The following is a 49,018-nucleotide window of genomic DNA, read 5'->3' on the forward strand; positions in this document are numbered from 1 at the left end:
GAGGATTTGGGCGCCGATGCCGTAGGTTTTGCTGTCCCACTGGCGGGCTTGGTTTTTACCTTTGGGCAGGGTGCGGTCGAGCAGGGCGGCGCCGTCTTCGGTGCGGTGCAGCAGGATGGCCACGCCGTGTTCGGCCTGCTGGATGCGTTCGAGCGCGCGGGGCAGCGGCCAGGAGTGGCGGGGGTTGGTTTGCAGGAAGTCCATGGCGCTGAAGGGTTCGTGCACGCGCACGAGGGTGTCGGTTTCGGGGGTGGGGCTGCCTTTGACGAGGGCGAGGTGGGTTTCGCCGGAGAGTTTGTCTACGTAAACGTGTTGGCGAAAATCGCCCCAGGGGGTGCGGATGGGGCTGCTGCCCATTTCTTCGAGCAGGGTTTCGGTGCGGCTGCGGTATTCGATGAGGTCGGTGATGGTGCCGATTTTGAGGCCGTGTTCTTCGGCAAACTGTGTCAGCTCGGGCATGCGGGCCATGGTGCCGTCGTCGTTGATGATTTCGCAGATGACGGCGGCGGGAATGAGGCCGCACATTTGGGCGAGATCGACGCCGGCTTCGGTGTGGCCGGCGCGCACCAGCACGCCGCCTTTTTGGGCGCGCAGGGGGAAGATGTGGCCGGGCTGCACGATGTCTTCGGGCTGGGCGGCGGGGGAAACGGCGGTTTGGATGGTGAGGGCGCGGTCGGCGGCGGAAATGCCGGTGGAGATGCCGGCGGCAGCTTCGATGGATACGGTGAAGTTGGTGCCGTATTGGGCGCCGTTTTGCTGGGTCATGAGGGGGAGCTTGAGTTTGTCTACCAGCGCTTCGGCCATGGGCAGGCACACGAGGCCGCGGGCGTGTTTGATCATGAAGTTGATGGCTTCGGGGGTAACGAATTGGGCGGCCATTAGGAGGTCGCCTTCGTTTTCGCGGTCTTCGGCGTCGGTGATGATGACCATTTTGCCGGCTTTGAGGTCGGCGAGGATTTCGGGGATGGTGACGATGGGGGCGGGCATGGTTTGTGGCTTTCTTTGGGATGAATGGGAAGGGGCGGGCGCGGCGGCGCTGTGGTCGGCATCGAGCCAGAGGGCGGGCATGCCGGCGGCCTGCTCGATTTTGCGGGCTTTGCGCTCGCCGAAGGCTTTGTTTTTCAAAAGGGCGGAGAGTTCGCCTTGGTTGATGCCGGTGGCGGCCACGAAATCGACCTGCCGGCCTTGGTGCAGGCGGTTGATCCATTCGCGCAGGTTGCGGCGGCGCAGTTCGGAGGGGGCAGGCGGGGTGGTCATGGGGCTGATGGCGGCGGGTTGGGTTGGCGGAATGCTACGGGGCTTTGCGGGAAAAGTAAAGTTTATTTTCGCCAGATTGAATATTACTTTTTGGTGATACTAGTGCGCTTGGATTTTTCAGGTAGCCTCTGGCGCGGGGTGAGGCTACCTGAAAAATAAGGGCGGCATTGAGCATGGCGTGCAAACAAAAGGGCTACCTGAAAACCGTTGCCTATCTCTAGTCGGTTTTCAGGTAGCCTCTGATTGGGTGGGCAGGGAACGTTAAGCCTTACACTGTGCCGCCGCGGCTTCCACCGCCTGCGTGAGCTGCTGCGGGGAAACTTCGCCCAGCAGCGTTTTACGGAAATTGCCGCAGTTGGGCGCGCGGACGACGGTGAAGGGCAGGGCGCCGGTGGGGTTGCCGAGACCGCGCATCCAGGCCGTGCTGTCGGCGCCGGTGTAGCGCCACACCGGGTAGCGCACCGGCGTGCCCTGCAAAAAGCGGCTCACTTCCGCAGGCTTATCGAGCGCCACGCCGGCCATCTCCACGCGCACGCCGCGCCGCCGCCCCTGCTCGGCGGCATACCATTGCGACAGCGCCGGCATCTCGCGCCGGCAGGGTGCGCACCAAGTGGCCCACACATTCACCACCTGCACCCGCTTTTGCGCACCGGCATCGAGCGAAGCGGGGCGGTTGTTCGCATGGTTTACCAAATCCGCAGCATAAAGCGGGGCGGCCAAAAGCAGGGCGGCCAATCCAACATATTTTTTCAAAACAGGCTTCCAAATTGTGAAAACAACGGCGTTTATTGTACGATAGCACCCCGCAATCTCCAAATGAGCCTGCCATGAGCGAAACCGTTTTGCTGTATCACAACCCGCACTGCTCCAAATCCCGCGCCGCCCTCGCCTGGCTGCAACAGCAGCCCGGAATCGCCGTGCAAACCGTGGATTACCGTGCCAACCCGCCTGCCGAAGCCGAATTGCGCGAACTGCTGCACCGGCTCGGCACAGACGACGTGCGCCACATCATGCGCACCGCCGATGCTGCCTACGCCGAGCTGGGGCTGAACCGGCCCGGCCTGAGCCAAGACGAGCTGATTGCCGCGCTGCACCGCCATCCCGCGCTGCTGCAACGCCCCATCGCGGTGTACCGCCAACGCGCCGCCATCGGCCGGCCTTTGGAAAACATCATCGCGCTGTTTGACTAAGCGAGCGAGCCTGCCATGCTGCCCTTCTTCCGCGGTTCCCTGTTGCGCCAAATCTGGCGGGGCATCAAGCTCTGCCTGATTTTGCTGCTGGCGCAGGCCGCGTGGTGCACCTGGCTGGTGTACCGCTACAGCACGCGCACGGCTCAGCGGCCGGCGGATGCGGCCGTGGTGTTGGGCGCGGCGGCATGGGGCAAAAATCCCTCGCCCGTGTTCCGCGAGCGTATCAACCACGGCATCACGCTCTACCGCAACGGCTTGGTGCGCAAGCTGATTTTCACCGGCGGCACGCCCAAGCCGGGCTATATGACCGAGGCTGAAGTGGGGCGGCGCTATGCCCGTGCGCACGGCGTGCCGAGCAAAGACATCCTGCTGGAAACCACTTCGCGCGATACGCAGCAAAATCTGGAAAACACCAAAATTTTGCTATACAACAACGGTTTGGAAAGTATTGTCATCATCAGCGACCCTTACCACCTCGCCCGCGCTGCCGCCGTGGCCGATTATGTGGGGCTGGACTACCAAACCGACCCCACGCCCAGCAGCCGCTACAGCGGGCGCAACGGCGCCAAGTTTATGGTCACGGAAGTGCTGTCGCTGATGGCGTTCCAGTGGTGGCGCGTGGGCGAAACCGCGCTGGAATACGGGCGGGACAATTTGTCGTTTATGAGCGAGGGGGCGGCGCAGTAGGCCGCTGTTGGTTTCCCTTCATCTGCTTCAATATTTTTTAGCTTCATTAAAACTCGGCCTTGCTTCGCAAGACACGTTTTAGCTTCGCAGAAACTCGGCCTTGCTTCGCAAGACATCGTTTTCAGGTAGCCTCTTATGTATTTGCTGTTCAAACTGCTGCATATTTTCTTTATTATTTCGTGGTTTGCCGGCTTGTTTTACCTGCCGCGCATTTATGTGAACCTAGCTGCCGTGCCGCCGAACAGCACGGAATACCGCCAGCTTTTGGGCATGGCGCAGCGTCTGTTTAAATTCATGACGCCGCTGGGCATCGGCGCGGTGCTGTTTGGGCTGCTGATTCCGTTTTTCACCGGCTGGTGGGGGCAGGGCTGGGTGCACACCAAAATCACGCTAGCGGTGATCCTCTTGGGCTACCATTTCTATTGCTACCGCCTGCTGCTCGATTTCAAAGAGCGGCGCAACCGCTATTCGCACCGCTGGCATCGCGTGTTTAACGAGATTCCAGTGCTGGTGATGGCGGCGGCGCTGTATTTGGTGGTGTATAAGCCGTTTTGATGGATTTTCAGGTAGCCTTTAATGGATGGAAGGCTACCTGAAAAATTTTCGGCAGGAGAAAGGCAAACAGCCTGAAACCATGATGAAGGGTTTCAGGCTGTTTGCTTGGAAAGGCTACCTGAAAAACGATGGCGCATTTTTCAGGTAGCCTTTCGTGCTGTAAACGGGCCGGCCGATTATTCCGCGCCCACCGCTTTCAGCAGCTCCTGTGCCGCCAAAATACCCAGCTTGTTGCCGGCCAGCGGGCTGTCGCCGGTCAGCAGTTTGCGGTCTTGGTGGACTTGGCCGTTGATGCCTTGGTTCATCACTTTCATGCCCAGTTGTTCCAAGCGCGCTGCCAAGAGCCAGGGCAGTTTGCCGGGCATATAGCCGATGTCGATGTTCGCGCCTTCGTCCAGCGCGTCGGGGAAGACGCAGAGTTCGTAGCCTTTGAACGGGAAGTCCGCGTCGGCGCGGTCAATCGCGGCGGCGGCAAGTGCGGCGGGGCCGTGGCACAGGGTGATGACAAATTTGTCGTTTGCCAACGCCCAATCCAGCAGGCGTTTGATTTCGCGGCTTTCGGGGATTTTGTTGAACGCGCCGTGTCCGCCGGGAATCAGTACCGCGATGTAGGGCGAGTCGGCAGCGGTAACTTGGTCGATGATGTCGGCGAGCTTGGCGGGTTTGTCCAATTTGGGCAGGTATTCGTTGTAGATTTCGGCAACGGCTTCATCTTCCTGCGGCATCGCCCACATTTCAAATTTGGCGTGGTTGCCGGAGAGGGTCGCTACGTCGATTTCAAAACCGGCTTTGTGGATGTGCAGCATGGGCAGCAGGGTTTCGACGGGGTGGTTGCCGGTGGAGAACCATTTGCCGTTCTGCATTTGCAGGTAGCGTTCATCGGTGGCGACCATCAACACTTTATGCTTGCCGCCGGTGTAGGGCTTGTCGAATTTCACGCCGTCGTAGTCGGTTTTCGGGGCGGTGTATTGCGACAGGGAGTATTCGGACGGGAAAAACGCGTTGTGCTCGGCACGGTCGGGGACGGGGGTTTTGGACAGTTCGGTCATTGTTATTCCTTGATAATGTGGTTAAAAAAACCTGCGGATGCAGGCTGCCCGAAAGCGTAAGCTTTAACAAAATCAAACACAGGCAGGCATAGAATGGGGGCGGCAGGCGGGCTTTTCAAGGAAAGCGGATGCCGGCCAAAAACAAGAATAGGCTACCTGAAAAATTCCGGCTTCGCGGAAGCGGTTTTTCAGGCAGCCTGAAACCGCTTGGCAGGCACGCCTGCGGCCGGCGTTCCGTTTGGCTTGCCGCCGCATCGGGGGAAAAGCGGTATTCGGCTATAATCCCGTTCCCGTTCCAACAAGCATTGAGGAAAAATATGGCCCTGCAACCCGTACCCTTGGAAAAATTCTACCGCCTGCTCAACCACGGCCCCACCGTGATGGTGTCCGCCAAACACGGCGGCGTGGAAAACGTCATGTCCGCCGCATGGTCTTGCGTGCTGGATTTTTATCCCAATCCCAAAGTAACCCTCGTTTTGGACAAAGCCGCCTACACGCGCTCTCTGGTGGAAGGCAGCGGCTATTTCGCCCTGCAAGTGCCGTTTGCCAATCAGGCGGCAACCGTCATCGCCATGGGGCAAAGCCGCAAGGACAACCCGAACAAGCTCGCCGACAATGGCATAGAACTGTTTTACCAAAGCGATGCGGACATTCCGCTGGTTAAAGGCTGCTCCGCCTATATTCTGTGCAAACTCATCCCCGAGCCGCACAACCAGCAGACGCACGATTTGTTTATCGGCCAAGTCATCGCCGCCTATGCCGACGACCGCGTGTTCCGCAACGGGCATTGGGAATTTGACGAAGTGGGCGACGAATTGAAAAACCTGCACTATGTGGCGGGCGGGCAGTTTTATATCACGGGCAAAGGCGTGAACGTGAAAAGCGATATGCCTTTCTAACAGCCCCAAGCAATACGAAAACGGCTTGAAACCGGATGGGACGGTTTCAGGCCGTTTTTTGTGCGGGCGGGGTTTCAGGCAGCCTTGGCAAGCAGGGCGCGGATGTCGGCGGGCGGGTAAATCTTCACCGGTCGGGGCGGCGGGTTCAGGGCGGCCTGCAACATGGCGCGCGCCAAATCTGCCACGGGCAGCGGACGTTGGCTTTGCAGCAGTCCGACGGCGTTGAACGCGGCAAACAGGCGTTCGGCCAGTTTTTCGCCGAAGCGGTCGCTGCCCGGGCGGATGAGCAGCGGGGGGCGGAAAACCAGCAGGTGCGGAAAGTGCAGCGCGGCAACGGCCTGTTCGAGTTCGCCCTTCATGCGCGGATAGAAAATGCGCGAGGTGGGGTCTGCGCCGGCGGCGGACACCAAAACCAAGGTCTGCACGCCGTTTTCCCGTGCGGCGCGGGCAAAGGCAAGGTTGGCATCGAAATCGATGCGCCGCTGCGCTTGTTTGCTGCCTGCGGCTTTGAGCGTGGTGCCGAGGCAGGCGAACACGACGTCGCCGCGCACCGCGTCTGCCCAATCCTGCGGATTATTGAAATCGATGATGTGGTTGTGCAGCTTTTCGTGGGCAAAATCGGGGGCGCGGCGGCCGAAGCTGTCGATTTGCGCGATTTGCGGCGCGGCGGCGAGCAGCGGCAGCAGGGCTTGGCCGGTTGCGCCGGTGGCACCGATAACGAGGGCTTTCATGTTGTGTTCCTTTTGGTTGGACTGTGTGCGGGGCAGCCTGAAAAACGGCGGGGTGTTTTCAGGCTGCCCCAATGGGTTCAGCCGAAATATTTTTGCAGGTGCGCCAGATAATCCGCCGCGCTCTGGGCGACGAGCTGTTCGGCGGCAGCATCGTAGCCCGCGTTGCTGTCGATGGTGTGGAAGGCGAACGGGGGCTGCCAATCGGCGTTGCAGTAGCGCAGGGAAAGTTCGAAGGGGCGCAGGGCTTCGGCAACGGTGTGGCCGACCGAGCCTTGCGCGGTGTAGTCGGCGGCGGGCGCGCCGAGCGAGACGGCGATGCCGGTTTTGCGCCCTGCAAGGGCTTTGCCTTTCGAGCCGTATGCCCAGCCGTAGGCGAGCACGTCGTCGAACCATTGTTTCAGCAGCGGCGGGCAGTTGAACCAGTACACGGGAAATTGGAATACCAAGTTGTCGTGTGCTTCCACCAAGGCCTGTTCGCGCGCCACGTCGATTTTGCCGCTGGGATAGGCTTCGTAAAGTTTATGGACGGTGTAATGTTCGGGGTGTTTCGCCAATTCGGCAAGCCAGCGGCGGTTTACGGTGGATTGGGCGAGATTCGGATGGGCGAGGATGATGAGGGTTTTCATGGGATTTCCTTGTGTGAGATTGGTTTAGAGGCTACCTGAAAAAGAGTTTTCAGGTAGCCTGCTGCTTGGCGGCTACTGCCCGAATTTCCGTTCCGCCATCCACTTCACGCGTTCCACGCCCTGATAGCGCGGCGCGGTGGAGAATGTGCCGTCCAGCGTGGCGATGGCGGCTTTGTCGTCGTCTGAAAGGGCGAAGTCGAACACGTCGAGGTTTTCCGCCATGCGTTCGGGCTTGGTGGATTTGGACAGGACGATGATGTTCTGTTCCACCAGCCAGCGGATGATGACCTGCGCCACGGATTTGTCGTATTTCGCGCCGATTCGGCTTAACACGGGGTTTTGGAAGATGCCGTCCTGCCCTTCGGCAAAGGGCGACCAGGCGGATACGGCAATGTTTTCGGCTTGCAGGGCGGCGATTTCGTCGGCGCGCTGGCGGAAGGGGTTGATGCCGATTTGGTTGAGCTGCGGCATGACGCGGTTGAATGTGCCCAAATCGACGGCGCGGTCGGGGGCGAAGTTGCTCACGCCGATGGCGCGGATTCTGCCTGCCGCCTGCGCTTCTTCCAGCGCGCGCCATGTGCCATAGACGTCGCCGTAGGGCTGGTGGATAAGCACCATGTCGATGTAGTCGAGGTTCAGGCGTTTGAACGAGCGGTCGAGCGAGGCGCGGGTGGCGGCTTCGCCTGCGTTTTCCACCCAGATTTTGGTGGTAACGAACAATTCTTCGCGCGGTACGCCGCACATTGCAATCCCTTGCCCGACTTCGGTTTCGTTCAGATAAACCTGCGCCGTGTCGATGTGGCGGTAGCCTGCCTGAACGGCATCGGCAACCGCGCGGGCGGTTTCTTCGGGGGCGATTTGGTACACGCCGAAGCCGACGAGGGGGATGGTTACGCTGTTAGCAAGGGGGAGGGTGTGCATATGGGGAAATCCTTATTAAGAATAGTGGGATAGGTTTTGGCTTTGCAGGAACTCAGCCTTGCTTCGCAAGACATCGGTCCACTTCGTTGAAGCTCACTCTTTCAGGTAGCCTGCATGCCGGGAAGCAGTATAAGGTAGGCGGCTGCGGGCTAGCAATTTGCAGCTGGGGATGATTAGAGGCTACCTGAAAAACGGTGGTTTCTTTTTTTCAGGTAGCCTCTGTTGGTAGGCAAGGCAAACCGCCTGCGGTTCTTTCCCCGGCAGGCGGTTTGCTTTGGCGGGCGGCTTGATGTTTAGCGCGGGCTGCAATCTTTATAGGCGATGCGGTTGGATGGCGCGGTGACCATGATGCCGTTTTGGCTGCGGTAGTTTTGCGCGTCCATTTGGCCGGCGGAGAGGGTGTAGCCGCTGCCGGTGAATACGGTGTCTACGTTGTCGGAGCGGTTGAGGTCGTAGGCGAGGGTGCGGCGGTGGCCTTCAATGTCGGCCACGGCGCGGGTGGGCACACCTTGGCGGTTGAAGCTGTATTGCACGTTGAGGCGGCGGTTGTTTTGGCATTGGTAGGCCACGCGGCCTGCGGCGGCGGGGTGGCGCCCGTTATCGGCGCGCTCTTCGCTGCGGGCGTCGGCGGTGTGCGGCTGGCAGTTTTTCACCACGAAGCGGTTGTGGGCGGTGAGGCCGACCAGCTCGGTGGTGCTGTAGTTGTGGGCGTCGATGTAGCCGCCGGAGAGGGTGTAGCCGCGGGCGGAGAAGGTGGTGCCGGTGCTGTCGGAGCGGCGGGCGTTGAGGGGCAGGGTGGCGCGGATGCCGCCGGCTTTCACTTCGGCGCTCACGGCTTTGCCGTTTCTATCGAAACGATAGCGTACGTCGGCACGCTGGCCGTTGTCGCAGGAATAGGAAACGCTGCCGGCGCGGGCGGCAGAGGCAGGGAAGGCGAAGCCGGCAGCCAGGGCGGCTGCGGCGCAGATGGGAAGTAATTTCATGGTGTTACTCCGTGTTCGGAAAAATATTTGGCTGGCGCGCGCAATATGTGAAACTGCGGCGCCCGGGTGCTTTCGCGCTGCGGATTATAGGCTTTTGGCGGGGGTGGACAAGTGGAAATGAGTAAAAGAAAGTTGCCGTTTGGCAGCGGGGATATGGGGAAGGTTAATCATCGTTTTGGGGGGCGGGATGAAGAGGGCTGCTTCAGCTCAGTTGAAACGAGATTTTAGAAGGAAGCTAAATTTTTCAGGTAGCCTTGGGGGTTGTTTTTCAGTTAAAATCTGCTTATGGCTTGTGTTTAAGCTTGGCACCCCAGGCAATTGGAGCCTGGAACGACCAAGAAACTCACAAGCCATTTTTTAGCTTGTATATGGTAATGTTGCCGTTGCGTAAATCCTGTTCAATATTGCGTACCCTTTGGATGAATAGTCGCTTCGCTTGCTCCCACTCCGGCACGAGAACGTATAGGGCCGGAGCTGCGTAGGTCAGATTGCGTCGCACCCCGCACCTGCTCCACCGCCTGATTATTTTTCAGGTAGCCTTACAGGTTCTTTTCGGTTAATATTTTCTTACGCCCACGTGATTGCGTTAGCATGCCGTTTAATCGTGAACGGAACGACTGCGCCTCACTCGAGCCAAGAAGGCTCGGCTGTCTGGTTGGTAACTCGGCATTTGAGCCGGAGCTTCCCAGCACAGTGTGGGCGTTAGTCATGTCCATAATTTCAACAAGCCGTCACACATCTGGCGCTGTCTCTGAGCGTCATTGCATTAGCTCGCCACATCGATTTTGCGCTGTCCTACTGAGTGTTCCACCTGCTGCCGGATTTCCGACATCCGCTCCGGCGTTGCCATGCTTTGGGTGTGGCGGGATGGATTCAGCGAGAGGCTGGGATTGTTTTTCAGGTAGCCTTACGGGCTGTTTTCGGATAGTATCTTCATATGCCTCAAGGTTTTCATGTTTCCGCGACCCATGCCATGAATTTGGGCGTCGGGCGTGAAAGCTGGGTTGCGGAGGATGTCGGGCAATCGGAGCCCGAATCGTTCGTCAATCCGCGAGGCTTTTTCTTTGTCTGCCATAACGCAGCAGGTACTCTCTCGCCCAGTGCGTATAGGGAGTTGTTTCCGTTTTATTGTCGTAGGTATTCAGCAAACATACACTTGGCTCAACCATAAGCTTCTGCTGCATCCGAAGTGTTGCCGGATGGGCTCGCCCAGTTCCGCCTTGGTTTTCGCCAGCGCCTGCCTCATCGCCTCGGCGGCCTGCGGGTTGCGGTTCAGTTTCTGAAACAGGCTCGCCAGCGGGTCGCTCGTCTGCTCGCTCGAAGAGTTGCCCGCTGCCTGCGTTTCGTCCGTGTTCTTGTTCGTAGTCATGTATCGTTCTTTCCAAAAGTTGCTGTTTGTCGGGTGCGGCCTGCTCGCCGAACACATCCTGCTGGTTCGGGTTGCCCTGCGCTGCCAAGGCCTCGTAATAGTTGCGCAGCAGCGCGGCAATAGCCTTGCCGCTGCGTTTGTGTTCCTCAAAGAAGGCCAGCAGCTCGCGCGATACCGCGTTCATGTCTTTGCCGAACAAGCTCTGTTGCAACAGATGGTTGGCTGCCGACAGATGGTTTTTAGTTTGAAGAGAAAAAGCAAGCAGAAAGACGAATCAGGCTACCTGAAATCCGCTATATGGATGGCTAAAACATCAGCAAAATTTGCCATTGCATGAAAACGACACTTTCCCCAGAAGGCGAAAAGGTGGCAGAATCACGCATTCGCTGGAGAGCGAAATCCAGCATTAGGTTCTTGAAACCGCAGCAGCAACCGGCAAAATAGAAGCGGGCATCAGCTGCCGTGTATCAAACAATCAATTTTAAATCAGCAGTATATCCAAATCATGCTTTTGTTTATCGACAACTACGACTCCTTCACCTACAACATCGTTCAATATTTCGCCGAGCTCGGCCAAGAAATCAGCGTGCGCCGCAACGACGACATCAGCCTTAGCGACATCGCCGCCATGCAGCCGCAATACCTTGTGATCGGCCCCGGCCCCTGTTCGCCCAAAGAAGCCGGTATTTCCGTGCCCGCCCTTCAGCATTTTGCCGGGCAGATTCCCATTTTGGGCGTATGCCTCGGCCACCAAGCCATCGGCGAAGCCTTCGGCGGCCGCATCGTGCGCGCGCAAAAGCTCATGCACGGCAAAGTCTCACCCGTGCGGCACACCAACAGCGGCGTGTTTGCCGGCCTGCCCAACCCCGTAAACTGCACCCGCTACCACAGCCTCGCCATCGAGCGCGCCAGCCTGCCCGAATGCCTCGAAATCACCGCCTGGACCGAAGACGGCGAAATCATGGGCGTGCGCCACAAACAGCACCCCATAGAAGGCGTGCAATTCCACCCCGAAGCCCTGCTCACCGAACACGGCCACGCCATGCTCAACAACTTCCTCAAACAGCACGCCCGGCGTTAAAATCGCCAAGGCTGCCTGCAACTCCAGCCCGGCAGCCCATCCCAATCCATCGCAAACAAAGGAAAAATCATGAGCCTGAAAGCCCGCCTCACCGAAGATATGAAAAACGCCATGCGCGCCCACGACACCCTCGCCCTCTCCACCATCCGCCTCGCCAATGCCGAAATCAAACGCTACGAAGTGGACGAGCGCCAAGAAGCCGACGACGCCAAAATCACTGGCATGCTTAGCAAAATGATCAAGCAGCGCAAAGAAAGCGCCGCCATCTACCACCAAGCCGGCCGCCAAGACCTGGCCGACAAAGAGTTGGCCGAAGTAGCCATCCTCCAGCGCTACCTGCCCGAAATGCTTTCTGAAACCGAAATCCAAAGCGCCGTGGCCGCCGCCATTGCCGAAACCGGCGCCTCCGGCATGGCCGACATGGGCAAAGCCATGGGCGTGCTGAAAAAACGCCTCGCCGGCCAAGCCGACATGAGCGACGTGAGCCGCCTGCTCAAAGCCGCCCTGCAAAAATAGCGCAGGCAAAAGGCTACCTGAAACCCAAAACATTTTTCAGGTAGCCTTTCCTTTTTTCCGCAAAGGTTACCTGAAAACGAGCAAAGCCAGTTTCTTCCAATATATCCAACCCACCGCAAAGAAAGCACAAACCATGTTCACCCCCCAACAAGCCCTCCAGCGCCTGCTCAGCAACAACGAGCTCTTCCACGACGAAATGACCAGCCTCATGCGCCAAATCATGCGCGGCGAAGTGGCCCCCGAGCTGATTGCCGCCATCCTCATCGGCCTGCGCATCAAAGTGGAAACCGTGTCTGAAATCAGCGCCGCCGCCCAAGTGATGCGCGAATTTGCCGCTCAAGTGCCCGTGGCCGAGCCCGATAAGCTGGTGGACGTGGTCGGCACCGGCGGCGACGGCGCTCACACCTTCAATATTTCCAGCACCGCCATGTTTGTGGCCGCCGCCGCCGGCGCCAAAGTGGCCAAACACGGCAACCGCAGCGTGTCTTCCTCCAGCGGCTCGGCCGACGTGATGGAGCTGGCCGGCATCTCCCTCTCGCTCACGCCCGGGCAGGTGGGGCAATGTATCGACCATTGCGGCGCCGGCTTCATGTTTGCCCCCAACCACCACAGCAGCATGAAATACGTTGCCCCCGTGCGCCGCGCGCTCGGCGTGCGCACCGTGTTTAACGTGTTGGGCCCGCTCACCAACCCCGCCGGCGCCGCCAACCAGCTCATCGGCGTGTTCCACATCGACTTGGTGGGCATCCTCTCCCGCGTGTTCCAGCAGCTCGGCAGCAAGCACGCCCTCGTGGTACACGGCTGCGACGGGCTGGATGAAATCACCCTCACCGGCCCCACCCGCGTGGCCGAGCTCAAAGACGGCCTCATCGCCGAATACGACATCCACCCCGAGCAATTCGGCCTCCCCGTGCGCGCTAATTTGGACGACATCAAAGTGGCCTCCGCCGCCGAATCGCTCGCCATGATGAACCGCGTGCTCACCGGAGAAGCGGGCGCACACCGCGACATCGTGCTGCTCAACGCCGGCGCCACGCTCTACGCCGGCAACGTGGCCGCCACGCTCGACGAAGGCGTGGACATGGCGCGCGAAGCCATCGACAGCGGCAAAGCCCGTGCCAAACGCGACGAAGTGGCCGCCTTCTCGTAAAAGCTGGCCGCACAGGCGGGCTGAGGCGGCAAGGTTTCAGGTAGCCTTGAATGGGTTTGCCTGAAAGGATGGAAGGCTACCTGAAAAGAAAAGGCTACCTAAAATTTCAGCCTAACCGTAGGGTGTGTGCGGAACACACGCACGCGGTTTGGGCGTATTCTCCGCCGCGTGCGTGGCTGCGCCACACACCCTACCGGCAGCCTACTCTTGCTGGGTTTGAATTGATAAAAGGCTACCTGAAAAATAAATTTCAGGTAGCCTTTACCATGCTCGGCGAAAGAAACTACCCGCTTGGCGCATCGCCGCCCGCCATATAAGCAAACCGTCTAAACAAACAACCAACGGTTCTTTCCCTTTTGTGCCGCCGCTCGGTAGAGTAGCACCTGTCTGCAATCCAATCCATCCGAAAGGGAAACATCATGTCGATACGCAAATTCGGCTCATTGCTGGCCGCCGCCGCGCTGCTGGCCGCCTGCTCGCCGCAAGAAGGCGCCTCCGGCAACGGCGCTTCCGCCGCCTCTGCCGCTTCCGGCAATGCCGCCGCGCCCGCCGGCAACATCGTGCTCACCAACGTGTCTTACGACGTGGCGCGCAATTTCTACGAACAATACAACCCCCTGTTTAACCAGCAACACCCCGACATCACCATTAAGCAGTCGCACGGCGGCTCCAGCAAGCAGGCGCTGGCCGTGGCCAACGGCTTGCAGGCCGATGTGGTCACCATGAACCAAAGCTCCGACATCGAGCTTTTGGTGGAGAAAGGCCTCGTTTCTCCCGAATGGCAGAGCCGCCTGCCGGACAACGCAGTGCCGTTTACCAGCACCACCGTCTTCCTCGTGCGCAAGGGCAACCCGCAAAACATCCGCGATTGGAACGACCTCGCGCGCGACGGCATTAAGGTGATCATCTCCAACCCGAAAACCACCGGCAACGGCCGCTATTCCTTCCTCGGTGCCTACGGCTACGCGCTGAAGGCCAACAACGGCGACGATGCCAAAGCGCGCGAATTCGTGGGCAAGGTAATGCACAACGTGCCCGTGTTCGACAACGGCGGCCGCGCGGCCACCACCACTTTCGTGCAGCGCCAGATTGGCGATGTGTTGGTAACGTTTGAGAACGAAGCCCAGCTCGCCACCAAGCAGTTTGGCGAAGGGCAGTTTGAAATCGTGTATCCCGCCTACTCGGTGCGTATGGAAAGCCCGGTGGCCGTGGTGGACAGCGTGGTGGACAAACGCGGCACGCGCGAAGCGGCCACCGCCTACCTGCAATACCTGTGGAGCAAGGAGGCGCAAGAGCTCGGCGCCAGCCTGTATCTGCGCCCGGCCAATGCCGAAGTGCTCGCCGCCCACGCTAGCACGCTGCCACCGGTGGAAACCTTCCGCCCCACCGATGTGTTCGGCCCGTGGAAGGAAATCATGCCCAAATACTTCGGCGACGGCGGCGTGTTCGACCAGCTGATGAAAGCGCCGGGGAAATAAGCGCCGCTTGGTTTCAACGGATCAAACCTGCTTCAACCCAAAAGGCTGAAAGGCTACCTGAAAACTATTTTTCAGGTAGCCTTTTGCGCCTCGGGCAGCCTTATGCCACCATGCCCGCAAGCACTTTGAAATAAGTGGGGAAGGTTTTGTTTACGCATTGCGGGTCGTTGATGACCACGGGCACACCCAAAAGCGACACCAGCGCGAAACACATTGCCATGCGGTGGTCGTCGTAGGTGTCGATGCGGGCGTTGGCGGCCAGGCGTGGCGGCGGGGTGATGTGGATGGCTTCGGCTTCTTCTTCCACCCGCGCGCCGAGTTTGCGCAATTCGGCGGCCATGGCGGCGATGCGGTCGGTTTCCTTCACGCGCCACGAGCCGATATTGCGCAGGCTGCACCGCTTGCCCGTGGCCAAGGCCACGATGGCCAGCGTCATCGCGGCATCGGGGATGTGGTTGGCATCCAAATCAAAGGCTCGGATTGGCTGGCCGGAGCGGCGGGCTACCTGAATATAGTTTTCACCCCATTCCACCGTGGCGCCGATTTTCGCCAGTTCGGCGGCAAAGGTGGTGTCGCCCTGGATGCTGTGCCGCCCGATGCCATATACGCGCACGGGCGCGGCGGCCAAGAGCCCGGCGGCGAGGAAATAGGATGCGCCGGAAGCGTCGCCTTCCACGTGCAGCGCGGCGGGGGCGTGGTATTTTGCTTTTTCAGGTAGCCTGAACAGGCGGTAATCTTCGTGCGCTACGTGCACGCCAAACTGCGCCATCAGCTTGAGCGTGATGTCGATATAGGGCTGGGAAATCAGCTCGCCGCGCACTTCGATTTCGTGCACCTTTCCGGTGAGCGGCAGCGCCATCAAGAGCGCGGTGAGAAACTGGCTGGACACGTTGCCCTGCACCGGTATGCGCCGCACGCCGCTTTCGCGGTATGCGCCGATGCGCAGCGGCGGGTAGCCGGCCTGCCCTTCGTATTGCACATCGGCGCCGGCCACGCGCAGCGCGTCCACCAAATCGCCAATCGGCCGCTCATGCATGCGCGCCACGCCGTGCAGGCGGTAGCGGCCGCCGAGCAGGGCGAGCACGGCAGTGAGCGGGCGGAAGGCGGTGCCGGCGTTGCCGAGGAACAGGTCGGCCTGATTCTGCGGGAAACGGCCGCCGCAGCCGTGCACGGTTACGCTGTGGGCGCTGTGTTTTTCAATGCGCACGCCGAGGGCTTGCAGCGCGGCGAGCATGTGGCGGGTGTCGTCGGCATCGAGCAGCGATTCGATGCGGCAGGCGTTGTCGGACAGGGCGGCGAGGAGCAGCGTGCGGTTGCTGATGCTTTTCGAGCCGGGCAGGGTAAGGGCGGAGGGGCGCAGGCGGGAGGCGGGCAGGTAGAGGGAGGCGGTCATGGTGTGGGTGGCAGGGGGTAAGTGGGTGGGCGGTTGGGCGAAACCGGCTGTGCGCGGTTTAACTGCGTTGAAGTTTGCGTTTTCAGGTAGCCTTTTGGCTTAGGCCGGTTCGGTTTTCACGATGAATTGTTTGTTGATGCGGATGCGTTCGCCGCGGCCGGCTTTTTTGATTTCCACCCAGTCGCTGTAGATGGCGTGGATGAGGTCGCGGCCGTTGGCGCAGCCGTATTGGACGGGGTCGATGGCGGCGGGGAGTTGCTTCACCACTTCGCCGAGGCGCGCCCAGCCGCTTGGGTCGGCGGCGTCTTGAATGGCCTGCTGCACCAGCGGGATGAGCTTGGTGAAGGAGGGTTTGGCGGCTTTGGCCGGGCTGTTTTCGGCTTTGGCGGGGCGGGGGCGTTGGGCGGCTTTGGCTTCGGCGGCGGGTTCGCTGGAGTGGCTGCGCTCGTTTTTGCTGTGCAGGGGTTCGCTTTGCTCGTTTTCAGGTAGCCTTTCGGGGCGGGATTCGGTTTTGCGGCGCACTTGGAGCTGGTTGTTGTCGGTGCGGTGTTCGAAGATGTCGAAGGATTTGATGAGGTCGGAGAGTTTGCCGTAGCCGTAGAGGCGGGAGTCGAAGTCGGGGTTGGTTTTGTTGATGTAGCTGCCGATGGGGCCGAGGTTGGCCCAGCCGAGGTCGTCGGCGTTTTCGCGCACGGCGCGTTTGAGCAGGGGCAGAGCGTCGGGGGTGTTGTTGGCGTCTTCGGCGGAGGGGGCGGGGGTTTTGCCGTTGTTGCGGTCTTTGGCGGGGCGTTGTTTTTCGGGGCGGAAGATTTCGGTGTAAACGAATTTGTCGCAGGCTTTGCGGAAGGCTTCGGGGGTTTTCTTTTCGCCGAAACCGTATACAGTGAGCCCGCTTTCGCGCAGGCGGCTGGCCAGCCGGGTGAAGTCGGAATCGCTAGATACGATGCAGAAGCCGTCGAAGTTGCCGCTGTATAAAAGGTCCATGGCGTCGATCACCAGGGCCATATCGGTGGCGTTTTTGCCTTTGGTGTAGGCGAATTGCTGCACGGGGATGATGGCGTGGGGCAGGAGGGCGGCTTTCCACTTGGAGAGGCCGTGGCTCCAGTCGCCGTAGATGCGTTTGACGCTGGCGATGCCGTATTTGGCGATTTCTTCGAGTAGGCGGTCGATGATGTCGGCGGGGGCGTTGTCGGCGTCGATGAGTACGGCGAGGCGGGCTTGTTGGTCGTTTTTCTGCATGGTTTGGGGTTTCTTGTGTGGAGGCTACCTGAAAAATATCTGGCTGCGTTTGCCTTTGTGGTTTTCAGGTAGCCTTTTGGGTTAAGGCTGTTGGTTTAACAGGGTTTGGATGTCTTGCGCGAGGTGTTCGGCGCTTTGCCCGAAGGGTTCGAGCACGGCTGCCCGGCCTTGGCGATTGAGCAGGAAGGTGCCGCTGCTGTGGTCTACGGTGTAGAAGCCGTTGGCGTTCGGCGGCTGGGCATAGGCGGTGGCGCCGTATTGCTTCATCACGGCCTGTACGTTTTCCCGGCTGCCGGTGAGCCCGATAAAGCTCGGGTGGAAGGCGGGCACGTAGCGCGCCAGCAGCTCGGGCGTGTCGCGCTCGGGATCGACGGATACGAACAGCACCTGCACTTGCCCGGCCTGCTCGGGCGTCAGCCGGGCGATGGCTTGGGCGTGGGTGAGCAGGTGGGTGGGGCAAACGTCGGGGCAGTGGGTGTAGCCGAAAATCAGCGCCACCACTTTGCCTTTGAAGCTGCTCAGGCTGGCGAGCCGGCCGCTGTGTGCGGTGAGCGTGAAATCGCCGCCGATGGGCTCTTGCCGCAGGTCTGCACCGTGGAAGGGGCTGGAGGCGGCGGCGCTGGCGGGGTTGGATGCAGCCGGCGCGCCCGTGTTGCCGTTTTGCCCGGCGGGGCAGCCGGCCAGCAGCAGAGCGGCGGTGAGCATCAAGAGTATCGGTTTGCACATGGCGGCGGATTATAACACCCGCGCGGCGTGCTGCGATTGTTGTTTTATTTCCATTGGAAACACGCTTTTGTGTGGCAAAACCGCTGCCGCTTGGGTAAAAAACTTTACAAACGCGGAAAAATGCCTATAATGCGCATCTTCCTCACCTGCCCAGGTGGCGAAATTGGTAGACGCAGGGGACTCAAAATCCCCCGCCGCAAGGTGTGTCGGTTCGAGTCCGACCCTGGGCACCAAGATATATAACAGCCTGAAGCGAAAAACGTTTCAGGCTGTTTTTCTGTGCTCCACCGCCCCTGTTTTCGGGGCGGTTTTGTTCTACATTTCTGCGCTTGTTCTACATTTTGAAAGGATTTTGCGGGTTTGTCGGATGGATTTTGCGTGGCAATGGTCGTTTATACTCAGCCTGCAAGCACCTGCTGTCCTTCTATGAAATCAAAGACAAAAATTCAAAGCCGGTTATGCGCGGAGCAGCACGGCGCAAACGGTTTTCGCCATAGCTTTGGCATACGGCAAAAATTTTGCCGCGCCTGCTACTAATGGGCGGTGTTTTCTGTGCGGCAAAGGTGGTAAGATAGTTAAACTAAGACAAAAATAACGGTATCTATTCTCAAAAAGCCGAGATTTCAGCGCAGCCGGGCAGCCGCAATAAACCATGCGATAGGTTTTCAGGTAGCCTTCCGAGGGCTGGATGAATCGGCTTCAAGCAAGGAAAACGTTTATGGTACAACAAGCTGGAATAGACTTTGTGGTGGCGCCGGATTACCTGCCCGACCACTTCAGCAATTGGTATCTGCTCAGCAGCTGTTTGCAGCGGGAAACCGAGCTGGTTATTCATTTGCAGCTGCCTTCTTCGGCAGCGGAAATACAGGAGCTGGCCGAGGCCGGCAAAATGGCCATGCTGTATGCCAACGCTTTCGACGCCGTGGCGCTGATGAAAGACAAGGGCTACCTGCCGCTGGTGCGCTTGAAAGACAAGTTCGACGAAGCCGTGGTGGCCGTGTCGGCGGCATCGGAATACCAAAAACCGGAAGATTTGCCCGCCGACGCGCTGATCAAAATCGGCCCGAACCCAGACATCCGCTGCCTCGGCCTGCGCCTGCTCAAAGAAGCCGGGCTGGAAGCAGAGGGGCTGAAAATCGAAGAAGCGCCCACCTTCACGCAGGCCGCTTCCGCGCTGATTAAGGGCGACGCGCAAGCCGGTTTCTTTATGGCCGACACTTATGCCCACATGAGCAAGCGCACGCTGGAGCAGCTGCGCGTGTTGCAGGAAGGCAAATTTGAAGCGGTAACGCATATGGTGGTGCTGCATCCCGATTTTGCCGAGCAGCGGGAGCGGTTGCAGCAGGCTTTTGTGGAAATGGCAGGCAAGCCGGCCGGCCAAACCGCCTTGGAATCGCTCGATTTGCCCGCCGGCTTTGCCGCTGTAACGCAGGAAGAAGCCGAGCAGATGGTAACCGCGGCCGAAGGCGGCAAACAGGATGAATAAAGCCGGCAAACAGCGGATGCCGGCGGCTTTTGATAGGAATTAAACGATTATGTCCCACACCCATTCCGTGCTCACCGTGATTGGCAGAGACCGCATCGGCATCGTGTTTGACGTGTCCAAACTCTTGGCCGAACACCAAATCAACATCCTCAATATCAGCCAGCAGCTGATGGGCGGCTATTTCACCATGATTATCTTAATGGACACCGCCCGCTGCCCGGACAGCCGTGAAGATATGCTGCGCGTGTTCGATGAAGCCGGCAAACGGCTGGGGCTGGATATACGTATGCAAAACGAAGCGCTGTTTCAAGCCATGCACCGGATTTGAGTTTTCAGGTAGCCTTTATGTCCAAAAGTAAAATCAGTTTTAATGTGGCTGAAGAAAAATCTGCGCGACTGGCTGTGTTGATTGATGCCGATAATGCCTCAGCGCAAAGCATTGATGCTATTTTGGAAGAAACAGCTAAGTTCGGCGAGGCAATGGCTAAACGGATCTATGGTAACTTTGTTGGAGATAACGGCAAATGGAAAGCTGTTATCAACGAACACGCTATCAAGCCGATGCAGCAGTTTGCCTATACCACAGGTAAAAATGCAACTGACGGCTTTATGATTATCGACGCGATGGATTTGCTCTACACAGGCCGTTTTGATGGTTTTTGCTTAGTATCTAGTGACAGCGATTTTACCGCGCTGGCCATTCGTTTGAAGGAACAGGGTGTAACAGTTTATGGCTTTGGTAAAAAACAAACTCCAGAAGCCTTCCGTAATGCATGTAGCCAGTTTATTTATGTGGAGAACCTAGTGCCCGAAGCTGTAGAAAAAACAGCAAATGTTGAGAAAATGAAAAAAGCAGTGGTGGAAGTATCTCTCAATCCAGTAAATACAAAAGCACAACCCACAGAAAAACTGCCTGAAATGTCACTACCTTTGGAAACTATACGCAAGGTTTTTGAACATGTTGACAACGAGTGGATGGCGATGACTGCTTTTGGAGCAACTTGGAAGCGGTTGCAGGTTGATTTCGATCCGCGTACTTACGGCTGTAAAAAGTTTACCGATTTGGTGAAAAAATATTCAAATATATTTGATTACCAGATGAGGAAAAATGAGGAAGGGACACAAGAGCATATGTATGTCCGACTCAAAATTTAACCAAGTCAAGCAATGTAAAAGGCTACCTGAAAAATGTCCTTCCGATTTTCCGAAATCCTCGAAACCGTCCGCATGGTCGCCGACCAAAACTTCGACGTGCGCACGCTCACCATCGGCATTGACCTGCACGACTGCATCTCGCCCGACCTCGACACGCTCAACCAAAATATCTACAACAAAATCACCCGAGTCGGCAAAGACTTGGTGGCAACGGCACAATTTTTGTCGGCCAAATACGGCGTGCCGATTGTGAACCAGCGTATTTCCGTAACGCCCATTGCCCAAATCGCGGCGGCCACGGGCGCAGACAGCTATGTTTCCGTGGCGCAAACGCTCGATAAAGCGGCGAAAGCCATCGGCGTGTCGTTTATCGGCGGCTTTTCTGCGCTGGCGCAGAAAGGCTTGTCGCCAGCAGACGAAATCCTCATCCGCTCCATCCCCGAAGCCATGAAAACCACCGATATTGTGTGCAGCTCGGTCAATATCGGCAGCACCCGTGCCGGCATCAATATGGATGCGGTGAAGCTGATGGGCGAAACCATCAAGCGCACGGCAGACATCACGCCCGAAGGCTTCGGCTGCGCCAAAATCGTCGTGTTCTGCAACGCGGTGGACGACAACCCCTTTATGGCGGGCGCGTTCCACGGCGCGGGCGAAGGCGACGTGATGCTGAACGTGGGCGTGTCTGGCCCCGGCGTGGTGCAGGCAGCCTTGGCCGATTGTGCGGGCAAAAACCTGACCGAAATTGCCGAAATCGTGAAGAAAACTGCCTTTAAAATCACCCGTGTGGGCGAGCTTATCGGGCATGAAGCAGCACGCCGCCTGAACATCCCGTTCGGCATTTTGGATTTGTCGCTCGCGCCCACGCCCGCCGTCGGCGATTCCGTTGCCCGCATTTTGGAAGCGATGGGCCTGACTGTGTGCGGCACGCACGGCACGACTGCCGCGCTCGCGCTGTTGAACGACGCGGTGAAAAAAGGCGGCATGATGGCCAGCAGCGCGGTGGGCGGGCTGAGCGGCGCGTTCATCCCCGTTTCCGAAGACGAAGGCATGATTGCGGCGGCCGAAAGCGGCATCCTGACGCTGGACAAACTGGAAGCCATGACCGCCGTGTGCTCCGTGGGGCTGGACATGGTGGCCGTGCCGGGCGACACCTCCGCCGCCACCATTGCCGGCATCATCGCCGACGAAGCCGCCATCGGCATGATTAACAGCAAAACCACCGCCGTGCGGATTATCCCCGTGCCGGGCAAGGATGTGGGCGAGAGCGTGAACTTCGGCGGGCTCTTGGGCTACGCGCCGATAATGCCGGTGAAGGAAGGGAGCTGCGAAGTGTTTGTAAACCGAGGTGGGCGGATTCCCGCGCCGGTGCAGTCGTTGAAGAACTAGCGTAAAAAGTAGCCTGCATAATTATTGAGTAAGGTACAGGCTGCTTTCTGGTTTTCAGGTAGCATGCTAAAGGGTGAAATATGGATTTCAACCAAACCGCAAGAGATACTTTAACGCGAGTTCAAACCGAGCTGGCACAAGGCAAAAATGAAATTTCGTGGACGGTTTACGACCCGATTATCGACCTTGACGGTTATCGGAAGCAGGTAAGGAAACAACATGGCTGGCGGGCCTATTGCATGACAGCAATGACGACATTCCTGCTGGCTTTTATGCTGATTGGTGTCGGATCGAAAGTTTTTGGAACGATTGGTGGAAGTATTGGCGCTGTCATTTCGGTTGCTGTTGCGGTATGGTCAGTGCGGAAAAATGGTAAAGATCGGCAAAAGGAATTAAGTAAAGAAAATATTGAATACCGCATCTGCGTGAATTTCGCAAAACGGCGCTTCGTGGTTGTTACCGATGGTATTTCAAGCAAAGATATGAAGTTCAATGATAAAAAATGGGCGCTGCCCGCATTCAATCTGCCCGAAAATGCCACGCCAAAAGAAACTGCCCAACGCGATACACTGCAAAACGCTCTGATACAGCAAATGAGCGTGCGTTTTGTGGAATATAAAGTATGGTAGTTTGGTTTGCCTAAATGTGAGTTAATGTTGCAATGAAACGTTTTCAGGTAGCCTGCCCCCAGTACGAAACAAACCGAGCACGAAATGCAAAACCTGTTTTACTGCCATTTGGCAGGCGATGATGCCGAACGTTGCCGCGCCCTGGCCGCTGCGCTCCAAAGCTCGCCCGATTTTGTTTTCTTAGAAAAGATTTTCGCGCCCGAAGCCGATATTTTTTGCTTTGTATTCTTGCCCATGCAAAAGTCCTTCCGCTTCAAATATGATTTCGGCTGGGGGCAGATGATCGACAGCCGCGAAAATTGGACGGCAGGTGAAACCGCCGTATTGGAGGCGGCGGTAAACCGTGTTGCAAAAAATATTTTTTCAGGTAGCCTTTAGCGGCTGCCGGCTTTGCCGCAAGCCGCCACACTTTTTCAGGTAGCCTCAAGCAGTTTCAGGTAGCCTCAAACAATCAACAATCGAGAGATGGAAAGAACACAATGAAACGCATCTTCCAACACCCGCAAGGCCGTAAAGCCCTCGTTACCTACATCACCGCCGGCGATCCCAATCTGGAAACCACGCTGGAGCTGATGCACAGCCTCGCCGCCAACGGCGCCGACATCATCGAGCTGGGCGTGCCCTTTTCCGACCCGATGGCCGACGGCCCCACCATCCAGCGCGCCGCCGAACGCGCCCTGGCCAACGGCGTAAGCCTGAAAGACGTATTGGAAACCGTGCGCCGCTTCCGCCAAAGCAACCAAAACACCCCCGTGGTGCTCATGGGCTACCTGAACCCCATCCACAAAATGGGCTATGCCGAATTCGCCCACGCCGCCGCCCGTGCCGGCGTGGACGGCGTGCTCACCGTGGACAGCCCGATCGAAACCATCGCCCCGCTGCAACAGGCGCTCAAAGCCGAACACATCGACACCATCTTCCTCATCGCCCCCACCACCGGCGAATCGCGCATTGCCGAAATCGCCAAGCTCGCCTCCGGCTTCGTGTATTACGTTTCGCTCAAAGGCGTAACCGGCTCCAGCCAGCTCGACACCGCCGAAGTGGCGGAAAAAATCGCCGTGCTGCGCCGCCATGTGCCGATTCCGATTTGCGTGGGCTTCGGCATCAGCGACGCCGAAAGCGCGCGGCAAATCGCCGCCGTGGCCGACGGCGTGGTGATCGGCAGCCGCATTGTGAAAGAAATCGAAGCCAATCCCGGCCGCGAAAGCGAAGCGGTGGGCAAACTGGTGAAAAGCCTGAAAGAAGCCGTGTGAGGCTACCTGAAAAATTTGAGGCTGCCTGAAAATGACCCGCACCGAACTGATCCGCTTGGGCGAACGCATCCTGGCCGCGGAAGACGATGAAGCCCTGCTGGAAGACTTGATGGCGCAGTTCGACCGCCACGTGCCGCACCCCGAAGGCAGCAGCCTGTTTTTCTACCCCGCAGGCTGGAACGCCCGCAGCGGCAGCTTGGCCGATTATGCGCCGACGGCGGAAGAAGTGGTGGATGCCTGCCTGGCCTACCGGCCGGTGTGCCTGTGAGCAGCTTGCCAAAGTGCCGCCACCGGGCAAAACTTGCCTAAACCGCCGCCATTGGCTACCATCCCGCCCGGCTGTTGCCCCGAGCGGCAAACCAAACCCAAATTAGGAGCAAATGGAGTAAATCATGAGTTGGCTCGACAAAATCCTCCCCCCGAAAATCAAACGCGAAGACAACGGCAAATCCGGCGTGCCCGAAGGACTGTGGCGCAAATGCCCCGCCTGCGCCGAAGTACTGTATGCCTCCGATTTGGAACACAACCACCAAGTCTGCCCCAAATGCGGGCACCACAACCCGCTCAGCGCCCGCGAGCGCCTCGATTTGCTGTTAGACGAAAACGGCCGCGAAGAAATCGGCGAGAGCGTGAAGCCCACCGACATCCTCAAGTTTAAAGACAGCAAAAAATACCCCGACCGCCTTAGCGCTGCCCGCAAGGCCACCGGCGAAAACGACGCATTGGTGGTGATGAAGGGCGAGATGGACGGCCTGCCCGTGGTAGTGGCCGCGTTTGAATTCCGCTTCATCGGCGGCTCGATGGGCTCGGTGGTGGGCGAGCGCTTCGTGCGCGGCGTGCGCGCGGCGGCGGAACACGGCTGCGCTTTCGTGTGCGTGGCCGCTTCCGGCGGGGCGCGCATGCAGGAAGGCTTGAGCTCGCTGATGCAGATGACCAAAACCAGCGCCGTGCTGCACCTCTTGAGCGACAAACGGCTGCCCTTCATCTCCGTGCTCACCGACCCGACCATGGGCGGCGTGTCTGCCAGCTTCGCCTTTTTGGGCGACGTGGTGCTGGCCGAGCCGAACGCGCTGGTGGGCTTCGCCGGCCCGCGCGTGATCGAGCAGACCGTGCGCGAAAAATTGCCCGAAGGCTTCCAGCGTGCCGAGTTCCTGCTGGAAAAAGGCGCCATCGACCAGATTGTGGACCGCCGCGAAATGAAGGTGCGAATCGCCAAACTTATCCGCCTGCTGCGCAACCAGCCGGTGGCGGCTTAAACTGAACGCGAGCGAAGAAACAGGCCGGGGCAAAATCCGGCCTGTTTGGTTGTTGGTGATATAAAAAAGTTGGAGGCTACCTGAAAATGGAAAAAATTTTCAGGTAGCCTTTTGCTTGCGGGCTTATTTGGCTTTGCTGCGGCGTTCGGCTTGGCGTTCGGCGCGTTTGGCTTGCAGCTGGGCTTCGTGCTCGCGGGCGGCGGCGAGCCAGTTTTGCCATTGCTCGGGGGTTTCCAGGGTGATGCGGCCGATTTGGCCGTCGCGGAAGTCGGTGAGGAGGGCTTCGGCGGCTTTTTGGTAGTTGATGCGGCCGCTGCCGAGCAGGGCGCCGCGCCGGCGGCCGATCCATTCGAGCCAGTCGCTGTCTTGCCAGAGCGGGCTGTCTTCGGGGTTGGCCTGGTAGCGCGCTTGCAGTTGGGGGAGGTAGTGTTGGCGCAGGTAGTCGAGCAGTTCGAGGGCGACGACTTCTTCGTCGAGGGCGTTGCGGCCGACGGCGCCGCTAGCGGCGAGGTTGTAGCCGCTTTGGGGGACAATGATTTTGGGCCAGAGCATGCCGGGGGTGTCGTAGAGCCAGAAGTCGTCGGCGAGGAGGAGGCGCTGCTCGGTTTTGGTGATGCCGGGCTCGTTGCCGGTTTTGGCGGATTTTTTGCCGGTCATGCCGTTGATGAGGGTGGATTTGCCTACGTTGGGGATGCCGCAGATGAGGACGCGCAGGGGGCGGTCGATGCCTTGCCGGTGGGGAACGAGGGCGCGGCAGGCGGCGGTGATTTTTTGGGCGGCTTGGCGCTCGGAGGCGTCGAGGGGGATGGCTTGGGTGCTGGGGCGGTTTTGCAGTTCGGCAAGCCAGATTTGGGTGAGCTCGGGGTCGGCGAGGTCTTGTTTGTTGAGGAGGTAGAGCTTGGGTTTGCCGCGTGAGAGTTGGGCGAGCAGGGGGTTTTGGCTGGAGGCGGGCAGGCGGGCGTCGAGCATTTCGATCACCATGTCGGTGCTTTTGAGGCGCTCGATGAGGGCTTTTTTGGTTTTGTGCATGTGCCCGGGAAACCATTGGATGCTCATGTTTTTCTTTCTGTGGATTGGGGTGGCGGTATTGTAGCGCAAGAGGCTACCTGAAAAATGTTTTCAGGTAGCCTTTGTGTTGCCGTATTCGGGTTAAACCGAAGCCGGGCTTCAGATTTCTCGGCCGCTTACCCAGTTTTGGATGGCGCGGGCGTCGTTCACGCGGGTGGTGGGCGAGGGGGAGTTGAGCAGCACGATAATCAGCGGCTGGCGCTGTACGTTGGCATACAGCACCATGGAGCGGCCGCTTTCGCGGATGTAGCCGGTTTTCTGCAGGGAGATGTTCCAGCTGCCTTCGCGCACAAGGGCGTTGGAATTGCGGTATTGCTGGGTGCGGCCGTTGCTGGTGTGCGCGGAGCCGGAATTGGAGGTGGAAAACTGGCGGATGAGCGGGTATTCGTGGGCGGCGCGCACGAGCAGGCTCAGGTCGCGGGCGGTGGACACGTTGCGGAAGTCGAGGCCGGTGGGGTCGTAGAAACGGGTTTGCTGCATGCCGAGGCTTTGCGCTTTGCGGTTCATGGCCGACATGAAGGCGGGCAGGCCGCCGGGATAGTTGCGGGCTAGTGAGTGGATGGCGCGGTTTTCGCTGCTCATCAGGCCTAGGTGCAGCATTTCGCGGCGGCTGAGGGTGGTGCCGACGGAGAGGCGGCTGCCAGTGCCTTTGAGGCGGTCGATTTCGGCTTCGGTGATTTCCAGCGTTTCGTTCATGTTTTGGCGGGCGTCGAGCACCACCATGGCGGACATGAGCTTGGAAATGGAGGCGATGGGGCGGACTTGGTCGATGCCTTTCTGATAAAGGATTTCGCCGCTGCGGCCGTTCATGATGAGGGCGGATTGTGAGGAGAGCAGGGGGCCTGCCACGGCGGCTTGGGCTTCCACGCGCTCGGCGGGGCGGCTGCTGAGGAAAGTGCCGAGCGGGTCGTCTTGCACGGGCAGGTTTTGCTCGAGGAATTGGCCGAGTACGTCGATGTCGTCCTGTGCGGCGGCGGGCAGGCTGGCCAGGGCGAGGCCTAGGCCGGCGAGGATGAGCGCACAGTGTTTTTTGAATGCAAACATTTCTTACCTATCAATATGTTGTATTGGGTTTGAAGCATGGTTTCCACCCGGCGGATGCTGCGCCGAATGGGCAAATATTTGTTTTAACGGTGAATAATGAAAACTTAGCTATTTTCGGCAAAAACGGAGTGTTTGTAAACCCTATATTGTGTAAAAGATTTTTTGTGAAACGGGTTGGCACGCTTTGGAATATTTGAATGGTGAAGAGAGTGTTTAAATGGGCAAACTGGAATAAAGGCTACCTGAAAAACAGGGTTGCCCGTTTTCAGGTAGCCTTTGCTCTGTATAACAGTTTGATTAGAAAGTATAACCGGTTTGCAATTCTTCATCGCCCACCAGCTCCAGCAGTAGCTCGTAGAGCGGGGCGAGCTCGCGGTAGCGACGGGTGGTGCGGCGCAGGTAGTTGAGGAAGCGGGGGATTTCGGGGCGGTATTTGCCTTTGCCGTCGCGGTGCCACAACCGGGCGAAAATGCCGGCCACTTTCAAATGCCGCTGCACGCCCATCCATTCGAAATCGCGGTAGAAACGATCGAAATCGGCGGGCACGGGCAGGCCGGCGGCGCGGGCTTTTTCCCAATAGCGCACGGCCAGATCAATCACAAATTCTTCTTCCCATTCGATAAACGCATCGCGCAGCAGGGAAACCAAATCATAAGAAATCGGGCCGTAGAGCGCGTCTTGGAAGTCGAGCACGCCGGGTCGGCCGGGCGTGAGCATCAGGTTGCGGACGATGAAGTCGCGGTGCACATACACCTGCGCTTGGGCGGTGAGCACGGGCAGCAGGGTGTCGAGCGCTTGCCGCCACAGCTGTTGCTGTTTGAAATTCAGGCTTCGATTCAGCTCTTTGGCCACAAACCAATCGGGAAAGAGCTGCATCTCGCGTCGGAACACGGCTTCGTCGTATTCAGGTAGCCTGCTGGGCTGGCTGGATGCTTGCAGCGCCACCAAGGTGTCGATCGCATCCAAGAGCAGGGCGCGGTGTACTTCGGGGCGCTGGTCGTGTTGCAACGCGGCCAGATAGGGCACTTTGCCGAAGTCTTCCAGCGCGGCAAAACCGCGCGCCACGTCGTGATGAAACACTTGCGGCACATGCACGGCGGCAAAAATCTCGCGCACGCGCAGATAAGGCTCGATGCTCATTTTATCCGGCGGCGCATCCATGCAGATCACGCTCTCGCCGTTGGCGAATACCGCGCGGAAATAGCGGCGGAAATCGGCATCGGCAGCGGCGAAGGATAGGGTGAATTCCTGCTGCGGATAACGTTCCTGCAGCCAGCTTTGCAATTCTTTTTCTCGTTCCATGGTATTTTTCGGGTTAAAATATGCGCCATTTTAACTGGCCACAAGAAATTTGGGGTGATTCTTTGTCTTGCTTTTTCCGATTGAGCCCGATGGCGGCAGCCGTGGTTGCAGGTTTGAGCCTGCCCAGCGCGCTGCTGGCCGAACCCCTGTCGCTCGCGGCAGACGGCGCCGCCTGCCACCAACCGAACGCACCCAAACACATGATTGCGCCCGCCCAAACCAGCGGCGAAGGCGAGCCGCCCGAAGACGCCACCCGCGTGAATGCCGACCGCGTTATCGGTCAGAGCGACGTGCGCGTGCGGGCGGAAGGCGATGTGGTGGTGGAGCGCGGCAACCAGGTGCTCAATGCGCAATGGATCGACTACAACCAAGCGCAGGACACTGTGCGTGCCGGCAACCGCTTTACGCTGGAGCAGGGTGCGGGGCGCGTGAGCGGCGAAAACCTGCGCTATAAGATGGACACCCGCCAAGGCGAAGCCACCAACGCCCGCTTCGAAGCCGAAAGCCGCGACGGCCGCCGCCTGCAAGGCACCAGCCAAACCCTGCGCATGGACGGTGAAAACCGCTACCGCTTGGAAAACGGCCGTTTCAACACCTGTAACCCGGGTGACGAAAGCTGGTATATCCGTGCCAAAAGCATTGAAGCGGACTACGCCAGTAACATCGGTGTGGCGCGGGATGCCTCGCTGGTGGTGGGCGGAGTGCCTTTGTTCTACACGCCGTGGATCGATTTCCCGCTCAACGGCAACCGCAAAAGCGGCTTACTCGTGCCCACCCTCAAGGCCGGCTCAGATGGCGTGGAAGTAACCGTTCCCTACTATTTCAACCTCGCGCCGAACTACGACCTCACCCTCACGCCCAAGCTCTACAGCCGACGAGGCTTGCAGCTGGCCGGCCAGTTCCGCTATCTGCAGCCCAAATACCAGGGCGACATCAGCCTGGCCGTGTTGCCGAAAGACCAGCTCAGCAGCCACGACACGCGCAGCCAAGTGGATTGGAAACACCAGCATCAATTCAGCCGCAGCCTCAGCGGCGGCATTGATTTCCACCAGGTTTCCGACGATGACTACTACCGCGATTTCTACAACCGCACCGACATCGCCACCAATGTGAACCTCAATCGCCAAGCATGGCTGAGCCATCAAACCGAGCTGTGGGGCGGTAGCCTCAACAGCTACGCCACGGTGCAGAAATACCAAACCCTGGCCAATGCCGACGGCTATAAAGGCGACCAGCCCTATGCCCTGCTGCCTCGCCTAAGCAGCCAGTGGCAGAAACGCTTCGGCATCGCCAGCTTCCAGCTGTTTGGCCAATACACCAATTTCCGCCACGACAGCAAGCAGGAAGGCAGCCGCCTGGTGCTGAACCCCAGTATCAGCACCGAATTCAACCGCGAGTGGGGCTACATCCGCCCGAAAGCCGCTCTGCACGCCACCTACTACGATTTGGAAAGCTTCAACGGCCAGCAAGCCCGCCGTTTCAGCCGCGTGCTGCCCATTTTCAGCGTGGATAGCGGCATGACTTTCGAGCGGCCGGCCAGCTGGCGCGGGCGCGATTACGTGCAAACCCTTGAGCCGCGCCTGTTCTACACCTACATCCCCACCAAAGAGCAAAACGATATCCCGCTGTTCGATACCTCGGAAAACGGCTTCAGCTACGACCAGCTGTTCCGCGAAAATCGCTTTGCCGGCCACGACCGCATCAATGCCGCCAACTTCCTTACCATGGCCGTGCAAACCCGTTTGTACGACGCAAAAAACGGCGAAGAACGCCTTTCCGCCGGCATCGGCCAGCGCCTGTATTTCACCCGCGACGACGTGCTACTCGACGGCAGCCGCGTGCAGCGCCGCAGCGGCCATTCCGATCTGCTCGCCTTCGCCCACGGCCGCGTAACCGACAGCGTGTGGCTCAACAGCGAAGTGCACTACGACACCAGCCAAAACGCCGCCGCCAAATACAACCTCGGCCTGCGCTACAGCCCCGAGCCCGGCAAAACCGTGGGCGCGCGCTACCAATACCGCCGCCGCGGCGAAATTTATGACGACGTGTACGGCAAAGTGCGCCAGGCCGACGTGTATTTCCAATGGCCGGTTCGCCGCAACCTGTATCTGGTGGGCCGCCACAGCTATTCCTTCAGCGAACACAAGCCGGTGGAACACCTCCTGGGCATGGAATACGTGAGCAACTGTGGCTGCTGGAGTCTGAGCGCCGTCGGCCAGCATTATGTGAACGGCGTGAACTCCAGCAAAAACGCCTTCTTCCTCCAGCTGCGCCTGCGCGACTTGAGCAGCCTGGGCAACAATCCTTTCGAGCAACTGCGCCAGTCGATTCCTGGCTACACCAACATTGATGAGGTAATGCGTAAATGAAAATGAAACCTTTGCTTGCGGCCTTGGGCCTGTGCCTGACTTTTCAGGTAGCCTCTGCCGACACGGTTAAATCGGTGGACAATATCGTGGCCGTGGTGGAAAACGAAGTCATCACCCAGCGCGAGCTGAGCCAGGCCATCGCTCACAGCCGCAGCCAGCTGCCGCGCGGCAGCCAGGTGCCGGAGCAGGATTTGCAGCGGCAAACGCTCATGCAGCTGGTGAACCAGTCGCTGTTGGTGCAGGCCGGCAAACGCAACAATATCGAAGTGCCGGATGGCGAAGTGGAAGGCGAAATCGCCCGCATCGCCGCCGCGCGCCGCCAGAGCGTGGCGCAGTTTGAGGCCGCCCAGGCGCGTTTGGGCATCGACAAAGCCGGGCTGCGCCGCCAGGTGCGCGACAGCCTGATTGCCCAGCGCGTGCAGCAGGGGCAGGTGGCGAGCGCGGCCAAAGTGAGCGACGAAGAAGTGAGCGCCGCCATCAACCGCGCCCGCGCCCAAGGCATGACCCTGCCGCAGGCCACGCCCAAACCGCGCTACCATGCGCAGCATATTCTGATTAGCGGCCAGGGCGAGCGCGCCCAGCGCCTGGCGCAACGCCTGTCGCAAGATGCCAAGGCCGGCGCCGATTTTGGCCAGCTGGCGCGGCAGTATTCGCAGGATGCGGGCAGCGCGGGCAACGGCGGCGAGCTGGGCTGGCTGTCGGTGGGCGAGACTGTGCCCGAGTTTGAGCGTGCCATGAGCGCCCTGAAGCCGGGCGAAATCAGCCGGCCGGTGCGCAGCCAGTTTGGCTGGCACGTGATCCGACTGGTGGAAGTGCGCACGCCGAATACGCCGGAAGACCGCATCCGCGCCGGAGTGCACGACGCCATCGCCGCGCAGAAAACCCAAGCCGCCATGCAGCGCCTGCTTCAGCAGTTGCACGAAGGCAGCTTTATTTCCATCCGCATGTAGCGGCACGGGAGGCTACCTGAAATTTTCAGGTAGCCTTTTGCTTGCCGGCGTGTTTGCCTAGGGCATTGGCAGGCATGGCGGTACCGGTTTCGGCCGGCCTCGATGCAGGCGGTATTGCACGGAGTTTTGCGTTTCCGCCATAAATCATTTTCAGGTAGCCTTTATCATGGTTGCCTATTCCCCTTGCGCTTCATCCTGCGCGAACCATATTTGTTTACCCAACCCGATTCATCCAAACCATTTAGAGAGAAGAAACACCATGCGCCCGCTCACCGCCACCATCCGCCTCGGCCACCTGCGCCACAACTACCAACTGCTCAAACGCCTGCACGGCAACAAGCTGCTCGCTGTGATCAAAGCCGATGCCTACGGCCACGGCGCCGTGCGCTGCGCCCGCGCGCTGGCTGATTTGGCCGACGGTTTCGCCGTGGCCACGCTGGATGAAGCCATCGAGCTGCGCGAAGCCGGCATTACCGCGCCCATCGTGATGCTCGAAGGCGTGTTTGAGCCTGCCGAATACGCCGCCGTAGACGAATACCGCCTGTGGCCCGGCGTGCAAAACCAATGGCAGCTCGAAAGCCTTTTGGCACACCGCTGGCAAGAGCCGGTAACCGTGTGGCTGAAAATGGATTCCGGCATGCACCGCGTGGGCTTTTTCCCGCAAAACTTCGCCCCCGCGCACCAAGCCCTGCGCCAAAGCCCGCAAGTGGCGCACATTGTGAACATGACCCACTTCGCCCGCGCCGACGAGCCGGAAAACCCCATGACCGCCGCCCAGCTCGCCGCCTTCGACACCGCCGTGGCCGGCCTTTCCGGCGCGCAGAGCCTGGCCAACTCCGCCGCCATCCTCGCACACCCCGCCGCCCGCCGCGATTGGGGGCGTGCCGGCCTCGCCCTCTACGGCATCGAGCCCTTTCCCGGCGCCTGCCCCGAGCTCAAACCCGTGATGCGCCTCACCAGCCGCATTTTCGCCGAACGCGCCCTCCAGCCCGGCGAACCCGTGGGCTACGGTGCCACCTTCGTTACCGAGCGCTCCACCCGCATCGGCATCGCCGCCTGCGGTTATGCCGACGGCTACCCGCGCACCGCGCAAAACGGCTGCCCGCTCACCGTAAACGGCCAGCCCAGCCGTCTCATCGGCCGCGTGAGCATGGACATGCTTGCTGTGGAGCTCGACCACCACCAAGGCGTGGGCAGCGAAGTGGAGCTCTGGGGCGACGCCGTTTCCGTGGATACCGTGGCCCAATCCGCCGGCACCATTCCCTACGAAATCCTGTGCCACATCAAGCGCGCCCATTATGTGTATCAAGAATAATCAATAGATTAAAGGCTACCTGAAAAAAGCTGTAACGGCGTTTCTGCGAAGCTTTAACGCAGTGAAACAGTTTTCGCTTTCAGGTAGCCTGTGGCTTGAGGCTGCCCGCATCCCATCATTCATCGACAACGCCCATGAAAAAACTCCTCCCCTTCCTGCTGCTCGCCCCCTTGTGCGCTTCAGCCCAACCGCTTGGCGCAGGCACCTACAAACACGTCGAATGGGGCGTTCACGGCGGTGCCGACATCCGAAAAATGCTGGTGATCGAAGTGTTGCCCAACAGCCGATACTGCCTGCTTTCCGTCATGGATTACAAAGAAGACAGCGCTGCCGGCAGGTGGCAGCGCAGCGGGGGCGGCATTCGTCTCGGCAACGGCCTGCGCCTGCGGCAGAGAAACGGCCAAGTGTATGCCGGCCAACAAGCTGTGCAATACGAACCCTATGCCAGCAAAAGCAGAGAAGACTACGCCACTGCGGTTTGCAATGAAATAGCAAGCAATAGCACGCCGTCGCGGTAAAGTTGTTCTACTGTTTTGAGGCTACCTGAAAAACAGCCTCGCATCCATGCCCGGCGTTTTGCCAAACCCACCCAACACACATCAAACCACCCATGCCATCCTCCCTTTCCCCCGAAAGCCTGATCGAAGCCGCGCTGCTCACCCAAGCCGAGCCGCTGCCCGAGCGCACCCTGCGCCAGCTGTGCCAGCCGCCGCTTTCCGCCGACAAGCTCGAAGACGTGCTCGAAGCCCTGCAACAGCGCTGGCAGGGCAGGGCGCTGCAATTGGTGCGCAGCGCCGAAGGCTGGCGTTTTCAGGTAACCTCTGCCGCCTTCGAGCGTCTGGGCAGCCTGCAAGAGCAGCGCATCCCGCGCTACTCCCGCGCCGTGATGGAAACCCTGGCCATCATCGCCTACCGCCAGCCGGTAACGCGCGGCGACATCGAAGCCATCCGCGGCGTGGCCGTGTCGCAAAACGTGATGCAAACCCTGCAAGAGCGCGGCTGGATAGAAAGCATCGGCAAACGCGACACCGTGGGTCGCCCCAGCCTGTGGGCCACCACCCAGGCCTTCCTCACCGATTTGCAGCTGAGCAGCCTCGAAGCCCTGCCGCCGCTGGCCGAGCTGGGGGAGCTGGTGTTGCCCGAATTGGGCGTGGGCGCGGAAACGGAAGGGGAAGAGGAAGAAGAAGCCGGGCAAGAGGTGGAGTGAAATTTTCAGGTAGCCACCGCGCCCGTGCAGGCTACCTGAAAAATCTGCGGGCGGTTTTGCGATGGAGGCAATCGGAATATGAGCGAACTGTGGCAAAGCATCCAGCCGTTGAGAGTAGCCAACGGCTGGACTATCGACATCAACAATTTATACGAAGCGCCGCTTTCGCCGGACAACCTGGATTGGTATTACGGCGAATATCTGCTATGCGCCACCAATCCGCATAAAAAACTGTGTTTCGATTCCTCATTCGAGCCGGAGGGCGACCCCGATGGCTGCCTGGTTGTCCGCTTGTTCTCCATGAAAAAAGGGGCGGGCAAACCAGATTTGGAAGTGGACCAATTCTTGGGCAAGTTTGAAACCCGGGATAAAGCCGAATTTATCCGCACAGTGGAGCGGTTTATGTTTACTTCTGCCTTGCCGGAAGTCGAAAAATAAGCCATGCCAAGCCAAGGCTACCTGAAAGCGCAGGAAGACGCGTTTCTGCGAAGCTATAGCGAATCAAATTAGCTTTTGATACAAAGCAGCGAGCCGCAGACAGTACAGGAGTACGGCAAGGCGAGCTAACGCCGTAGCGAAAGTTAAGTTGGTTCGCTATAAAATGCCAGCCGCAATGCAAGCCAAACCCGCCAGCCTTTTTTCAGGTAGCCTTTCCATTTATTTGCCCTGCGCCGCCCGCGTATAATCTGTTTTATTCCCCCACCGTCGTCCCGCCATGCCCGTCGATCGCAAAATCATCCACATCGATATGGACGCCTTCTACGCCTCGGTAGAACTGCGCGAGCAGCCGCATTTGCGCGGCCAGCCCTTGGTGGTGGCGTGGGAAGGCAAGCGCTCGGTGGTGTGCGCCGCTTCCTATGAGGCGCGGCGTTTCGGCCTGCATTCGGCCATGTCGGCCCTTACCGCGCGGCGGCTGTGCCCGCAGGCCGTGTTTGTGCCCCCGCGCTTTCCGCTCTACCGCGAAGTGTCGCAACAGATTCACGCCGTGTTCCGCCAGCATACCGATTTGGTTGAGCCGCTCTCGCTGGATGAAGCCTATCTGGATGTGACCCAAAACAAGCAAAACCTGCCCTACGCCAGCAAAATCGCCCGCGCCATCCGCGCCGAAATCCTGCGCCAAACCGGCCTCACCGCCTCCGCCGGCATCGCGCCCAACAAATTCCTCGCCAAAATCGCCTCCGACTGGCGCAAGCCCAACGGCCAATTCGTCATCCCCCCGCCGCGCATTGCTGAATTCCTGCTCACCCTGCCGCTGGGCAAAATCCCCGGCGTGGGCAAGAAAACCCTGCAAAAAATGCACGCCCTCGGCCTGCACACTGCCGGCGATTTGCAAAAAATGCAGCGCGGCGAATTGGTCAACCTGTTCGGCCGCTGGGGCTACCGCCTCTACGACCTCGCCCGCGGCATCGACAACCGCCCCGTGCAGCCGCAGCGCGAACGATTGCAAATCTCCACCGAAATCACCCTGCCGGAAGACCTGCCGCTGGCCCAAATCCTCCGCCACCTGCCTGATTTGGCGCAAGATTTGTGGCAGCAGGCGCAGCGCAAACAAGTGCAGGCGCACACGCTCACCCTCAAGCTGAAAACCGCCGATTTCCGCATCCTCACCCGCTCGCAAACCTATTCTTCCGTGCTGCCCGACGCCGCCGCGCTGGAGCAGGCCGCCCGCCAGCTCGCCCGCCGCATGCCCGCCGCCGAATACCGCCTGATCGGCCTGGGTATCAGCCATCTGCTGCCGCAGGGCAGCCAGCCGGAATTGTGGCCGGGGACAGAAGCGGAAGAGGCTACCTGAAAACTATCTGCCAAGCTTGGAAGCTGCCAAACAAAGCGGCTTGCCGCAGACAAAAGGCTACCTGAAAACTTGGATTACGGTTTTCAGGTAGCCTTTTGGTTTTCACTCCGTTGAAGCTTGTATTTTCAGGTAGCCTTTTTCAATCTGCTCGGTGTTCTCGGCTGGTTAGGCCGTAGAGCAATAGGTGCAGGATGTCTTGCGGCAGTTGCTGCGGGTTGGCTGCGTAGTGTGCCGATATTTGTGGGAGGCGCATCAAGCCGTCCATTTGGCGGATAAATAGCTCGATCAGTTCCACCGGCAGGCTGGGCTGGATGAGGTTGCGCTGTTGTAGGGTGTGAAAGAAGCCGCGCATGAAGCGGTATTTTTCTTCTTCCATATCGTGGAAGAAGCGTTCCAATTCTAAATCGGTGATGTTTTCGATGTCGCGCAGCACGGCGGCGGAATAGAGATCGGCCAGCGATGCCTGCTGGATACGGAACAGCTCGGCGGCGGCCTGTTCCAAGCTGCATTGCTGCGCCAGCAGCGATTCCAGCCGCAGGCGCACGCCTTCTTTGTGTTCGGCAAACAGTTCGGCCACCAATGCGTTTTTGCCGGCGTAATATTTGTAGAACGTTACGCGGCTTACTTCTGCCGCCGCGCATAAGGCCTCCACCGATACGGCGGCAAATCCTTGTTGATAAAATAATTTCCTAGCGGTTTCGCGCAGAGGTTGCTGTTTTTTGCTTAGAGGCATAGCGTGGTTTTCTTTTTTGGCGTGGTTGGAGCTGGTTGAGAATTGCTTGCATTCTCTTTTGTGGCTTTTTATAATTTACAATATACGTAATTTTAATGTAAATATGTAAACTTTGCAGTCGGTACAGCTCGGCTGCCATGAGGAGAATGCCATGAATGTGAACACCCGCCCTACCGCCTGCCTGCTGGCGCTGTTGGCCTCCGCACCGTATCTTGCCCATGCGGAGGAAGCGGAGCCGAGCGGGCAGTTGCCGGATATCGTCATCACCGGCGAGCGCGGCAGCCGCACGGTATTCCAAACCGGCACTTCGCACAACGTTTTCACTGCGCCCGACATCGACCGCAGCGGCCACAAGCTCTCCGCCACCGATCTGCTCAAGCAAACCGTCAACACCGTAGATTTGGGCAGCGGCAATGATTTGCCCGCCGTGCGCGGGGTGGACGGCTCCGGCCCGGCGGTGGGCGCGGTGGCCTTTTTTGCTGGCACGCGGCCGCGATTGAATTTGTCCATCGACGGCCGCTCGGCCACTTACAACGAGTATGCTTTTGGCACGCAGTCGCTGTGGGATATGCGGCAGGTGGAAGTGCTGCGTGGGCCGCAGAGCCTGGTGCGCGGGCAGAACGCAGTGGCCGGCGCCATCGTGATGCGTTCCAACGACCCGACTCAGGAATGGGAAGGTGCGGTGCGCTTGGGCGCGGGCAACCAGCAAACCCGCAATGGTGCGCTGATGCTCTCCGGCCCGATTATACGCAACAACTTGGCTTTCCGATTGAGTGCCGAGCGGCAGCAGCGCGAAAGCTACGAACCGTTTGTGTCTTACCACCCCGCCGGCAACCCACGCCGCGTGGAAAACACCAATATCCGCTTCAAATTGCTCCTCACGCCCGAAGCCTATCCCGGCTTCCTCAGCCGCTTCACCTTCAACTACATCAAATCGCGCGCCCCGCAAAACGAAATTCTCGGCAATACCGCCAGCACCCGCTTCCTGCCGCAAAAGCCGGTGTTTGAAACCGGTTCGCGTTCCGGCATTTGGGATGTGTCTTGGCAAATCAGCGACAGCTTCAAGCTGGAAAACAAGCTGGTGTATGCCCGCTATGATAACGACCGCATCCACCTGCCCATGTCCGTGCACCCGCAGGGCGTGCCCGCTACTTTGCGCGGTCATGAAGTGCAATGGGAGCCGGTGTTGCACTTCCGCCCCGAAGGCGGCAGCGTAAAAGGCTTGGCCGGGCTGTATTTCTTCCGCAGCAGCCAGTATGAAACCGTGGATATCCGCAGCGTGGGCGGGCGCAACGAGTTCGACGACGCCAACCGTGTGTACGCCGCCTTTGCTGAAGCGGATTGGCGTTTTGCCCCGCAATGGCACCTCACTCTCGCCGGCCGCCTCGAACGCGAAGAACACCGGCGCCACGGCGGCGGTGCCAGCCTGCATCTGGATTTGGACAAAGGTCAAACCGTGTTCCTGCCCAAAATCGACCTTTCCTACCGCCCGAACGAGCATTTTGCCGGCGGCCTGAAAATCGCCCGCGGCTACAACCCCGGCGGTGCAGGCATCACCTTCGGCCGCCCCGTGGTCACTTATGACTTCCAGCCCGAATACATCAACAACTTCGAGCTCTACACCCGCTGGCGCACGCCCGATAAGCGGCTCGAATTAAGCGGCAACCTGTTCCTCAACCGCTACAAAGACATGCAGCTGCCGTTTTACCTCGGCCCCAACTCCGTTGTCATTCGCAACGCCGACAGCGTGCAAACCTATGGCGCCGAGCTGCAAGCCGGTTGGCAGGCGCTGGAACAGCTGCGCCTCACCACCGCCCTCGGCTTGCTGCACACCGACATCCGCCGCTATCCGAACAGCGGCATCGAAGGCCACCGCCTCGGCCGTGCCCCAGGCTACACCGCCACCCTCGGCCTGGCCTGGAAACACCCCTCAGGCTGGGAAGCCGGCGGCGACGCCCGCTTCAGCGGCGGCTACTTCTCCGCCGCCAACAATACCGAAGTCGGCCGCATCAAACGCTACGGCCAGCTCAACCTCTACGCCGCCTACAATTTCAAACAAGGCCGCGTATCGCTGTATGCCGACAACGTGTTCAACAGCCGCCGCCCGATTTTCATCTCCTCCAACGACCGGCATGATGCCCTGTTCCAACGCCCGCGTGCCGTCGGCATCAGTACTGAATTGCGCTTTTAGGCAAAGAAAGGCTACCTGAAAACGAACACAGTGGGTTTCTGCGAAGTTAAAGCGTGAGCTTCAATGTAGTGAAAACGGCAGAATAATTTTCAGGTAGCCCATCCGTAGTACCGCAAAGGCTACCTGAAACGCCGTAGGGGCAGGTTATATAGCCGCCCGCTGCCACGCCCTTTTTCAGGTAGCCTCATTCGCAATACAGAAAAAGCTGCCTAAACCCTCCCAACCCACTCTCCAAAAGGAACCCGACTCATGTTCACCCCCGTCAAAACCCTGCCCGAAGGCAGCATCTTCTACACCGATCTCGCCGGTGTCTCCGTGTTTGCCGCCTGGCTGGACGCATTCGAAGTGCTGCTGCACAGTCACCAACGCCTAGCCACCGTATGCGCGCCGATGCGCCTGCAAAAAGAAGAAACGCAGATTGTGGCCGACCGCAAGCTCTATTTGGATTGGATTCGCGCCCACCAGCCGCTGTTGGCCGATCGATGCGCCGCCATGCTGCTGATTGAGCCGGATGCCGAACAACTGGCACTGATGCGGCAGCAGTCGGGCAAAATGGCGCCCGCCTTGGGCGTGAACTATATCGTGGAAGCCGATTACGCCGCCGCCCTGGCCTCCGCCCAAGCCGCCCTGGCTGCCTTCCAACCCGAAAAAGTTTAGGGAGGCCGCCCGTGCCCTCTATTCCGACAGCCCGCCCGCAGCTGCGCGACTGGCTGCTGCTCGCCACTGCCGCCACCTACAAATTCACCCTGATCGGCTTTTATCTGGTGGCGCTGATGACCATCCTCAAAAGCGGCGGCTTTAGCCTGAAACAGCTGGGCTGGGTTTACCTCATCGGCAGCGTGGAGAGCGGAAAAATCCTGTTTTCCACCCTGATCGAACGCTACCGCATCGGCCGCTGCGGGCGTTTCCGCGGCTGGATGCTGCTGTCGCTCGGCGGCATCGGCGCCGCGCTTTCGGTATTGCTGTTTATCAATCCGCTGCACGCTTTCCCGCCGCTGGCTGCCGCCTGCCTGTTGCTGTGCGCTTGCGGCACGCTCTACGGCTGCGCGGTGCTGGGTTTGAGCTGTATCGTGCTGCCGTATCGCGAGCGCGGTTTCGGCGGGGTGATTCAAACTGTGGCCGCCCGCGCCGGCAAGATGATCGGCGGCGCACTGGTACTGCTGGTGTTCCGCCGCTGGGGCTGGCAGGCGGCGGTTGGCTTGATGCTGTTGTTTAACATGTTGCTGATGCTACAAGTTTGGCTCTACCGCGAACCGCCGGCACAAACCCCGCCGGCTGCCGGTTTTGCCGAACTGTTTGCCCGTATGCTCGGCTTTTGGCGGCTGCCGGGGCGCGGCTTGCGTTGGCTGTTGCTGTTGGCGGCGGCAGCCACTCCCTATGCCTGGATTGCCGCCACTTTTGTGCCCAAACTGGGCGATTTGGGCTTCGATGCGGCGCAAACTGGCGCCATTCTGGCGGTGGCCATTCCGCTTGCCTGCATGACGGTTACGCCGCTGGCAGGCTGGCTGGCGCGGCGGCAATCGCGCCGGCGGATAGTCGGCCGGCTGTGCATGTTGCAGCTGCCGCTGGTGTTGTCGTTTGTGTGGATCGACCGGTCAGCCATGCTGCATCCGTGGTTGCCGCCGCTGCAAATCGTGGCTTTGAGCTTGAGCTACACGCTGCTTTTGCCGGTGATGCTGGCTCTGATGATGGACAAATCCGAGCCGGCCACCGCAGCCCTAGACAGCAGCCTGCAATTTTCCGTGCTGCTGGCGGGCACTTACGCGGCGGGCTTTGCCGGGCTGCGGCTGGCGGAGGCTTGGGGCTATCCGGCAGCCTACGGCGTGGCGGCGGGCTTGGCATTGCTGGTGTGGGCAGCGTTTGCCTGCAACGGGCGGCTGCTGGATTATGGGGCGGAAGAGGCTACCTGAAAAATGGTCGGCAAAGTTTGGAAGCTGTCACACAAAGCGGCTTGCCGCAGACAAAAGGCTACCTGAAAACTTGGATTACAGTTTTCAGGTAGCCTTTCTTTTGCTTCAGGCTTTCTTGCAGCACAAGAGGCTGTGGCCGAGGCCGAGTTGGTCGTGGATGTGGGCGATGGTGAGGCCGGCGCTTTCGATGCAGCGGATGAGGTCGTTGCTGCGGAAGAGTTTGCTGTTGCCGTTGGCCAGCGCGGTGAAGTAGAGGCTGGTGTGGGTGAGGCAGTAGGCGGCGGTTTCGTGTTTCTGCCTGTCCCACAGGGGCTCGAGGATGTAGAGGGTGCTCTCTGGGCTCATGCTGGCGGCGGCGCGGCGGAGGATGAAGGCGGCTTGCTCTTCGGTGAAGCAGTCGAGGAATTGGCTCATCCAGATGGCGTCGAAGCCGCTAGGGAAGGGGGCGGCGGGGTCGAGCAGGTTGGTGGGGTGGCCGTGGATGCGTTCGGCGCCGGGCCGGCCGGCGGTGTGGGCGCGCATGAGCTCGAGCTGCTGGGGCAAATCCATGATGGTGATGTGCACGTTGGGGTTGTGGGCGGCGCAGGCCAGGGCCCAGCGGCCGGTGTTGCCGCCCACGTCGAGCAGGCGGCGCACGGGTTGGGCGAAGACGATTTGGAGGGCGGCGGGGAAGGATTGGTCGGAATAGAAGTGGTCGAAGGCGAGCCATTTTTCGCGGGTGCGCTCGGGGAGCTGGGAGAGGCCTTGGTAGATGGTGGGCCAGCTGCCGAATTCTTCGAGCCCGGCGGGGCGGCCTTCGAGCAGGGCGGCTTCGAGGTGGAACATGCCTTGGTAGCACACGTCGTGTACGAAATCCATGTTGATGGGAGACATGGGGTCTTGGATGAGGAACCAGCCGGCTTTGCTGATGAAGTAGCGCTCGTTTTGGAGCAGCACGGTGCCGATGGAGAGGGAGGCTTCGAGCAGCACTTGGGCAGCGTAGTGGCTGATTTTGGCTTCGCTGGCGATGTGCTCGAGGGTTTGGCCTTCGCGGGCGCGGTTGAGGCGCTGGAGGATGCCGAATTTCACCATCAGGCGGGAGGCTTGGAAGGCGATGGGGCCGAAGATGATTTGCTGGGCGAGGCGCTGGGCTTCGGTGGCGGTTTGCTGTTCTTCGGCGTAGTGCTGGAGTGTGGGATTCATGATGTTGGCTCGGTAAGGGGTGGGGCTACCTGAAGGCGTGGGCTTCAAGGAAGATCAAATGATGTTTTTGCGTGGACAAGGCTGGGTTTCTGTGAAACTGGGTTGGGCTTACCATTGCGCGGTGAGGGCGGCGGCTTCTTGCAGGCGTTCGGGGGTGCCGACGTCGAGCCAGAGGCCGCGGTGCATTTCGCCGCTCACTTGGCTGCTGCTCATGGCTTGGCGCAGGAGGGGGGCGAGTTTGGCATGCTGGTGGGCGGGGGTGTGGGCGAAGAGCTGGGGGCGGTAGAGGCCGATGCCGCTGAAGGTGTGGGCGGGGCTGTGGCTGCCGGTTTGATTGTCGGCGATTTGGCCGCCGGGCAGGAGGCGGAAGTCGCCTTGGGGGTGGTGCGGGGGGTTGGGCACGAGCCAGAGGTGGGCAAAAATGTGCTCGGGCAGGGTGGCGGCGAGCCGGATGGCGGGGCGGCAGTCGAAATCGGTGAGGATGTCGCCGTTGATGACGAGGAAGGGCTCGTTGCCCAGGAGCGGCAGGGCGGTGGCGATGCCGCCGGCGGTTTCGAGCCCGCCGGGGGCTTCGGGGGAATATTGGATGGAGAGGCCGTAGCGGCTGCCGTTGCCGAGGGCTTGCTCGATTTTGTGGCCGAGCCAGGCGTGGTTGATGACGACTTCGCGGATGCCGGCGGCGGCGAGGCGGCGCAGGTGCCAGCCGATGAGTGGCTCGCGGCCGCAGGGGAGCATGGGTTTGGGCAGGGTGTCGGTAAGCGGGCGCATTCTTTCGCCGCGGCCGGCGGCCAGAATCATGGCTTTCATGTTTTCAGGTAGCCTTTGTGGAAATGGGGGATTATATAGCGGAATGGGGTGTTGTGTTTCGGCTTGGCTGAAGTTTGCGTTTTGGTTTGGCAGAAACTTCGCTGCCTTCGGAAACTTGGTTTTTATGCGGCCTGATTTGTGGTTGAGGCTACCTGAAAGCTTGAGCTTCAACGCAGTTAAAACGAATGAAGTGAGTTTCTGCGAAGCTAAAATCTGTTTGGCGGGTTTCGGGTGATTTTAGGGTTGGCTTGTATGGCTTTGAAGGGCGGGAAAAGTTTTCAGGTAGCCTCTGCGGTTTAAGCCTGCCGTTTGCGGGCGCCCCAGATAAACAGTGCCACGCCGGCCCACACCCAGAGGTAGCCGGCAAACTGGGTGCGGCTGAAGGGCTCGTGGAAGGCGGTGAGGCCGAGCAGGAATTGCAGGCTGGGCGAGAGGTATTGCAGGATGCCGATGGTGGAGAGGCGGATGCGTTGCGCGGCGGCGGCAAACAGCAGCAGGGGAATCATGGTGGCGGCGCCGCTGCCGATTACGATGGCCAAGGGCAGCGGCGGCAGTTGGGCAAACACGAGGCTGCCGTGGGCGTGGTGCCAGCCGAGGTAGAGGGCGGCGAAGGGCAGTAGCAACAGGGTTTCCAGCGTGAAGCCGGGCAGGGCGGGCAGCGGGGCGAGTTTGCGCAACAGGCCGTAGAGGCTCCAGCTCAGGCCGATGCCGAGCGCGAGCCAGGGCATCTGCCCGCCCCACGCGGAAAGCCACACCACGCCCACAGCGGCCAGGGCGATGGCGCCAATTTGCAGCGGGCGCAGGGTTTCGCCGAGAAAAATCCGGCCGAAAAAGATGCTCACCAGCGGGGTAACGAAGTAGCCGAGGCTGGCTTGCAGCACTTGCCGTTGGGTGATGGCGGCGAGGTAGAGCAGCCAGTTTGCGGCGAGCAGTGCGGCGCAGGCGGCGAAGGTGAGCAGGGTTTTTTTGTGTCGCAGGGCTTGCAGCAGCAGGGCGCGGCTGGGACGGGAATAGGCGATGGCGCCGATGGCGAGCAGTGAGGCCCACACGATGCGGTGCGCCATGAGCTGCCCGGCGCTGATGGGCTGGCCGACGAGGGGCAGCCAATAGAGCGGGAAGAAGCCCCAGATGAGGTAGCAGGCGAGCACGCTGTAGAGGCCGCGGCGGTATTCGGTGGGATTGGTGGTGTGCATGGTGTGCTCAATGTGGCGGATCAGGCTACCTGAAAAAACGGGGTTTCCGAAGGAAGACGAGTTTCTGCGAAGCTAAAACGGGGTTTCCAAAGAAAGGCGAGCTTCAGCGAAGCAAAAACAGGCGGCGGCTGATGCATGAAAACGGCAGAGGCTACCTGAAAATCCGCCGGGCGTTTTTCAGGTAGCCTCCATCAGCCATGGGCTGTTACATCAAGTTCAAATCGTTTACGCGCTCGAAGATGTGCGTGCTTTCGCGGCCTTCTTCGTAGAGCTTGATGCGCAGGCGCAAGTCGTTGGCGGATTCGGCCTGGCGCAGGGCTTCGTCGTAGTCGATTTCGCCGTTGATGTAGAGGCGGAACAAGTCTTGGTCGAAGGTTTGCATGCCGTCGTCTTCGGCGCGCTCCATCAGCTCGCGGGCTTCGAGCAGCTCGTTTTTGAACACGTGGTCCTGCATGGCGGGGGTGTTGATGAGCAGGTCGATGATGGCGTTTCGGCCCTTGCCGCCTTTTTTCAGCACCAAGCGCTGGCCGATGATGGCCACCAAGTTCAGCGCCAAGTCCATCAGAATCTGCTGGTGCCGCTCTTCGGGGTACAAGTTCATAATACGCTCAACGGTTTGGCTGGCGTTGGTGGCGTGGATGGTGAAGAAGCACAGGTGGCCGGTTTGCGCCAGTTGCAGGGCGTATTCCATGGAGTGTTCGTTACGCACCTCACCCACGCAGACCACGTCGGGTGCCTGACGCATGGCGCTCTGCACGGCGGCGCCCCAGCTGTGGGTGTCGAGGCCGACTTCGCGCTGGGTGATGATGCTCTTGATCGGGCTGTGGATATACTCGATCGGGTCTTCGATGGTAACGATGTGGCCGGCGGAATGTTTGTTGCGCCAGTCGAGCATCGCGGCCTGCGAAGTGGATTTACCGGAGCCGGTGGGGCCGGCCAGGATAATCAGGCCGCGCTTGCGCATGGAAAGTTCTTTGAGCACTTGCGGCAGGCGCAGGTCGTCCACGGTGAGGATATTGGTGGTGATGCGGCGCATCACCAGGCCGATGCGGCCTTGCTCGTGATAAGCATTCACACGGAAACGGATGCCGTTTTGCGATTGCAGGGAATAGTTCAGCTCCCATTCCACCGGGAATTTGGCTTTCTGCTCGTCGTTGAAGGTGGAATACACGATTTGTGCGGCTTCTTCTTCGGTGAGCGGTTTCACCGGCACGGGCACCAAGGTGCCGTCGATTTTGAACGAAGGCGGGAAGTTGCTGCTGATGAAAATATCGGAAGCGTTGCGCTTGAGCGATTCGTCGGCCATTTTTTCCAGCAGCGGGTGCAGCTTGGCGCGCTCGCGGGTGAGGTGTTGGTTTGGGCCGTGGCCGACGGGCTGCGCCGGTGCGGCGTGCAGCGGAGGATGGTTGGGCACGGCGGCAGCGGGGCGGGCTTGCGGTTGCGGCGCGGCTTGAGCCGGCTGCTGCGGAGCAGGCGCGGGCTGGGCTTGGGCAGGAGCAGGTTGCGGCTGCGACGGCGTAACCTGCATTTGGCCTTGCGCTACTTGGGCGAAGCGCGATCTGAGCGGCTGCGCGGGCTTGGCTTGGGGCTGCGGCTGGGCAGGCGGCACGGCTTGTGCCACGATTTCCGGCTGGGCGAATTGCGGATCGGGCATATCTGGCAGCGACGGGATGTCGATGGCCTGCGGGCTGAGGCTGTCATCTTGTATTTGCGGGATGGCAAACTGGCTTTCGATGTCGGATAAATCCCCTTCCGGCGTGATGGCAGCGGAAACAGGGGTAGGCTCGGGCGGCAGGTTGTCGCTGTTGGCCATTTCGGAGAGCAGCTCGGCCAGATTTTGTTTGTGCTGATCGTTTGACATAATGTTTTCCCTTGTTTTGTTGGCTGGTTAGACCAGTTGGTCGGGGTTTTGCGCTTTGGCGCGGGCGGCGTCAATGCTGATGATGCCGCGTTTGAGCAGGGCTTGCAGCGATTGGTCGAGCGTCTGCATGCCGTGTGCCTGGCCGGTTTGCAGGGCGGAGCCGATCTGGGCGATTTTGTTTTCGCGGATCAGGTTGCGCACGGCGGCGGTGGAAATCAGGATTTCGTGCGCGGCCACGCGGCCTTTGCCGTCTTTGGTTTTGAGCAGGGTTTGCGAAATCACAGCGCGCAGCGATTCGGAAAGCATGGAGCGCACCATCTCTTTTTCGCCGGCGGGGAACACGTCAATGATACGGTCCACAGTTTTGGCGGCGCCGGTGGTATGCAGGGTGGCGAATACCAAGTGGCCGGTTTCGGCGGCGGTAAGCGCCAGGCCGATGGTTTCGGGGTCGCGCATCTCGCCCACCAGGATGATGTCCGGGTCTTCACGCAATGCGGAGCGCAGGGCGTTGGCGAAGCTGTGGGTATGCTGGTGCAGTTCGCGCTGGTTTACCAGGCACTGCTTACTCTGGTGCACAAACTCAATCGGGTCTTCGATGGTGAGGATGTGGTGATGGTGGTTTTCGTTGATGTAGTTGATCATCGCCGCCAGGGTGGTGGATTTACCGGAGCCGGTGGGGCCGGTAACGAGCACGAGGCCGCGTGGCTGGTCGGAAATTTTTTGGAACACTTTTGGGGCGTTCAATTCTTCCAGCGTGAGCACTTTGCTGGGAATGGTACGGAATACGGCAGCCGGGCCGCGCTCGGTGTTGAATGCGTTCACACGGAAACGGGCGATGTTGGGCAGCTCGAAGGAAAAGTCGGTTTCCAGCCTTTGTTGGTAGTCTTTGCGCTGGTGGTCGTTCATGATGGAGGCGATCATGTTGCCGACTTCTTCGGCGCTCATTTCGGGCAGGTTGATGCGGCGCACGTCGCCGTGCACGCGGATCATGGGCGGCAGGCCGGAGGAGAGGTGCAAGTCGGACGCTTTGTTTTTCACGCTGAAGGCGAGTAGGTCGGTAATCTGCATGGCTTTTGAAACTCCCTTTTCAGTAAAATTTTTTGCAGTTTTGCTAAAAACAGTTCATTGTAAATAAAGATGGCGGGATAAATAAAGGAAAACTTGTATTTTCCTGTAAAATTGGCGGTTATCTGAAACAGGCTGGGCGGTTTGGGCGTGTTTTCGTGGCTGGCCGGCCCGGCTTGGGGAGTGGAGGGGCTACCTGAAAAATGCCGCCCTTTTTTTCAGGTAGCCTGTTGTTTGCTATCGAAAGGCTACCTGAAAACGATATTTCAGTGCAGCCGAGGCCGGCTTGCTGAACAGCGCAAACGGGATTTTGGCTTCAGACGCGCTGAAGCTGATGCTTTCAGACAGCTTTTTCAGGTAGCCTTTCCTTTGCCCGAGCCGGGCGGCATGCCCGCCGCTTATCTTCAATCAATCTTATCTTTATGAACGCTCAACAAAAAGGGCTGGCCTGGACGGCGGCCGTGGCGCTGTTTATGCAGTCGCTGGATTCCACCATTTTAAACACGGCGCTGCCGGTGATGTCGGCGAGCCTGCACGAATCGCCCTTGCAGATGGAGCTGGCCATCATCAGCTACGCGCTCACTGTGGCGGCGCTGATTCCGCTTTCGGGCTGGCTGGCTGACCGGCTGGGCACGCTTCGCGTGTTCCGGCTGGCGGTGATGGTGTTTGTGTTGGGTTCGGTGGCCTGCGCGATGGCGCCCACGCTGGATTGGCTGGTGGCGGCGCGTATCCTTCAGGGCGTGGGCGGGGCGCTGATGATGCCGGTGGCACGGCTGGCGATTATCCGCACCGTGCCGAAGTCGGAGCTGGTGGCGGCGTGGAACCTGATGGCGATGACGGGGCTGGTCGGGCCGATTGTGGGGCCGATTTTGGGCGGTTGGCTGGCGGTGAATTTGTCGTGGCACTGGATTTTCTTCATCAATATCCCCATCGGCCTGGCGGGGATACTGATTTCGGGGCGCTATATGCCGAATGTGCGCATGGAAACGCAGCCATTGGATTGGAAAGGGTTTTTGCTGTTTGCCGGCGGCCTGGTGGGGCTGACTTACGGGCTGGAGCTGGCGGCGGAAAGTCTGGGTAATGCCGCCCGGGCGCTGGCGGTGATGGCTGCGGGCGCGGCGGCGATGTGCCTGTATGCGCTGTATGCGCGGCGGTCGGCCAACCCGCTGCTGCCGTTGTCGCTGTTTCGGGTGCACACTTTCCGCATCGGGCTGGCGGCGAATTTGATGTTTCGCCTGCTGGCTTCGGGCATCCCGTTTTTGGTGCCGCTGATGCTTCAGGTGGCTTTCGGCTACAACGCGGAGATGGCGGGCTGGATGCTGGCGCCGGTGGCTTTGAGCTCGATTGTGATGAAGCCTTTCACTGCGCCGATTTTGGTGCGCTTTGGCTATAAGAACACGCTGTTGGGCACGGCGCTGGCGATGTCGCTGATTGTGGCTTCGCTGGGGCTGCTGGATTCGGGCAGCTCGATTACGTTTTATATGCTGCTGGCGGGGGCCTACGGGCTGTGCCAGTCGCTGATGTTCACGGCCATCAATACGCTGACCATCGGGGATTTATCCGATGCGGAGGCGAGCGCGGGCTCGACCATGCTGAGCATGGTGCAGCAGGTGGGCATCGGCATCGGGATTGCGGTGGCGGCGGTGGTGCTGGGGGTGTACCGCGCGGCGGTGGGCGAGAGCGGGGCGCTGTTGGAGCGGGCGTTTAGCCATACTTATGTGTCGCTTTCGGTGTGCGGGGTGGTGTTGTTGTGGCTGCTTTCCAAGCTGCATTCGGGTGACGGCGGGCATTTGAGCGGAAGGAAGGGCGGTTGAGCAAGGCTGCTTACTTGCGAGGTGGTCGGAACTGGTTTGCAGGTAGCCCGAAGCGTTGGCAGGCTACCTGAAATTTTTCGGACTAATAGACAAAAGGGATGATTTTTCATCCCTTTTGTCCTTTCTTGACTCTGAAGAAATTATCTATAAACAATTTCTTAGTCTGCACACCCATCCCCGCATGACAGCGGATTTTG

At 59.6% G+C, this 49,018-nt stretch carries 48 protein-coding genes and 1 tRNA gene (1 of these 49 cut by a window edge); 29 read left to right on the forward strand and 20 right to left on the reverse strand.

The genetic code is table 11. The features are described from left to right. Together ribBA and A7P95_RS03865 are read right to left on the reverse strand one after the other, a co-directional pair. Positions 1 to 1,257, reverse strand: partial view of a bifunctional 3,4-dihydroxy-2-butanone-4-phosphate synthase/GTP cyclohydrolase II gene (ribBA, locus tag A7P95_RS03860; RefSeq protein ID WP_067591434.1) — the 5' portion only. 105 nt of this gene lie to the left of the window's left edge; only the first 1,257 of its 1,362 coding nucleotides appear in the window; its start codon is at positions 1,255 to 1,257; its stop codon lies beyond the left edge, outside the window. A gap of 261 nt (positions 1,258 to 1,518) precedes the next feature. Continuing rightward, positions 1,519 to 2,010: a TlpA family protein disulfide reductase gene (locus A7P95_RS03865; RefSeq protein ID WP_067591437.1), complete on the reverse strand. Its 492-nt coding sequence runs from the start codon at positions 2,008 to 2,010 to the stop codon at positions 1,519 to 1,521. 74 nt (positions 2,011 to 2,084) lie between these two features. Between A7P95_RS03865 and arsC the strand changes: the two genes are divergently transcribed. The 3 genes from arsC (at position 2,085) to A7P95_RS03880 (ending at position 3,689) form a co-directional block, all read left to right on the forward strand. Beyond that, positions 2,085 to 2,447, forward strand: a complete 363-nt coding sequence (gene arsC / locus A7P95_RS03870; RefSeq protein ID WP_067591441.1) for an arsenate reductase (glutaredoxin) — start codon at positions 2,085 to 2,087, stop codon at positions 2,445 to 2,447. 15 nt (positions 2,448 to 2,462) lie between these two features. Continuing rightward, complete coding sequence (locus A7P95_RS03875; protein ID WP_067591446.1) at positions 2,463 to 3,134, forward strand: YdcF family protein; 672 nt, start codon at positions 2,463 to 2,465, stop codon at positions 3,132 to 3,134. Positions 3,135 to 3,269: 135 nt separating this feature from the next. Then, complete coding sequence (locus A7P95_RS03880; RefSeq protein WP_067591449.1) at positions 3,270 to 3,689, forward strand: CopD family protein; 420 nt, start codon at positions 3,270 to 3,272, stop codon at positions 3,687 to 3,689. 176 nt (positions 3,690 to 3,865) lie between these two features. Here the strand turns inward: A7P95_RS03880 and hchA are convergent, their stop codons facing one another. Beyond that, positions 3,866 to 4,738, reverse strand: coding sequence for a glyoxalase III HchA (gene hchA / locus A7P95_RS03885; protein ID WP_067591452.1), 873 nt, complete (start codon positions 4,736 to 4,738; stop codon positions 3,866 to 3,868). Positions 4,739 to 5,055: 317 nt separating this feature from the next. Here hchA and A7P95_RS03890 point away from each other — a divergent pair, with 317 nt between their 5' ends. Next, on the forward strand, positions 5,056 to 5,637 hold the full coding sequence (locus tag A7P95_RS03890; protein ID WP_067591455.1) for a flavin reductase family protein: 582 nt from the start codon (positions 5,056 to 5,058) through the stop codon (positions 5,635 to 5,637). Between the two features lie 74 nt (positions 5,638 to 5,711). Here A7P95_RS03890 and A7P95_RS03895 read toward each other — a convergent pair whose 3' ends face one another. The 5 genes from A7P95_RS03895 to A7P95_RS11510 all read right to left on the reverse strand — a co-directional run bounded on the left by A7P95_RS03895 (position 5,712) and on the right by A7P95_RS11510 (position 10,466). Then, on the reverse strand, positions 5,712 to 6,368 hold the full coding sequence (locus A7P95_RS03895; RefSeq protein WP_067591457.1) for an NAD(P)H-binding protein: 657 nt from the start codon (positions 6,366 to 6,368) through the stop codon (positions 5,712 to 5,714). A 77-nt stretch (positions 6,369 to 6,445) separates the two neighbouring features. Further along, the gene (locus A7P95_RS03900) at positions 6,446 to 6,994 is read right to left on the reverse strand and encodes an NAD(P)H-dependent oxidoreductase (protein WP_067591460.1); all 549 of its coding nucleotides are present in this window, start codon (positions 6,992 to 6,994) and stop codon (positions 6,446 to 6,448) included. Between the two features lie 72 nt (positions 6,995 to 7,066). Continuing rightward, on the reverse strand, positions 7,067 to 7,915 hold the full coding sequence (locus A7P95_RS03905) for an aldo/keto reductase (protein WP_067591463.1): 849 nt from the start codon (positions 7,913 to 7,915) through the stop codon (positions 7,067 to 7,069). Between the two features lie 293 nt (positions 7,916 to 8,208). Beyond that, positions 8,209 to 8,898, reverse strand: a complete 690-nt coding sequence (locus tag A7P95_RS12125) for an ACP-like domain-containing protein (protein ID WP_067591466.1) — start codon at positions 8,896 to 8,898, stop codon at positions 8,209 to 8,211. A gap of 1,043 nt (positions 8,899 to 9,941) precedes the next feature. Continuing rightward, positions 9,942 to 10,466 (reverse strand): hypothetical protein, encoded by a 525-nt coding sequence (locus tag A7P95_RS11510; protein ID WP_156503488.1) that lies wholly within the window; start codon positions 10,464 to 10,466, stop codon positions 9,942 to 9,944. A 306-nt stretch (positions 10,467 to 10,772) separates the two neighbouring features. On the opposite strand from A7P95_RS11510, the gene A7P95_RS03925 reads away from it, so the two are divergent. The 4 genes from A7P95_RS03925 (at position 10,773) to A7P95_RS03945 (ending at position 14,492) form a co-directional block, all read left to right on the forward strand. Next, on the forward strand, positions 10,773 to 11,348 hold the full coding sequence (locus tag A7P95_RS03925) for an anthranilate synthase component II (protein WP_067591475.1): 576 nt from the start codon (positions 10,773 to 10,775) through the stop codon (positions 11,346 to 11,348). Positions 11,349 to 11,417: 69 nt separating this feature from the next. Continuing rightward, a complete protein-coding gene (locus A7P95_RS03930; protein WP_067591478.1) occupies positions 11,418 to 11,864 on the forward strand; it encodes a GatB/YqeY domain-containing protein in 447 nt (148 codons plus the stop codon). A 133-nt stretch (positions 11,865 to 11,997) separates the two neighbouring features. Beyond that, positions 11,998 to 13,014 (forward strand): anthranilate phosphoribosyltransferase, encoded by a 1,017-nt coding sequence (trpD, locus tag A7P95_RS03935; RefSeq protein WP_067591481.1) that lies wholly within the window; start codon positions 11,998 to 12,000, stop codon positions 13,012 to 13,014. A 419-nt stretch (positions 13,015 to 13,433) separates the two neighbouring features. Continuing rightward, a complete protein-coding gene (locus A7P95_RS03945; RefSeq protein ID WP_067591488.1) occupies positions 13,434 to 14,492 on the forward strand; it encodes a sulfate ABC transporter substrate-binding protein in 1,059 nt (352 codons plus the stop codon). A gap of 100 nt (positions 14,493 to 14,592) precedes the next feature. On the opposite strand, the gene aroA is transcribed toward A7P95_RS03945, so the two are convergent. The 3 genes from aroA to A7P95_RS03960 form a co-directional block, all read right to left on the reverse strand. Then, a complete protein-coding gene (gene aroA / locus A7P95_RS03950) occupies positions 14,593 to 15,885 on the reverse strand; it encodes a 3-phosphoshikimate 1-carboxyvinyltransferase (RefSeq protein ID WP_067591491.1) in 1,293 nt (430 codons plus the stop codon). 99 nt (positions 15,886 to 15,984) lie between these two features. Further along, positions 15,985 to 17,124 carry an NYN domain-containing protein gene (locus tag A7P95_RS03955; protein WP_067591494.1) on the reverse strand — a complete coding sequence of 380 codons (1,140 nt, stop codon included), beginning with the start codon at positions 17,122 to 17,124 and terminating at the stop codon, positions 15,985 to 15,987. 81 nt (positions 17,125 to 17,205) lie between these two features. Next, on the reverse strand, positions 17,206 to 17,850 hold the full coding sequence (locus A7P95_RS03960) for an SCO family protein (RefSeq protein ID WP_067591497.1): 645 nt from the start codon (positions 17,848 to 17,850) through the stop codon (positions 17,206 to 17,208). A gap of 148 nt (positions 17,851 to 17,998) precedes the next feature. Here A7P95_RS03960 and A7P95_RS03965 point away from each other — a divergent pair. The 10 genes from A7P95_RS03965 (at position 17,999) to accD (ending at position 25,018) form a co-directional block, all read left to right on the forward strand. After that, positions 17,999 to 18,083 (forward strand) — tRNA-Leu (locus A7P95_RS03965). Positions 18,084 to 18,568: 485 nt separating this feature from the next. After that, the gene (locus A7P95_RS03970; RefSeq protein ID WP_067591500.1) at positions 18,569 to 19,336 is read left to right on the forward strand and encodes a PhnD/SsuA/transferrin family substrate-binding protein; all 768 of its coding nucleotides are present in this window, start codon (positions 18,569 to 18,571) and stop codon (positions 19,334 to 19,336) included. 49 nt (positions 19,337 to 19,385) lie between these two features. Beyond that, positions 19,386 to 19,664, forward strand: a complete 279-nt coding sequence (locus A7P95_RS03975) for an ACT domain-containing protein (RefSeq protein ID WP_067591502.1) — start codon at positions 19,386 to 19,388, stop codon at positions 19,662 to 19,664. Positions 19,665 to 19,681: 17 nt separating this feature from the next. Beyond that, a complete protein-coding gene (locus A7P95_RS03980) occupies positions 19,682 to 20,491 on the forward strand; it encodes an NYN domain-containing protein (protein ID WP_067591505.1) in 810 nt (269 codons plus the stop codon). 33 nt (positions 20,492 to 20,524) lie between these two features. Further along, the gene (locus A7P95_RS03985; RefSeq protein ID WP_067591508.1) at positions 20,525 to 21,880 is read left to right on the forward strand and encodes a PFL family protein; all 1,356 of its coding nucleotides are present in this window, start codon (positions 20,525 to 20,527) and stop codon (positions 21,878 to 21,880) included. 80 nt (positions 21,881 to 21,960) lie between these two features. Then, positions 21,961 to 22,509 carry a hypothetical protein gene (locus A7P95_RS11515; protein ID WP_156503489.1) on the forward strand — a complete coding sequence of 183 codons (549 nt, stop codon included), beginning with the start codon at positions 21,961 to 21,963 and terminating at the stop codon, positions 22,507 to 22,509. A gap of 84 nt (positions 22,510 to 22,593) precedes the next feature. Further along, positions 22,594 to 22,887: a zinc ABC transporter ATP-binding protein gene (locus A7P95_RS03990; RefSeq protein WP_067591511.1), complete on the forward strand. Its 294-nt coding sequence runs from the start codon at positions 22,594 to 22,596 to the stop codon at positions 22,885 to 22,887. Between the two features lie 101 nt (positions 22,888 to 22,988). Continuing rightward, complete coding sequence (gene trpA, locus A7P95_RS03995; RefSeq protein ID WP_067591514.1) at positions 22,989 to 23,762, forward strand: tryptophan synthase subunit alpha; 774 nt, start codon at positions 22,989 to 22,991, stop codon at positions 23,760 to 23,762. A gap of 31 nt (positions 23,763 to 23,793) precedes the next feature. Continuing rightward, positions 23,794 to 24,030: a colicin immunity protein gene (locus tag A7P95_RS04000; protein WP_067591517.1), complete on the forward strand. Its 237-nt coding sequence runs from the start codon at positions 23,794 to 23,796 to the stop codon at positions 24,028 to 24,030. A gap of 124 nt (positions 24,031 to 24,154) precedes the next feature. After that, entirely contained in the window at positions 24,155 to 25,018 is an 864-nt protein-coding gene (gene accD, locus A7P95_RS04005) for an acetyl-CoA carboxylase, carboxyltransferase subunit beta (protein ID WP_067591520.1), read from the forward strand. A 123-nt stretch (positions 25,019 to 25,141) separates the two neighbouring features. Here accD and ylqF read toward each other — a convergent pair whose 3' ends face one another. The 3 genes from ylqF to amgK form a co-directional block, all read right to left on the reverse strand. Continuing rightward, positions 25,142 to 26,074 (reverse strand): ribosome biogenesis GTPase YlqF, encoded by a 933-nt coding sequence (ylqF, locus tag A7P95_RS04010; RefSeq protein WP_067591523.1) that lies wholly within the window; start codon positions 26,072 to 26,074, stop codon positions 25,142 to 25,144. 111 nt (positions 26,075 to 26,185) lie between these two features. Then, the gene (locus A7P95_RS04015; protein WP_067591526.1) at positions 26,186 to 27,130 is read right to left on the reverse strand and encodes a serine hydrolase; all 945 of its coding nucleotides are present in this window, start codon (positions 27,128 to 27,130) and stop codon (positions 26,186 to 26,188) included. 297 nt (positions 27,131 to 27,427) lie between these two features. Next, positions 27,428 to 28,432, reverse strand: coding sequence for an N-acetylmuramate/N-acetylglucosamine kinase AmgK (amgK, locus tag A7P95_RS04020; protein WP_067591528.1), 1,005 nt, complete (start codon positions 28,430 to 28,432; stop codon positions 27,428 to 27,430). Positions 28,433 to 28,533: 101 nt separating this feature from the next. On the opposite strand from amgK, the gene A7P95_RS04025 reads away from it, so the two are divergent. The 7 genes from A7P95_RS04025 (at position 28,534) to dinB (ending at position 36,065) form a co-directional block, all read left to right on the forward strand. Next, complete coding sequence (locus A7P95_RS04025) at positions 28,534 to 30,801, forward strand: LPS-assembly protein LptD (RefSeq protein WP_225748538.1); 2,268 nt, start codon at positions 28,534 to 28,536, stop codon at positions 30,799 to 30,801. Between the two features lie 2 nt (positions 30,802 to 30,803). Further along, positions 30,804 to 31,751 (forward strand): peptidylprolyl isomerase, encoded by a 948-nt coding sequence (locus A7P95_RS04030; RefSeq protein WP_245636554.1) that lies wholly within the window; start codon positions 30,804 to 30,806, stop codon positions 31,749 to 31,751. A gap of 259 nt (positions 31,752 to 32,010) precedes the next feature. After that, positions 32,011 to 33,066: an alanine racemase gene (gene alr / locus A7P95_RS04035; protein ID WP_067591534.1), complete on the forward strand. Its 1,056-nt coding sequence runs from the start codon at positions 32,011 to 32,013 to the stop codon at positions 33,064 to 33,066. A 134-nt stretch (positions 33,067 to 33,200) separates the two neighbouring features. Beyond that, positions 33,201 to 33,584: a hypothetical protein gene (locus tag A7P95_RS04040; protein WP_067591537.1), complete on the forward strand. Its 384-nt coding sequence runs from the start codon at positions 33,201 to 33,203 to the stop codon at positions 33,582 to 33,584. Between the two features lie 92 nt (positions 33,585 to 33,676). Continuing rightward, on the forward strand, positions 33,677 to 34,273 hold the full coding sequence (gene scpB, locus A7P95_RS04045; RefSeq protein ID WP_067591540.1) for an SMC-Scp complex subunit ScpB: 597 nt from the start codon (positions 33,677 to 33,679) through the stop codon (positions 34,271 to 34,273). Between the two features lie 78 nt (positions 34,274 to 34,351). Continuing rightward, complete coding sequence (locus A7P95_RS04050) at positions 34,352 to 34,711, forward strand: hypothetical protein (RefSeq protein ID WP_067591543.1); 360 nt, start codon at positions 34,352 to 34,354, stop codon at positions 34,709 to 34,711. 277 nt (positions 34,712 to 34,988) lie between these two features. Beyond that, the gene (gene dinB / locus A7P95_RS04055) at positions 34,989 to 36,065 is read left to right on the forward strand and encodes a DNA polymerase IV (RefSeq protein ID WP_067591547.1); all 1,077 of its coding nucleotides are present in this window, start codon (positions 34,989 to 34,991) and stop codon (positions 36,063 to 36,065) included. A 139-nt stretch (positions 36,066 to 36,204) separates the two neighbouring features. Here dinB and A7P95_RS04060 read toward each other — a convergent pair whose 3' ends face one another. Further along, complete coding sequence (locus A7P95_RS04060; protein WP_067591550.1) at positions 36,205 to 36,798, reverse strand: TetR/AcrR family transcriptional regulator; 594 nt, start codon at positions 36,796 to 36,798, stop codon at positions 36,205 to 36,207. A 151-nt stretch (positions 36,799 to 36,949) separates the two neighbouring features. Here A7P95_RS04060 and A7P95_RS04065 point away from each other — a divergent pair, with 151 nt between their 5' ends. The 3 genes from A7P95_RS04065 to A7P95_RS04075 all read left to right on the forward strand — a co-directional run bounded on the left by A7P95_RS04065 (position 36,950) and on the right by A7P95_RS04075 (position 40,899). Continuing rightward, complete coding sequence (locus A7P95_RS04065) at positions 36,950 to 38,989, forward strand: TonB-dependent receptor (protein WP_082890717.1); 2,040 nt, start codon at positions 36,950 to 36,952, stop codon at positions 38,987 to 38,989. A gap of 249 nt (positions 38,990 to 39,238) precedes the next feature. Next, a complete protein-coding gene (locus A7P95_RS04070; RefSeq protein ID WP_067591553.1) occupies positions 39,239 to 39,646 on the forward strand; it encodes an extensin in 408 nt (135 codons plus the stop codon). An 11-nt stretch (positions 39,647 to 39,657) separates the two neighbouring features. Next, on the forward strand, positions 39,658 to 40,899 hold the full coding sequence (locus A7P95_RS04075; RefSeq protein WP_067591556.1) for an MFS transporter: 1,242 nt from the start codon (positions 39,658 to 39,660) through the stop codon (positions 40,897 to 40,899). 105 nt (positions 40,900 to 41,004) lie between these two features. On the opposite strand, the gene A7P95_RS04080 is transcribed toward A7P95_RS04075, so the two are convergent. The 5 genes from A7P95_RS04080 to A7P95_RS04100 all read right to left on the reverse strand — a co-directional run bounded on the left by A7P95_RS04080 (position 41,005) and on the right by A7P95_RS04100 (position 47,010). Continuing rightward, positions 41,005 to 42,081 carry a FlxJ family methyltransferase gene (locus tag A7P95_RS04080; protein ID WP_067591559.1) on the reverse strand — a complete coding sequence of 359 codons (1,077 nt, stop codon included), beginning with the start codon at positions 42,079 to 42,081 and terminating at the stop codon, positions 41,005 to 41,007. 108 nt (positions 42,082 to 42,189) lie between these two features. Then, on the reverse strand, positions 42,190 to 42,888 hold the full coding sequence (murU, locus tag A7P95_RS04085) for an N-acetylmuramate alpha-1-phosphate uridylyltransferase MurU (protein WP_067591562.1): 699 nt from the start codon (positions 42,886 to 42,888) through the stop codon (positions 42,190 to 42,192). 296 nt (positions 42,889 to 43,184) lie between these two features. Further along, positions 43,185 to 44,081, reverse strand: a complete 897-nt coding sequence (rarD, locus tag A7P95_RS04090; RefSeq protein WP_067591565.1) for an EamA family transporter RarD — start codon at positions 44,079 to 44,081, stop codon at positions 43,185 to 43,187. 205 nt (positions 44,082 to 44,286) lie between these two features. Then, positions 44,287 to 45,495 (reverse strand): PilT/PilU family type 4a pilus ATPase, encoded by a 1,209-nt coding sequence (locus tag A7P95_RS04095; protein ID WP_370632694.1) that lies wholly within the window; start codon positions 45,493 to 45,495, stop codon positions 44,287 to 44,289. A 474-nt stretch (positions 45,496 to 45,969) separates the two neighbouring features. Continuing rightward, positions 45,970 to 47,010 (reverse strand): type IV pilus twitching motility protein PilT, encoded by a 1,041-nt coding sequence (locus A7P95_RS04100; protein ID WP_067591570.1) that lies wholly within the window; start codon positions 47,008 to 47,010, stop codon positions 45,970 to 45,972. Between the two features lie 419 nt (positions 47,011 to 47,429). Here A7P95_RS04100 and A7P95_RS04105 point away from each other — a divergent pair, with 419 nt between their 5' ends. Beyond that, positions 47,430 to 48,821: a DHA2 family efflux MFS transporter permease subunit gene (locus A7P95_RS04105; RefSeq protein ID WP_067591573.1), complete on the forward strand. Its 1,392-nt coding sequence runs from the start codon at positions 47,430 to 47,432 to the stop codon at positions 48,819 to 48,821. Positions 48,822 to 49,018 lie beyond the last annotated feature (197 nt).

Source organism: Eikenella longinqua, from assembly GCF_001648355.1.
Taxonomy (GTDB): Bacteria; Pseudomonadota; Gammaproteobacteria; order Burkholderiales; family Neisseriaceae; genus Eikenella; species Eikenella longinqua.

What these genes read in the sequence shown, in the direction of transcription:
- A7P95_RS03895 (WP_067591457.1), bottom strand. Translation starts at nt 6,368, where the DNA reads ATGAAAGCCCTCGTTATCGGTGCCACCGGCGCAACCGGCCAAGCCCTG.
- A7P95_RS04105 (WP_067591573.1), top strand. Translation starts at nt 47,430, where the DNA reads ATGAACGCTCAACAAAAAGGGCTGGCCTGGACGGCGGCCGTGGCGCTG.
- A7P95_RS03955 (WP_067591494.1), bottom strand. Translation starts at nt 17,124, where the DNA reads ATGCAGAAAAACGACCAACAAGCCCGCCTCGCCGTACTCATCGACGCC.
- scpB (WP_067591540.1), top strand. Translation starts at nt 33,677, where the DNA reads ATGCCATCCTCCCTTTCCCCCGAAAGCCTGATCGAAGCCGCGCTGCTC.
- A7P95_RS03890 (WP_067591455.1), top strand. Translation starts at nt 5,056, where the DNA reads ATGGCCCTGCAACCCGTACCCTTGGAAAAATTCTACCGCCTGCTCAAC.
- rarD (WP_067591565.1), bottom strand. Translation starts at nt 44,081, where the DNA reads ATGCACACCACCAATCCCACCGAATACCGCCGCGGCCTCTACAGCGTG.
- A7P95_RS11515 (WP_156503489.1), top strand. Translation starts at nt 21,961, where the DNA reads ATGGATTTCAACCAAACCGCAAGAGATACTTTAACGCGAGTTCAAACC.
- trpD (WP_067591481.1), top strand. Translation starts at nt 11,998, where the DNA reads ATGTTCACCCCCCAACAAGCCCTCCAGCGCCTGCTCAGCAACAACGAG.
- A7P95_RS03880 (WP_067591449.1), top strand. Translation starts at nt 3,270, where the DNA reads ATGTATTTGCTGTTCAAACTGCTGCATATTTTCTTTATTATTTCGTGG.
- A7P95_RS04060 (WP_067591550.1), bottom strand. Translation starts at nt 36,798, where the DNA reads ATGCCTCTAAGCAAAAAACAGCAACCTCTGCGCGAAACCGCTAGGAAA.
- A7P95_RS04050 (WP_067591543.1), top strand. Translation starts at nt 34,352, where the DNA reads ATGAGCGAACTGTGGCAAAGCATCCAGCCGTTGAGAGTAGCCAACGGC.
- A7P95_RS03930 (WP_067591478.1), top strand. Translation starts at nt 11,418, where the DNA reads ATGAGCCTGAAAGCCCGCCTCACCGAAGATATGAAAAACGCCATGCGC.
- A7P95_RS04015 (WP_067591526.1), bottom strand. Translation starts at nt 27,130, where the DNA reads ATGTTTGCATTCAAAAAACACTGTGCGCTCATCCTCGCCGGCCTAGGC.
- murU (WP_067591562.1), bottom strand. Translation starts at nt 42,888, where the DNA reads ATGAAAGCCATGATTCTGGCCGCCGGCCGCGGCGAAAGAATGCGCCCG.
- A7P95_RS04100 (WP_067591570.1), bottom strand. Translation starts at nt 47,010, where the DNA reads ATGCAGATTACCGACCTACTCGCCTTCAGCGTGAAAAACAAAGCGTCC.
- A7P95_RS03900 (WP_067591460.1), bottom strand. Translation starts at nt 6,994, where the DNA reads ATGAAAACCCTCATCATCCTCGCCCATCCGAATCTCGCCCAATCCACC.
- arsC (WP_067591441.1), top strand. Translation starts at nt 2,085, where the DNA reads ATGAGCGAAACCGTTTTGCTGTATCACAACCCGCACTGCTCCAAATCC.
- A7P95_RS03905 (WP_067591463.1), bottom strand. Translation starts at nt 7,915, where the DNA reads ATGCACACCCTCCCCCTTGCTAACAGCGTAACCATCCCCCTCGTCGGC.
- A7P95_RS04000 (WP_067591517.1), top strand. Translation starts at nt 23,794, where the DNA reads ATGACCCGCACCGAACTGATCCGCTTGGGCGAACGCATCCTGGCCGCG.
- A7P95_RS03875 (WP_067591446.1), top strand. Translation starts at nt 2,463, where the DNA reads ATGCTGCCCTTCTTCCGCGGTTCCCTGTTGCGCCAAATCTGGCGGGGC.
- A7P95_RS04070 (WP_067591553.1), top strand. Translation starts at nt 39,239, where the DNA reads ATGTTCACCCCCGTCAAAACCCTGCCCGAAGGCAGCATCTTCTACACC.
- A7P95_RS03975 (WP_067591502.1), top strand. Translation starts at nt 19,386, where the DNA reads ATGTCCCACACCCATTCCGTGCTCACCGTGATTGGCAGAGACCGCATC.
- A7P95_RS04030 (WP_245636554.1), top strand. Translation starts at nt 30,804, where the DNA reads ATGAAACCTTTGCTTGCGGCCTTGGGCCTGTGCCTGACTTTTCAGGTA.
- hchA (WP_067591452.1), bottom strand. Translation starts at nt 4,738, where the DNA reads ATGACCGAACTGTCCAAAACCCCCGTCCCCGACCGTGCCGAGCACAAC.
- A7P95_RS12125 (WP_067591466.1), bottom strand. Translation starts at nt 8,898, where the DNA reads ATGAAATTACTTCCCATCTGCGCCGCAGCCGCCCTGGCTGCCGGCTTC.
- amgK (WP_067591528.1), bottom strand. Translation starts at nt 28,432, where the DNA reads ATGGAACGAGAAAAAGAATTGCAAAGCTGGCTGCAGGAACGTTATCCG.
- A7P95_RS04040 (WP_067591537.1), top strand. Translation starts at nt 33,201, where the DNA reads ATGAAAAAACTCCTCCCCTTCCTGCTGCTCGCCCCCTTGTGCGCTTCA.
- dinB (WP_067591547.1), top strand. Translation starts at nt 34,989, where the DNA reads ATGCCCGTCGATCGCAAAATCATCCACATCGATATGGACGCCTTCTAC.
- accD (WP_067591520.1), top strand. Translation starts at nt 24,155, where the DNA reads ATGAGTTGGCTCGACAAAATCCTCCCCCCGAAAATCAAACGCGAAGAC.
- ylqF (WP_067591523.1), bottom strand. Translation starts at nt 26,074, where the DNA reads ATGAGCATCCAATGGTTTCCCGGGCACATGCACAAAACCAAAAAAGCC.
- A7P95_RS03925 (WP_067591475.1), top strand. Translation starts at nt 10,773, where the DNA reads ATGCTTTTGTTTATCGACAACTACGACTCCTTCACCTACAACATCGTT.
- A7P95_RS03985 (WP_067591508.1), top strand. Translation starts at nt 20,525, where the DNA reads ATGTCCTTCCGATTTTCCGAAATCCTCGAAACCGTCCGCATGGTCGCC.
- A7P95_RS03990 (WP_067591511.1), top strand. Translation starts at nt 22,594, where the DNA reads ATGCAAAACCTGTTTTACTGCCATTTGGCAGGCGATGATGCCGAACGT.
- A7P95_RS03980 (WP_067591505.1), top strand. Translation starts at nt 19,682, where the DNA reads ATGTCCAAAAGTAAAATCAGTTTTAATGTGGCTGAAGAAAAATCTGCG.
- A7P95_RS03945 (WP_067591488.1), top strand. Translation starts at nt 13,434, where the DNA reads ATGTCGATACGCAAATTCGGCTCATTGCTGGCCGCCGCCGCGCTGCTG.
- trpA (WP_067591514.1), top strand. Translation starts at nt 22,989, where the DNA reads ATGAAACGCATCTTCCAACACCCGCAAGGCCGTAAAGCCCTCGTTACC.
- A7P95_RS04065 (WP_082890717.1), top strand. Translation starts at nt 36,950, where the DNA reads ATGAATGTGAACACCCGCCCTACCGCCTGCCTGCTGGCGCTGTTGGCC.
- A7P95_RS03960 (WP_067591497.1), bottom strand. Translation starts at nt 17,850, where the DNA reads ATGTGCAAACCGATACTCTTGATGCTCACCGCCGCTCTGCTGCTGGCC.
- A7P95_RS03970 (WP_067591500.1), top strand. Translation starts at nt 18,569, where the DNA reads ATGGTACAACAAGCTGGAATAGACTTTGTGGTGGCGCCGGATTACCTG.
- aroA (WP_067591491.1), bottom strand. Translation starts at nt 15,885, where the DNA reads ATGACCGCCTCCCTCTACCTGCCCGCCTCCCGCCTGCGCCCCTCCGCC.
- alr (WP_067591534.1), top strand. Translation starts at nt 32,011, where the DNA reads ATGCGCCCGCTCACCGCCACCATCCGCCTCGGCCACCTGCGCCACAAC.
- A7P95_RS04080 (WP_067591559.1), bottom strand. Translation starts at nt 42,081, where the DNA reads ATGAATCCCACACTCCAGCACTACGCCGAAGAACAGCAAACCGCCACC.